Source organism: Butyrivibrio sp. TB (assembly GCF_900110805.1).
GTDB classification, from domain to species: Bacteria; Bacillota; Clostridia; order Lachnospirales; family Lachnospiraceae; genus Butyrivibrio; species Butyrivibrio fibrisolvens_C.
On sequence record NZ_FOER01000021.1, the window covers coordinates 1 to 57,671 of the forward strand.

The following is a 57,671-nucleotide window of genomic DNA, read 5'->3' on the forward strand; positions in this document are numbered from 1 at the left end:
TTTTCCGGCTATATACCGGAGGCTCAGTCTTTTCCAAGAGACGCTTGACGGTGTTCCTTGATATCCCGAGAAGAGAAGCTGTAGCTCTTTTGGACTTGGTCTGCTTATAAACTTGATGTACAGCTACCCAGTCTTTCAAATCTTTCACCTCTTTTCCTCCTTCCATATGTGATCACATACGGAAAGAATTCTATATAACATCTAAGAGGTGGGTCAATTCTAAGTATTAAATTTTCAAGGTACAGTGTATAATCGAAATGGATTTATACCTCATATGGCTCATCACTAGGTGGGTCAGCTTTAAGTATTAAATCCGGGTCAATTTTAAGTGTAAATCAACACCGGCGAGGAGTATGATGAATGGTGATTGGATGCGTTTAGTGTAACTTTTATGCAAAGTTCACATTAATTTCTTTAACAGAAGACTATTTAATAATGCACCTGTTATTTCGGCAGGCGAGATTCAGGATGCTTATGCACATCCTGAGATTATTCATATAGCAAGAACCTTTTTGTATAGGCCATGCGAAGAGGTAGAGTAATGGAGACCAGAGAATGATTATTGTGGCAGGAATTGTGTTAAGCATTATGTATGCCTTGGTTAGCGTTAGTTACGAAGGGCGTAGTGTAAGAATTGCTTATGCCATAACAGGGGTTGGATTATCGATTTATACAGTAACAGAAGTATTATCAGTTTTTTGCCAGATGAACAGATTTACATGTATTGCTACATGGATAATATATGATTGCGTTCTTCTGGCATTAGTATTGAGACGCTTACTCATTACTAGAATACGATTATCACTTATAGCCCATGATTTTTTTAAAAATATATCTGTAATAGAGTTTATCAGTTTTTCTATGTTTGCAATTTATGGGCTATGTATGTGTCTTCTTGCAGTAAGGATAGTTCCATATAATTGGGATTCCCTGTCTTATCATTTAAGCAGGATATGGTTTTGGACTCAGAATGAAAGTGTCGGTCATTTTTCAACTTCAGATACAAGAATGCTTGGGACGCCGGCATTCAAAGAATTTGTTGATTTTCATTTGTATCTTCTTTATGGGAAGAATAATGATGCGATTTTTAATTTGACACAAACTGTCGCATATATATTTAATATCTTTTTTGTCTATAGTATAGCCAGGCGTATAGGTTGCACTTTCAAAGGCAGAATATTCGCATCTGTATTATTTGCGTTTTCACCAACGGTATTTGCAGAAAGCTTATCAACACAGACGGATGAATTTGCAGCGTTGTGGATTTTTGTGTTTACCAGAGTCCTATTGGAGTTAGTATATTGTGACTACAAATTGCAATTGAATAAGCGAGGATTTCTCAGGCTGTGCATGATAGCAGTTTCACTTGCGCTTGGTATTTTGACCAAACCAAGTGGTCTTTTTTGTGTTGCAGTATTTTTCTTTTGGTTACTCTACATATGCTTTAAACGCGGAGATAGCATTGGACTAATCATAAAGTGGATAGTTCTTGTTCTGGTAATAATGGTAATAATTATATTGCCGGAAGCTATTAGGAATATAGTCACATATGGAAGTATATCTGATCCATGGCAAGGACCTGGGCAGTTGGTGTTGACATTTGACTTGCGATATCAGCTTGTTAATTTTTTCAAAAGTATTGGATATTTTCTTCCGGGAGTATTGTGGCCTTCTTTTAACCAGATATGGCAACATTTGGTGTATTATCTGGGATACTTATTGCATATAGATGTTGACTCATTGATTATTAGTGAAGGCGGTAATTATCATGATAGCCTTATTTATAAAATCGAGAATTATGAATATGATACAGCCACAAATTCTGTAATAACAATGTTGTTCATAGTTATATCGCTGGTTGTTATCGGAAAGTGTATTTGGTATCTGATCTGTAGATTTAGAAAGACAGGAAGTACATGTCCAGTGAGGTTGGGATATAGTACAGCCGCATTTGCCGCTTTTATATTGACCTGTGCATTTGTCAAATCTGAAGTATATGTATGCAGATATATGATTGCAGCATTTGGTCTTCTGTCTGTGGCAATCAGTTTTCAGATTCAAAAGCTTGGTGAACATAGATCAGAACTTCTTGAAGGGGTGTTTTATGGCGCAGCAGGGCTTCTAATATGTTCTCAGCTTATAGGTATGATCAATTATCATATGGGACATATATTTGCTGGTACAGATGATGAGAGAGCGAAATCATATTATGAAGCCCATAATATGTCGGAATATGAGTCAGTTTACGTAGTACTCAAAGAGTATTTAGAAGACAACGGTGATATATACCCTATCATAGGCTTAAGAATGGACACTGGAACATATGTTTATCCTATAGTACGTCTTCTTGAAGAATACTCAGATAGAGTCTATTTTATAGATGTGAATAACTCATCATCCAAATATCTGGATGAAACTATTGCGTTGGATTGCATAGTTGATATTACTTTCTCTGATATGGGTGATATGTATAGTGAAGGGTATTCATATAATGGATATAATTATACGCTAGATGGACAGTTATCCAGAAGATGTAATGTTTTTGTTAGATAATTAGCTGAAGTGGTTATTGAAAATGATTTGTAGGAATACTACAGTAAGCGAGATTATTATTTTAAAGTATGTTGGAGGATATGGTAAATGAAAAATGCAGAAAACGCTGAAAGCTTGATAAATACAGCGTCTGAGAAAATTCGGGGGGGTGGAAGCTTAGCAGAATTCTAGCAGTATTCGCTTTTTTGATGCTATTTACTGTTTCGGTGTATGTTAGAAAACCATATGAAGCTGAAGGGTTTCACTTATCTGATGCAACATATCATGTTTTATTAACAATGCAGGCATATGATGAAACACCTGCTTCTATACATAAGTGGCTTCCTATTCAGACTTTTGGAGATGAATGCAATAAATATATAGCTAACGGACCTTCTTTGATACAAGATGAAAATGGAAATAGTTTTTATATTTCATTTTCGCCATTAGGATTTTATTTGCCATATTTCTTTTGCAAATTGTTTCATCTGAACCTGTCAATTGGAAGTTTGTACGTATTCAACTGTTTACTGATGCTGATCTCTGCGCTACTGTCTGGATATGTAATGAAGTTATTATTAAAAGATGAGATAGCATTTTGGTTTTCAGCATTATTGTACTTAGTGATACCCGAAGTGTTATATACCCAGGGAATAGTGTATTGGCATCATAGCCTTTCACAGGTGCTTTTACTGCTGCAGATAATATTATTTATTATTCTTTTTGTGGACAGGAAAAGAAGCAGAAGTCTATGGTGTATGTTTTTTATAGTTTCATTCTTATATCCATATTTAGAGTGGACTGGATATATTAGTAATGTTGGAATGGCAATAGGTCTATTGCTTTTAGAAAAGCGAATTCTAAAAGAAAAAGACAGAATTAACGTTTCAATATCCTTTTTTTCTTTAAAGGTTGATTTACTTCTTGGGTTAGTGACTATACTGGCTTGTGGATATTATCTGTTTAGGTTTTCAAGCATAGCATCTATAAAGGAACTTGTGGCTATGCTGTTTTCGAGAGCGGGAGATAGGTATGAGGCTACTTTGGCGGAATTGATATCAGGATATAAAGAGTCTTTTTGGCCGATTATGCTTGGAGGACTAATTTGCTTTTTTATTACTATGGTTTTTAAAGCATCAAGAAATGAGCTGATACAGATTTTTAAAAATAAAAACAATCGGGTAATGGTCTTCATCTTTTTATTTCCGCTTTTGGAAAATATAATTTTGAAAGAGCATGCTGTTTTATATACTTTTGATAGGCTGAAGGCAAGCATGATTCTGATCTTTCTTATAAGTGTATGTTTATATGCTTTATGGAGATCGTATCGTCTAAAAGCATGTGTGGTAGGAATTCCTTTAATTTGTGCTTGTACTGTGGTTGGCTTTAATACATATGATTCTGGGAAAATCGTAACTTTAGATCAATATTCAGATACGATTGTAATGAGAGATTACCTGAATGAACAATATCTGGGATCAGGGAAGAATGTTGTAGTAAAGAGTGGATGGAGAGCATGGGGGTATCTTCAGACTTTATATCATAGAAATATGTATTGTACATTTTTATATTCAGAAGATGAGATAGACGAAATTGCCAGAAATAATGGAAGTGATTATATTGTAACATTAGAGGCTACATCATCTGATTATATAGATACAGCATGCTATACGAGGGCTGTTGTTGAAGCGTTATCGAGTAATAAGTACTATCAGATTAGTGTTGAAGATGGTATCGTTAATTCAGAAGAGATAACAGAGGTATGTACAGCTGATTACACTGACGAAAACTGGACGAATGGGATCAGAAATGACGATAATACAGAAATTCTCTTCAACAATACAAATTATAATTATACAAAGCTGAGTAATGCTCAGAAGCTTTATATTAACAACAGAGAGTATAAGGTTATTAATATAGAGTATGATGACATGTGGATTCGTGTGTGGGTTGATAGTGATGCGACTGAATGTGCGTATCCAAGTGCCGTAATACCTGTCGATGAGTAGTTGTGAATGAATTAATCATAGAATGATCTAAATGGAGTAAGAAACTATTGTGGAAACATATGACAAGATAATAATCGGCGCTGGATTATACGGACTATATTCGGCACTCTTTTGCTGCAAAAAGGGCCAGAATGTTATAGTCCTTGAATGTGATAATGCGCCATTTAAACGTGCTACATATATTAATCAGGCTAGAGTACACCAGGGATATCATTATCCAAGGTCTATTTCTACTGCCATGAAATCCGCAGGATATTTTGAGAGATTTAATAGGGATTATGCTTTTTGTGTAAATAAAGAGTTTGATCAGATATATGCTACATCAAGTCAGTATTCCTGGTCCGATGGGCAGCAGTTTAAGGATTTTTGCAAGGCTGCAAATATTCCCTGCGAAGAATTGCATGCAAGTAATTATTTTAAAGAAGGTATGTGCGATGGCGTCTTTAGGACCAGAGAGTATACCTATGACGCTATGATACTTAAAGATTATCTGCTGGATGAACTTTTAAAATACTCGGGACAAGTGACCATTAGATATGGAGTAAGAATATCGGAGATAATCAGGGAGTCTGATTCATATATTATCTGCGATGAAGATGGTACAAGGTATAAATCCGGATTTGTTCTTAATTCCACTTATGCAGGAACCAATCAGATATTAGAGATGGCAGGTTTTGAAAAGTTTGGGATTAAGTATGAGCTTTGTGAGATTATACTTTGTGATGTGAATGATAAGCTAAAGAATGTTGGATTTACTGTAATGGATGGGCCTTTCTTTTCAATAATGCCGTTTGGTAAGACTGGTTTTCATTCACTCACATCTGTTACTTTCACTCCTCATACGACAAGCTATGATCCTGTACCAACTTTTAGCTGTCAGGAGCATAGTAAAGGACACTGCTCTGTTCATAGACTGGGTAACTGTAACGATTGTCCGGCAAAGCCTTCAACAGCTTTCCCGTATATGGCCAATCTTGCAAGAAAGTATATGCTTGATAGTTATGAGTTTGAGTATAGAGGCTCATTGTTTTCAATGAAGCCTATTCTCATGAGCTCAGAGATCGATGATTCAAGGCCTACGGTGATCAGGACATATTCTCACAATCCTACTTTTGTTGGAGTTCTGTCTGGTAAGATTAATACAGTCTATGACTTGGATGAGGTGTTAACTAATGGATAATAAAGAAAAGAATTTTGCATCTGCAATAATCTATGTTCACAATGCAGAATATAGGATTGAAGAATTCATAAAAGAAATCATCCATCTTATGGAAGATAACTTTGAACATTCTGAGATTATATGTGTAAATGACTGTTCTGATGATAGAAGTGTAGATATCATTAAAAAGTGTAGTGATATGGTATCAGGAACAAGTATATCAGTTATAAATATGAGCCATTTTCATGGACTTGAGCTTGCAATGGATGCGGGAATGGATCTATCTATAGGTGATTTTGTATTTGAATTTGATAACACAATACTGGATTTTGATCAGGATGATGTGATGAAGGTTTACAGGCGCTCTCTTCAGGGCTTTGATATTGTAAGTGCATCTCCTGATAGAAAGACCAGGTTTTCATCGAGACTGTTCTATAAGGTGTTTGACAGATTCTCAGACACTTCATACCAGATGACGACTGAGAGTTTTAGAGTACTTAGCAGAAGAGTCATTAATCGAATAAGCTCTATGAACAAAACGATTCCTTATAGGAAAGCTGTGTATGCAAACTGCGGCCTAAAAACTGATAATATAAAGTATTCTCCTAAGATCTTTGCTGTAGAAACATCTGATAAGAGAGAAAAGAAGTATCGTTCAGGACTTGCAGCTGATGCACTTATTCTTTTTACAGATCTTGGATATAGTTTTGCCAAGGGGATGACAGCGCTTATGATGCTCATATCAGTATTTATGGTTTTGTATGCTATAGTTATTTTTGCGACAGGTCATCCTGTAGAAGGATGGACTACAACAATACTGTTCCTTGCAGTTGCATTTTTGGGACTATTTGGAATTCTGACGATAATTATTAAGTATCTGCAGCTTATAGTGGATCTTGTATTTAAAAGAAAGCACTATAATTTTGAAAGTATTGAGAAACTTACGAAATAAGAGGTATAGAACATGACAGCATTGGTTGGATATACCGGCTTTGTTGGAAGCAATATCTACGATAGATCTGATGGGGCTATAGATGCAGTTTATAATTCAAAAAACATAGAACAAGCTTTTGGTACATCACCTGATGCTCTGATCTATGCAGGACTGCGTGCGGAGAAATACCTTGCTAACAATGCTCCTCAAAAAGATATGGAACTGATACAACAGGCAGAGTATAACATATCAAGAATTATGCCTAAGAGATTAGTACTTATCTCTACAATAGATGTGTTTAAAAATCCTGTTGATGTTACAGAGAATTCAGAGATTGAGACTAGAGATCTTCATGCTTACGGATACAACAGATATGAATTAGAGTTGTGGGTTAGAAGAAACTTCCCTGATGCTCTGATCATAAGATTGCCAGGACTTTTTGGCAAGAATATAAAAAAGAACTTCATCTATGACTTTATAAATGTTATTCCTTTTATGTTGAAGGAGGACAAGTTCGAAGAACTTGCTTTACGCGATCCTGATCTTAATAAGTATTACAGTTTGCAGGATAACGGTTTTTATAAAGTTAGTGTTTCAGATGATGAGAAGGAGCTGCTTAAGGACAAGTTTAGGGCTTTGGGATTTTCTGCACTTAACTTTACTGACAGTAGAAGCAAATATCAGTTTTATAATTTGGGAAGATTATGGGACGATATTCAGGTGGCTTTGGATAATGGCATAAGATTATGGCATCCTGCAACAGAGCCTGTATCTGTAGCGGAAGTTTATAAGTATCTGACAGGGGAAGAGTTTGTAAATGAGCTTTCAGGAAAGCCTGCAGAATATGATTATAAGACCATTCATGATTCACTATTTGGTGGGAATAGTGGCTATATCTGTACTAAAGATGAAGTATTACAGGATATAAAGAATTTTGTTTATTCTGAAGGAATATAAAGTATGAAGTTTTCTATATCTAATATTGCATGGACAGCTGAGAACGATGAAGCTGTTTATAAAATGATGAAAAACAAGGGCTTTTCAGGACTTGAAATTGCTCCAACAAGAATATTTCCAGATAATCCATATGATCATGCTATAGAGGCTGGTAAGTGGGCAGAAAGGCTTTTTGAGACTCAGGGTTTTAAAGTTTCTTCCATGCAGTCAATCTGGTATGGCAGGCAGGAGAAGCTGTTTGGATCAGAAGAAGAGAGAGAGGCTCTAAAAGAATATACTAAGAAGGCAATAGATTTTGCCAAAGAGATAGGATGTGGAAATCTTGTCTTTGGATGCCCTCGTAATAGAAACCTCCCAGAGGGAGCAGATGATCAGGTAGCAATAGACTTTTTCAAAGAGATAGGTGATTATGCTGCAGAACAGGGAACTGTTGTAGCTATGGAAGCTAATCCGCCTATTTATAACACGAACTATATAAATGATACGTCTGCTGCATTAGATCTTATAGAGAAGGTCGATTCTAAGGGATTTAAACTTAACCTTGATCTGGGCACCATGATTGAAAATGGAGAAGATGTATCTGCTTTGGATGGTAAAGAGAGCCTTATTAATCATGTGCATATAAGTGAACCTGGTCTTAAAGTTATAGAGAAGCGGGAACTTCATAAGAAGTTATTTGATAAACTTAGAGAATGTGGATATGACAGATATGTTTCTATCGAGGCTTCAAGACAGGAGTCATTAGAAACACTAGAAGCGATGATGGATTATGTTATGGATGTGTTTGGGAGTAGTATATGATTTACGAAAGAAAAAGTGGTGTGCCTAAATTTGAGTGCACTGAATATAATTCAAAAACCAAAGATTATGCGGTTCTGATCCCTATCATCAATGAAGGCGACAGGATCCATAAGGAACTTTTTAGAGCTAAGAAGCATAACATTTCTGATCATGTTGATATTATCATCTGTGATGGCGGATCAACGGATGGATGTACTGAAGAGAAGAAGCTCAGAAGCCTTGATGTAAATGCGCTTCTTGTAAAGAAAGATACAGGCAAGCAGGGTGCCCAGCTTCGAATGGGTATTTGGTGGGCGCTTGAACGAGGCTATAAAGGTATACTTACTATTGATGGTAATAATAAAGATAGTATTGAGGATATTCCAAAGTTTATAGATAAGCTTGAAAAGGGTTATGATTTCGTTCAGGGATCAAGATTTATAAAAGGCGGACGTGCTATCAATACTCCCATGGTTAGGAATATAGCGGTAAGACTTATCCATGCACCTGTGATATCATTGACAGCGCATCAAAGGTTTACAGATACAACTAATGCTTATAGGGCATATTCAAGGCGTTATCTGACTGATGAGAGGGTTCAGCCTCTTAGAGATATATTTGTGACCTATGAGCTTCTGGCTTACTTATCAGTAAGAGCCACTCAGATAGGAATGAAGGCATGTGAAGTTCCGGTTACAAGAGCTTACCCTAAGAAGGGCAAGACTCCGACCAAGATAAGCTTTTTTAAGGGGAATAGCGAGCTGATGAAGATACTGTTTAGAAATGCCAGGGGGGCATACAATCCGTGATGGAGTGTCAGACTAAGCACAATTATTCGATGATCATAGTGGATTACAATACGATCGCAGCTACAGTCGGCTATATAAAGTATTGTAAGAGCGCTTTGATCTCAAAAGGAAATATAGAATATATTATTGTTGATAATTCCGAAGATGCTTCAGGATTTGAATATTTGAAACAGTATTACGAATTATCTCCGGTTAAGGAAGCGGATAAGGGAGAGATATACTCTTTTGAGTTAGAGGGTATATCTGTATATTATTATGCTACCTATGAAAATTTGGGATATGCAAAGGGTAATAATCTTGGAGCAGAGCTTTCATATTCACTTTTTGGAGATTCTATTCTTATTTTTTCAAATAATGATATTTTATTTGATGGTAATCTTAATCTTGATATTGCAGGAGATAAGTTTACCAAGGATGTTGTAGTGGTTGGACCTGATATACTCGAGGGTGACAAACATTTAAATCCCATGTATAAAAAGAGTATAATGAACTGTCTTTATGGTAATATGATCAAGGCTTTGCAGAAAAAGATTGAGGATCATTACACTTTTTCTGGATGCTTTTGGTTCTTTGACAGCATTTTGTTTAGACAGGTGGGCGGCTTTGATCCTAATACCTTTCTGTATTTTGAGGAATACATAATCGAAGAACGCATAAGACGGTCTAGCCTGAAAATGGTATATTGCCCTGAAATTACTGTAATACATAATCATGATTATAAGAGTGAGACGCCACAGCATTTTGAAAAAGTCAGCAGGCAATTTCTGAAATCATTGTGTTATTATGCCAGGGAGTATAAAGGCATAAGTAATATAAGATTGGGATGTATCAAGTATACCTATCTGGTTGTTCTAAAACTATTTGTTTTATTGAAACATGTATTGTGAGCTTGGTATATATAATAATATGAGCATTTATGGAGAGAATACTGTATAAATATGAAAATAACAAAGAAAAAACTTGCCGGAATTATGTCTGGAATAAAACAATCTGCATATATAAAGTGGCTTGGTAATAATCGTAATAGTATCATAATATCGTTGTTGATTTCTGTCTTTATTACTATACTGTCTTACCCTGGAATAATATATATTGATTCCTATGTTCGAATTTCATTTACGGATAGTTTGAAAACTTCTATTAAGGCTTTTTTGACCGGAGAATCTGCTTTATATCCATCAAGTTCATGGCTTACTATCACCCCTTCTTTTTTTATTTTGCTTTCTAAAGAGATAGTTGGATCGATCATTCTTTATACATTTGCCCAATGCTTTTTCCACTGGTTTTTAACTATTGTTTTTATTGATCAGATAAATGAAAAGCAGCATCCGGTATGGAATAAGATATGTCTTTTTTTGTCTCCTGTTATGTGGGCTTTTGGAGTGTATTATGAGGCAAGTGTGGGCTGTACAATTGCTATTTTGGCAATTCTCTTGCTTATCTGGAAATGGAGAGTGCTTCAAAGCAGGTTCGATAAAGTCATCACCATTATCTTTATTATTGGATTTTCGTTCGTGTGCTTTGGATATAGAGCGAATGCTTTTTCTATAATTCCGGCGGTGATCATTATAGTTCTTTTAAGAGAAAAGAAGCTTTTGGCAAGGCTGTTATTAAGTATGTCTGTACTTCTTGGCTTTTTTGCTTCTACATTTTTGCCTTCTATTTTGAATATTAGGGTTTTGCCTTCGTATTCTGCAGGATTTGCCTGGGAGATAGTATCTGTAATTCAATCTATGGAACCTGATAAGCAGTATGAGTATATAGATTACTTGGATGATCTTTTTGGAGACGGTGCCACGGCAGTCGCAGTACAAAATAACAGTTATGATGAGCAGGGATCGTCTATCAATGGTATGTTTAATTCGCCAATCACTTCAATGGCTATATCAGAGGCAGATCATTCTACAAGGCTTGTCAAAAGGTATGTGAAGATGGCTCTTTATGAGCCTAAACTGTTCCTGAAGATGAAGTGGGAATTTGTTTCTCATTCATTAGGAATTGGCAAGCCGGTAAATATGGCTGAATATTACTATCAGACTTGGGATCCTGACAATGAATTTGGATTAAATGATTCACATCAAAGAGCGTTTTATGTAGATTTTTTCCTTGCCTTTATGGAGTTTAACAGCATCATTAGAAGACCATGGATCATGTATATGCTTAGTCTTGTGCTTATTTTGATATGGCGTTTTAAACATCAAGGTAGGAAAGCACCAATAAATCTATACGAAGCGGCCTTTTTGGTTTCATTATTTTATTATGGTGCATACCTATTGAACACGCAGGCATTTGAATATAGATATTATTATCCCTCCTGGCTATTATCGTTTGCTATTATAATTGGTCTTATTCCTCAGTTGTTCTTTGGCAGTAAGCGGTCAAAGAAAATAACATTGGCAGTATGCATTTTCATTGCGGTTGTTTCATTGGCTGGTGGATATAAAGAATATAGCAAAACACATGGTGGTATATTAGCTAGTCTTGATAATGTGGATACAACGTCTGATATTATTTAAATCGTCTGTTCTTTTGAATTATGCTATAATATAGTCAGTTATGCGTATTTGTAGGTGGCGGAGTATGTTATCAAAAGGCAATGCTGCAATAACTGACTATTCTTACTTTGGGAAAGTAGTATGAAAAAAATCGATATAGTAATTCCTTGTTATAACGAATCCAAATGTGTAGAACTGATATATGATGCCTTGAAAGAGCTGTTTAGTAATGAGCTTAAAGCTTACAGCTTTAGTGTTTTGTATATTGATGACGGAAGTAAAGATGATACTTTAGAACGTATTGTTAAGCTTTCAAATGCTGAAAACAGTAATGTCAGATATATATCCTTTGCACGTAACTTTGGTAAGGAGTCAGCTATTTACGCGGGACTTGAGAATGCTGATGGGGATTATGTGGCATTAATGGATGCAGATCTACAGCATCCACCGCACCTTCTTATAGACATGCTTCATGCTATAGAAGTAGAAGGCTATGACTGTGCTACTGCAAGAAGAGTTAATAGAGAAAAAGAATCCAGAATTAGAAATTTAATGTCAAATTCTTTTTATCGGGTGATCAACTGGGCTACCGGTATGAAGCTCGCACCGGGTATGACAGATTACAGGCTTATGAAGAAGCAGGTTGCTGATGCGATTGTTTCCATGAGAGAGCATGAGCGTTTTATCAAAGGTATCTATTCCTGGATCGGATTTAACTCCAAGTGGATTGAATATGAGAATGTCGAACGTATAGATGGCGAAAGCAAATGGAGTTATAAAGGTCTTTGGAATTATGCCAAGACAGGTATTATTGCTTTTGCTGTAGCACCTCTGCGGGCAGTAATCTATTTTGGTTTTTTTGTTATTTTGATTTCATTTGTGTATGGTGTCAGACTATATGCTATGTCGATTTCCGGGGCTCGTCCTTGGAAGGATACAACTACTATTATACTTCTTCTCTTATTTTTGGGAGGAGTAATAATTCTTATTCTTGGAATAATAGGAGAGTATCTGGCGAGGATATATATGGAGGTTAAGAACAGACCTATATATATTGCTAAAGAGAAAAAGCTGGAAACAGATAAAGATTGAATATTATTCTTTAAAATGAGTATTTTTCAGAATAATAAATTCGAAAGGACAGATATAATACAGTGATTGGAACGGAGTTTTCATATGGTTCCGGACTTGGTAATCAGCTCTTTTGGTATGTATGTGCCAGAGCCGCTGCTGAGAACAAGGGCTGTGAGTTTGGGATAATAAATCCAAAGGGGCTTGCCAATAACATGCATTCCGATACAGGTATGTATTTCATGGATATAGACCTTGGCATAGAGATACCGGAGGCGGATAAATCTAAATTTACTATATTTGAAGATGAAGATCACAGGCTTTATCTTGGTAACTCATCACATGACATGGAACACGGAGTCTATGTAAGCGGAGTAGATAAGGCTTTCTTTGATATTGAGGACAATACTCTTTTGTATGGCAATCTTCAGGGTGAAGAGTATTTTGAAAAGTATAAGGATAGGTTAAAGGACTGGCTCAAGGTTAAGCCAGAGTATGATTCACATGAATATACCAAAGATAATCTTTGTATCATTCATTTAAGATGCGGAGACTACTCAAATTCACCTGAACTGTGGCTTGATAGGAAGTATTGGCTTCATGGCATTAAAAATATGAAAAAGGTTCGTCCGGATATGGAATTTCTGGCAGTTACTGATGATATGGATGCGGCTCACAAGATTCTTCCGGAAGTTAAGGCTGTTACCAATGATCTTGCCAAGGATTATGTAACTATCAAAAACGCAAAATATCTTTTGCTGTCAAATTCATCTTTTGCAGTATTCCCGGCGTTTACAAGTGACGAGCTTGTATATGCCATTGCTCCAAAGTATTGGGCAAGGCATAATGTGTCGGATGGATACTGGGCATCAGAACAGAATATATATAGTTGTTTTCATTACATGGATAAGAGGGGAAAAGTCTTTTCAGCAGATGAGTGCAGGAAGGAACTTGAAGAGTACAAGAAGGCCTCTCCAGTTTATAGAAGGCTAGATCAAAAGCCTGGTTCAGTTCTTGGATTCGGTCAGAATATCAGAGCTAAAGCTTTGTATTTTGCATATATGTCTAGAAAAGCATATAGAAGCATAGTAAGGAGAATGGGAATCATCGGATAATGAAAGGGGAGAACTATGAGTAAGCGAATTAAAGCAAGATTATCAGTTTTTCTAATGTGTGTATTAGCCGTCTTTTCTGTAATGTGTATTAGATCAGATGCGTTTGATACATACACTGTAAGTGGTACGGTAGGTATTGATACAACAAGTAATTATCTTTATTTGAACACTCCGCAGGGTAAGATGACGATCGCTATAGATCCGGAGACGGATTTAAGTGGTTGTAAGATGCTTCTTCCGGATAAGGAAGTAACGGTAGAATGTCATCGCGGCGCAGACGCATGTCTCCATGCATCTAAGATATATGAGACCGTCGCAGTTGTCGACTCTTCAACTTCTGCAACAGTATATGGCATTGTTACAAGTAAGACCACAGAAGATGTAATATTCCTTTCAACAACAGAAGGTACCATGCAGATCAAGGTTGATAGTACGACAGACTTTACAGGTTGTCAGCTTGTTGCTATTGGTAAGGCAGTTTATATTAAAGTTGCAAGAGGAAGTGATGCATGTCTCCATGCTGTAACTGTAAGTGATGGAGATCCTTCTAACAGCGTTCCGGATACTATTGTTGTAGGCGGCGTGGAAATGCCAAATGTAAGAGGTACAGTTACTGCGGAAACCACTACTTCGCTATTATACTTTTCAACATCTTATGGTACGATGATCGTTAAGTATGATAGTAATACAGACTTTTCAGGATGCCTGACACTGATTCCGGGACAGTCAATAGCAGTTGCACTATACAGAGGCAATGATGCATATATGCATGCTGCAAAGGTTACAAATCTTGGTAATTCTAATTATAATGATGCAGGAGCATATACGACTACAGCATCCTTTACAGGTACTGTATCTGCAAGCTCTACTCTTAACACCTTGTATCTTGTTACATCAGATGGTACTATGCTCATTAAGCTTGATGCGACTACAGCTTTGTCAGGACTTCCTCTTATAGTAGGGCGGACGGTAACAGTTACATGTGGATATGGAGCTGATGCTGCCTGGCATGCAATGAGTATTAATTAAAATAATATATAGTGTGTGATCATTTATGATATAAAACGCATACTATAATGGTTGAGTGATCATGAAGTATAATATAGAGTCTCGCATGAGAAAAATATACAGACGACATATTTTATATCTGGATTATGCAGCACTTAGTGCTGCATATTTCCTTGCTATTTTTTCCAGATATATTTTTCTTGCACCATTTTATGAACGTACAAAGGGAATACAGGGACTATATGTTTCTTTGTTCATGGTACTACTGCTTATCAACGTAGTACTAAGCTATACCAAAGGCTCCAAATGGGGGCTTCCTGTAGAACAGAGTAGGACAGAGATCATATTTACTGTCATCAAAACGCAGATCTATTTCCTTTTGATACTGCTTATCTATCTGTTCATTGCCAAGTGGAGCAGTAGGGTATCAAGAACAGTTATAGCAGCATTTTTCGTCTACAATACGATATTTGATTCTGCTATAAGGATCTGGTACAGAAGACGTATCTTAGGAAAGATAAGAAATGACAGTATCTATCAGAAACTCCTTCTTATAACTGATAAGAAGCATGAGGCGGTTATAAGGCACCAGATGTTAGAGCTTGGCAGCGGGATCGTAGATAAAGTAATAACTGTTGAAGATATGGCTGACAATATAGATGACGAGCTGACCTTGGATGATGCTGATCTTAATTATGAAAGGGCAGTTATATATCTTCCGGACAGTAAGCCTGAAAAGGTTGGCGCAGTTGCAGAAATGCTTGCTTCAAAGAATATACCCTCGGATGTCATTATAACTTTCGAAGGCGGAAGGGTTTCACATAAAAGTATCAACTCTTCAGTCGGCTATAATGCCATAAGGTATACTGCTATGCTTCGTAAAGGTGTTGTTCTTGGGGTGAATTATACGGTTTCTAATATATCTGAAGCTGTTACATATGTACGTAATCACCTTGACCTTCTTAAGGGGCAGTACATTTGTTTTTCGAATGTTCACACTACGGTTATGTCTTATGACAGAGAAGATGTAAGAGAAGCTGAGAATAGCTCTGCGTTAACCTTCCCTGATGGAGCTCCTATTGCAAGACTTCTTCGTCACGATGCTGATACAGAAGCTGTAAGAATGCCGGGACCTGACTTTATGGAAGAGATGCTCAAGGCATCAATGGATGGGCAGACTACTCACTACTTCTATGGCTCGACTCAGGAGACGCTTGATAAGCTTAAAGCTAATATCGAAAGAAAGTATCCGGGAACTATAGTTAAAGGCTATTATTCGCCTCCCTTTAGAGATCTTTCTGATGCTGAAGAAGATGAGATGATAGATATGATCAATAAGGCTGACCCAGATATTATATGGATTGGTCTTGGTGCTCCCAGACAGGAGAAGTGGATGCTGGCACATAAAGGAAAGTTCAGAGGTGTCTGCGTTGGAGTAGGAGCTGCATTTGATTTTCATGCAGGTACTATTAAGAGAGCTCCCGGATGGATTCAGCTTATTGGACTTGAATGGCTGTATCGTATGCTTCAGAATCCGGAGAGACTTGTTAAGAGATACTTTTTTACCAATATAAGATTTATGTGGCTGATCGCAACCGGCAGGAACAAGAAGAAATAAAGAGGACAAAATTTGGGACAGGGCATTGAGAATGATTCTCCGTCAGTACAAAAGAATACTGTCTTTAATACTATAAGAACAATATCGAGTATTATATATCCGCTTATTACTTTTCCTTATATCAGCAGGGTATTGGGAGCTGAAAATGTAGGTAAGGTTAATTTTTCATCTTCATTTGTCAGCTATTTTTCCCTTATCACAACTCTTGGTATAACATCATATGCCATCAGAGAATGCAGCCTTGTTAAGGACGATAAGAAGGAGCTTGAAAAGACTTCAAGTCAGATATATTCGATCAATATCTGTATGGCTGTAGTAGCGTATATTGTGCTCATCCTGTGTACATTATTTGTTCCTAAGCTTAGCGGATATAAGACTCTTATTCTGATACAAAGTCTCGGAATTATCCTTACTGTTATCGGAACCGACTGGCTCAATACAGCAATGGAGGATTTTCGGTACATAACTATAAGAACGGCTGTATTTCAGATATTGGCACTTATATGCATGTTTGCATTTGTCCGTTCCAGAGAGCATTACAAGGCATATGCTGTTACTGCTATTATTGCATCAAGCGGCGCCTATATAGCCAATGTATTTTATAGAAAAAAGTATTGCCATGTAAGATTTACTACTCACATGGACTGGAAGAGACATACCGGGCCAATAGTGACCATGGTTACTATGATATTGGCACAGCATATCCTGAATAATCTTGATATAACAATGATCGGTGTTATCAAGGATGATACGGCGGTTGGGTTATATACTACAGCTGCATATTTGATCAACTTTGTAACCCAGCTTGCAAATGCGATCATATTTGTGATCATGCCTCAGATGACTAAGGCGTTTGATAATAATGATAATGAACAGCTCAATAGCTTGTACAGGTATACGGTTTCATTTATGCTTGCTGTTGCACTTCCATGCTTTGCAGGGCTTCTTGTAATGCCGGAAGAGATATTGACTCTTATTGGCGGGGCAGAATATTTGCCTTCGGCGGGAGTAGTAAGGATCCTTTCTTTTAGCATGCTGTTTATGCTGGTTGGAAGCTTCTTTGGTAATATAATCCTGATTCCGGCTAAGAGAGAAAAGCAGTTCATGAGAGCCTGCATGTCAGGTATGGTCATAAATGCAATAACTAACTGTATCCTGATACCTCCGCTGGGAATACACGGAGCAGCTATTACAACTGTTGCTGCGAATATTGTTATCATGGTTATCAGTATGATAGGAAAGCCTGCAGAGATAAGGCTTTCTAATGTAGGCAAGATCCTTACTGGTCCTATAGTTGGAACTGTGCTTGTTTTTATCATTTGTATTGCGTTCAAGGTGTTGATAGAAAATGTGATAATAAGGCTTCTCATAGCTATAGCTATAAGTGGTATTGCATATCTTGTGACTTTAATAGCGGTTAAGGATGAATTTGCTCAAAGTACTATTATCCCTGCGTTTAGAAAGGTATTGAAGATAGGTAAATAATAGTAGTTTAGGTCATTTATAGATTTTGATTTTAGATATTTTATTGAAGTGGATGGCTTTATATGAAGATTTTGATGATCAACAAATTCCTCTATCCAAATGGCGGATCTGAGACATATATGTTTGGCCTGGGTCAGTATTTCCAAAGTATTGGGCATGAAGTCCAGTATTTTGGAATGGAACATGAAGGCAGATGTGTAGGCAACAATATGGATGCCTACACTAAGGACATGGACTTTCATGGAGGCTCTGTTTTTTCTAAGATAACTTATCCCTTTAAGACAATATATTCAAAGGAAGCAAGGAAGAAGATAAGGCTTGTACTTGATGACTATGAGCCTGATGTGTGTCACCTTAACAATTTCAATTATCAGCTGACACCTTCTATAATCCTGGAAATTGATGCCTGGAGGAAGGAAACAGGTCGCAAGTGTAAGATAGTATATACTGCCCATGATTACCAGCTTATATGCCCTAATCATATGCTTAGGGATCTTAAGAGCGGGGCTAATTGCGAGAAGTGTATTGGTGGGCACTTTGGTAACTGTACTAAGAACAGGTGTATTCATGGAAGCCTGTTAAAGAGTGTTATCGGAAGTTTAGAGGCGGAATACTGGAAGAACAATAAAGCATATTCATACATTGATTCCATTATCTGCCCTTCTGAGTTTATGAAGAAGAAGATGGATACGAATCCATTGTTTGCAGGTAAGACTATAGCACTTCATAACTTCCTTCCGGATGAAGTCAAGGCTGCTGCTAATAAAAACATTTCACATATAGAACCTGTTGATTACAAGATACCGGAACACACTTATGTCCTGTATTTTGGAAGGTATAGTACGGAGAAGGGAATAGGTACGATCCTTAATGCTTCGGAAAGGCTCCCTGAGATCACCTTTGTATTTGCAGGTAAGGGACCTCTTGAAGACGCTGTTGATTCAAGAGCAAACGCTGTAATGGACGGAGTTGTCAATGAGATAAATGGTGCAGGTTCCAATGTCGTTAATCTTGGATTCAAGTCAGGTGATGAGTTAAGACAACTTATAAAGAACGCTGCATTTACTATCTATCCATCAGAATGGTACGAGAACTGCCCATATTCTGTCATGGAATCTATAGCTCTTGGAACACCTGTAATGGGAGCTGATATAGGTGGCATTCCGGAACTCATAAATACTATTGAAAAGGACTCTGATAACGCTACCGGAGAGACGTTTGAAAGCGGCGATGTAAGTGCGCTGGTCAAAAAGGTTCAAAGCCTTTATAATGATACGGGTAAACTTAAACAGTACCGCTTGAATTGTAAAGCAGACCTGTTTGATGATGCAGTAGTATATGCAGAGAAACTTATGAAAATCTATACAAGATAATAAATATATCCTAAGAGTCGGAGATTTAAATGGTTAGAGTAGAAAAAAGAAATTCATTCCGTGACAAAAGCGTAATAAAGGATTTCTATCACAAGTTTGTAAAGACAGGAATGGAGAAGGCTAATGATCGTATGGTGAATTCATATGATATGAATGACCTTCCACAGCCTACTGAAATAGAGATTGAGACAGTTAACAGATGTAACGGAGATTGTCCTTTCTGCCCTGTCAATGTTCATGAACCTCAAAGACCCTATGCCAAGATGACAGATGAGCTTTTTTATAAGATCATAGACGAGATTGCTCAGTGGGATTATAGAGGCCAGATTGCTCTTTTTAGTAATAATGAGCCTTTCCTTGATCCAAGGATCATTGATTTCCAAAAGTATGCCAAGGAGAAGATTCCGAATGCTAAGTGGCATCTTTATACCAATGGTACTGTAATGACGCTTGAGAAGTTCATAGATATCATGCAGTATCTTGATGAGATGGTCATTGATGATTATAGTGATGAACAGGTTTTAAGTCCTAATCTTAAGCCTATATATGAATACGTTGAGCAGCATGAAGAGCTTCAGCCCAAAGTTCTGTTCAGCCTTCGTCTTAAGCATGAGATTTTGAACTCAAGAGGTGGACAGTCACCTAATAAGAAGGAAGTAGCGCATAGAAGTAAGGCTAAGTGCGTCCTTCCTTTTCAGCAGTTTATAATTAGACCTGATGGGCATGTCAGTCTTTGTGCAGCAGATGCACTTGGCAAGTATGATCTTGGTGATCTTAATAAGATGACTGTACAGCAAGCCTGGTATTCTAAAGAGCATATGCAGATAAGAGAAGCTATGAAGAAGACCGGAAGAAAAGGCCTTATGCTCTGTGATAAGTGCGACCTTGTAGGCGGCGAAGTGTGATCATAAGCCTAATAGCTAAAATATGATTGGTATGGGATGTCAAAGCGAAAATGCATTCTAATAAAAATAAATCTAAACTTCATATAGCAATGATAGGACAGAAGCGTGTTCCATCCCGTGAAGGCGGCGTTGAAGTTGTAGTATGGGAACTTGCTACAAGGCTTCGTGATAAGGGACATGTTGTTGACTGTTACAATCGTTACCAGAAGCACAAGCAGCCAAGACATAAAGTCGCTGGTAAGCCAGGACTTTATGTCGATGACATCAGGATAATAGTTGTTCCGACTTTAAATAATGGAAAGCTTAACGCGATAGTATATGCTTTCTTTGCAACTATCAGAGCCCTCTTTGGCGGATACGATGTGATCCATTATCATGCAGAAGGCCCCTGCCTTATGCTGTGGCTTCCAAAACTTTTTGGTAAGAAAGTAATAGCAACCATTCACGGTCTTGACTGGCAGAGGGCAAAATGGGGTAACTTTGCATCCAAGATGCTCATGACAGGTGAGAAGATGGCCGCAAAGTATGCAGACGAAGTCATAGTCTTGTCCAAAAATGTTCAGGAATATTTTAAAGAGACCTATGGCCGTGATACCCACTATATTCCTAATGGAATATCAAGGCCTGTTATCAGAAAGCCTGATCTTATCACTAAGAAGTATGGGCTTAAGGGTCACGATTATATAATGACCTTATGCCGTATAGTTCCTGAAAAGGGTATTCACTATCTTCTTGAAGCATATAAGAATATTGATTCTGATATGAAGATAGTAGTAGCAGGGGGATTTTCCAATGCTGCTGAATATATGGAACAGATAAGACGTATGGCAGCAGAGGATCCAAGAGTTATCCTTACAGATTTCATACACGATCAGGAACTTGAAGAGCTTTGCTCAAATGCTTATATCTTCTGCCTTCCAAGTGATGTTGAAGGTATGTCCATAAGTCTTCTTGAAGGCATGAGTTATGGAAGGTGTTGCCTTGTAAGTGATATTGATGAGAATATCGAAGTTGTTGGAGATAAGGCAGTATCTTTTAAAAAGAGTGATGTAGAAGATCTTGGTAATAAAGTAAGATTCCTTATAGATCATCCTGAAACAGTTGAGAAATATGAAAATATGGCAGCTGATTATATCTGTGACAAGTACAACTGGGACAAGATGACTGATGCAACGATTGAGCTTTATAACAGATAAAATAGCAGGTATATTATGTCTAACGTTAAGACAATAACTAATCAAACTTCAGATGATAACAAGGTAACAGCAGCACAGTACTGTTACCTTCTTTATTTTGCGGTCATGTTCTTTGCAAAGGCAATTGGCCTTTATGACGGACAGCTTTTATATAACATTTCCATAGTAGTAGGAATGGCTCTTTTCGGATTTAAGGTCCTTATGTCAAGGCATAGCATATTTGAGCTTTGCTGGATGGCTGTTCTTTTGATATGCGGATTTATGGTCGTTCTTAATACTGATCAGAGGGGATTCCTTTTTTATATGACATTGGTTGCTGGTATAAAAGGTGTTCCTGAGAAGAAGGTATTTAAAACAGCCCTTCTTATTCTTGGATTTGCATATCCGGTTATGGCATTTCTTACATTATCCGGCATTGTCAGTGAGTATTACAGGCTTCATCACAAGATAGGTATGTATATTATCTGTCATGGACTTGGCTACCCTCATCCTAATGTAACCCACATTACATATATGATACTTACTATGCTGATCCTGTATTTTGTAAGGAACAAATCTGCTGTGCAGATGCTTAAGATAAGCATTCTTCTTATGATCGGTAACCTGATCGTGTTTGCCTATGCCTTTAGCTTTACAGGTGTAATAGCGGTTACGGTATATCTGATCATCAATTTCTGTTTGACACAGATTAAGAGCGCAAGGAAAATATGGAGCATACTATCTCAGATAGTACTTCCAATCTGTCTTTTATTTGCCATGATCGGCCCGCTTGTTATCAAGGGACATCTTTTTGATGTGATCAATAAGGCTCTTAATACACGTTTTTATCTTTCTAAGTATTTTTTGACTACTCAGCCGGCAACTCCTTTTGGTATGAGATTTATACCGGAAGAACTTGAAAACTATAACTATACAATGGACTGTTCTTATGTATATGGACTCAGACAGCTTGGAGTTATTCCCTTCATAATACTTATACCGGCTTTATTTTATACAATATATTCTCTTAATAAAAAAGGCAGGGATGTGGAACTTGCTATAATGCTTGGTATCTGCGTAGCAGGAGTTACAGAACCCTTCATGTTTAATCCTTCATACAGGAATATTGGATTCATTCTTATAGGAAAGTGCATTTTTGAATTGTCTGATAATATATCCAAAAGACTTCCTGATTTTATGAATAAAGAAATACATGTATTGAAGATAGGTGATAAGGAAGTTGGCGGTAAAGCCCTGATATTGGAACGGGTATCAGGATTTATAGAAGATGTCTTTTCAAGGATATCAGGCAATAAGAAAAGGTATGTCAGCCTGTTCTTTGCAATGTTTATAGTTGCATTCGTTAGTTACTATACTGTAGTAGCTCACCCGACTACAATGTATGTTAACGATGATATCAACGAAGAGCATGACTGGACAGGAGTTATGCTTACAGAAGAAGACGTAAGAAGTCTAGAAGATAGTGGTGAGATAATCCTTGATTATACAGGTGAAGGAACTCCTATGTATGCTTATGAGGGGATGACACCTGTCATAGAGTATAATAGACGGGCTTTGGCTGTAGGGCTTTATACAGGGGCATTTTGCGTTATACTTGTATCATTATGTGCAGGCTTTTCCATAAGAAAACGATGATCCGGACACTTGGAGGAATTATGACAAAAGAACTGGTATCTGTAATCGTACCGATTTACAACGTAAAAGATTATCTGAAAACATGTTTGAAATCAATTGATGCTCAGACATATCAAAATATCGAAGTATGGCTTGTTGATGACGGCTCAACAGATGGCTCGGGAGAAATCGCTGATAAGTTTGCCAGGAAAAACAGTAAGAAGTTTAACGTGATCCATAAAGAAAACGGGGGACTTTCTGATGCCCGTAATGCTGGACTTCAAAAGGCAACAGGTAAGTATGTCACCTTTGTTGACTCTGATGATACTATTCATACGCAGTTCATAGAACGCATCGTAACAAGAATGGAAGCCACAGGGGCACAGGTTGGAGTTGCGGATTATATTAGAAAAGTAATATCTGGTGAAGATAAAACATCTGGTGATAGTAAAACTTCTGAAGATATAAAAACATCTGAAAATGTTAAAACATCTAAAGATGTTACAACATCAGATACAAAAGGTAATTTGAAAAAGGGCAGTACGCAGGTGGTATCAGCAAGAGAGGCAGTTAGGAATACATATCTGTCCAAGGCTCATGGCTGGTCATTTACGACATGGGGCAAGATATACAGGCGTGATCTTTTTGAAAAGCTTGATCTGACATTTCCAAAGGGAAAGATCCATGAGGATACATATACTACCTTTAAGCTTTTATATAATGCTGAGGTTGTTGCTTATGTAAATAAGGTCTTATATTATTATTCAGTAAGACCTGATAGTATCATGACAAAGGATCTTGATATAAGACACCTTGATGCCATTCCTGCTACAAGAAGTGCCTGCGAATTTTTTGCTAATGCAGGAGATAATGAGATAGCTTCACTTGCAGTGAACTATCATTTCAGGTATATGTTTTACCTGGATTACTGGTTTAGAAAAAACAAAAACATAAAACCTGAAGAACTTGCAGAATTTGAAAAAGAGATAAAGAAAGATGCGTCAGTATATGCGAGGTCAAAATATCTGCCATTTAAAAAGAGAATGGCTTATAAACTGGCAGCAGCGATTAAATTTGAGCCTCTGTTATCTCTGGTTAAAATGAAGACGTGAGACGAATTATCAATAAAAGTATTTAATTTAGTACAAGGCGGACATATGAATATAATTCACTTTTATGCAAGATATTTAAGAGAATCACATAACTGGAACAGAGAACGTGAAGTTACTCGTAACGGTGTTATGACTTTTGCTAATTGGTGGAGAGAAGACCCGCACAAGAACTGGTTTGCAAGATTTATTGACGCTGGAAGCAAAGACCCTGAACGCAGGATTAGGTTCTATAGTATTTTTGGACCATATAGTAAATTAAAAGAAGATTTTGATGGAGCTAAGATATTCTTTTCCGGAGAGAATCTTGAGCAGCCGGTCTATCACAGAATATTAAAGACAGATCCTATAGAAGATAGAATATGGGCTGACAGAAGGAAGCTGTATGGTAATTATGGAGCAGGAGATGTGGATCTTGCTATAGGATTTGGCAATAGGGAAGAGGATTCACTTATGGGATTTGAAGGAAGCAGGAAGACTAAATATATCCGCTTTCCTTTATGGCTTACATATGTTTTTGATCCTGATTGTACTCATGATGATATTAAGAGAACCATTGATGAGATAAATGCAGTTCGTTCCACAGGCAGGAAGGATACTCTGCTTCTTGCATCGCATGATTTCTGGGGGACAAGGTCAGATATCTTAAAGAGTCTAGAAGGTGTATGCGATGTTAGTATTGCCGGTAAATGGCGCAACAACACCAAAGAACTCTGGGAAGATTATAACAATGACAAGAATAAATATCTGTCAGAATTTAAATTTAATATATGCCCTGAAAATGTTGATGCACCGGGATATGTGACAGAGAAGATATTTGATGCTTTTAAATGCGGAGCTATTCCTATATATCAGGGCTGTCTTGGTAAGCCTGAGCCGGATGTGATAAATACAGATGCAGTTCTTTTATGGGACTTCGATGGAGATAATTCAGATACTATATCCTTGATTAAAAAACTAAATTCGGATAATGTATACTATGATAACTTTGTATCTCAGCCCAAATTCAAACCGGATGCGGCAGAGTATGTGGTTGCATGTATGGATGAGCTGAGGCGAAGCTTTGATCAGCTCATCTGATAATAATTGGAAGATCAAGCCTCTTTGATAAGATCCAAAAAGAAGAAAAGGTTTAAATAGATGGACGAACTTAAGAAATTACGAGCTATATTCACTCACAAACAGAAGGCAGATAGTTTAGTGCTGCTCATATATATTGTCATTGGAACAGCATTTGAGCTTTTGGGAGTTTCTATGATCCTCCCTGTTATCAATAGTATCCTTGATAAGGATATCATTCTTGAAAAGGAACCTTATAAGTCAGTTGCAGGACTCCTTGGAATAGATAATCCCAATACTTTTGTTTTTGTACTGCTTATGTCTTTGATAGTCTTGTATATAGTTAAGAATATCTATCTTATCTTTATGTACAATAGGCAGTACAAATATATATATTCTAACATGCGTTTTCTTTCTACCAAGCTTATGCGTTTCTATCTGGGCCAGTCCTATAGCTATCATAAGAAAAAGAATTCATCGGAGCTTCTTAGAAATGTAAATCAGGATGTAGCTGATTTCTTTGGAACTATTCAGGCGCTTGTATTTCTTGCAACAGAAGGTCTGACAGTTACAGCTCTTATAATATATCTCTTTATCAAGGATAAGACTATAACTATTGCAGTTGGCTTTATTCTTGCCATACTGGTACTTCTTTTCTTAAAGGTCTATAAGAAGCACCTTGGACTCATGGGCCAGAAGAATCGTTTCTTTGAAGCCCAGGTCAATAAGTGGGTTCAGCAGGCTTTTAATGGTATTAAAGAAGTTAAAGTCATGAACAAGGAAGATTTTTTCTTCAGAAAATATGATGAAGCATTCGCAGGCAGAGTTAAGAGTGAATACACCTATCACACTATGGTTTCTATTCCTAAGCCTGTTATTGAAGCCGGCGCTATGTGCAGTCTTCTTGGTGCTATAAGTATAAAACTCCTTCTTGGAGTAAATACCCATTACTTTATTCCGACTATATCGATATTTGCAGTTGCATCTATAAGGATGCTTCCGTCCTTTAACAGGATCACAGAGTATCTTGGAACGATTTCTTATCAGAAAGCTGCTATTACTTCTATCTACAATGATTTCCTTGAGATGAAGGAAGTTGAGAAGAGTCAGAACGGCGGTCTTGAAAGAAGTAAGAAGAAGCTCTCTCTTAAGGAAGTGCTGCACCTTCAGAACGTATCTTTCCACTATGATGATTCTGACAGGATGATCCTTGATGATATATCTTTTGACATTAAGAAGAATACGTCAGTGGCCTTCATAGGTCAGTCAGGTGCAGGAAAGACAACTCTTGCAGATATCATACTCGGAGTATTAGAACCATCAGACGGACAGATACTTGCAGATGATATAAACATAGAAGATAAGCTTGATGAGTGGCACAATGCGATAGGTTATATCCCTCAGAATATCTATCTTATGGATGATACTATCGCAAGGAACGTTGCATTTGGCCTTTCTGATGAAGAAATTGATATGGAAAGGCTAGAGCGTGCCTGCCAGAGGGCTCAGCTTACTGATACATTAAAGGATCTGCCAGACGGGCTTAATACTGTAGTGGGAGAGCATGGCGTCAGATTTTCTGGCGGTCAGAGACAGAGAATTGGTATTGCCAGAGCACTTTACAACGAGCCTGAGATACTCATACTGGATGAAGCAACATCAGCACTTGATAATGAAACTGAGGCAGCAGTTATGGAAGCAATCGATGCCCTTCACGGTGAGATGACCCTTATAGTAATCGCACACAGACTCAGCACTATAAGAAACTGTGACTTTGTTTACAAGATAGGTAAAGGTAAGGCACAGCTTCAGCCCAAAGGCGCTTATCAGGGCAATGATATCAGGAAATGATATGTAATCGGAGTTTGAATGAGTTTAAAAGATACCATTAAGAGGACAAGCCTCTTTAAAGCATTAAATGAATATCGTTGGCGAGAGCACATGACACATCCGGGTAGTAAATACCCGGATAAAACTTTTTATGTCATAAGGCGTCATGATATGTATGCAGGACTCTTTTCATTTGTAGCGACCAATATCGCATCTATAAAGCTGTGCCTCGATAATGGATATGTTCCTGTAATAGATATGAAGTCTAGCCGTAATTCGCTTCTTCTACCTGGTGAAGTTGGTAAGATCAACGCCTGGGACAGACTTTATGATCAGCCCTTTGGTTTTGATCTTGATGATGTAAAGATGGCAAGGAATGTGATACTTGGATCTATTCATCCTCCGGAAAACTTTCCTGACTATCGCATGCTGGAAGATGAAGATGAGCTTAAGATGTGGAATGAGCTTGGACGTAAATATGTAAGAGACTGCATGAAAGCTGAAGATATTCAAAAAACAGACGATTACATGAAAGAGAATTTTGGCGTAGATGGAAGAGTACTTGCAGTAGTAGCAAGAGGAACAGACTATATCTCCAAAAAGCCCTGGAATCATCCGATTCAGCCTGATGTTAAGACTATGATAGAAGATGCGAAGAAGCTGATGGAAGAAAAGGAGTGTGACTATCTCTATCTTGCGACAGAGGATAATGCCATATGGGATATGTTTGAAGAAGCTTTCCCAGGGAAGCTGTATAGCTATCAGAAGCAGCACTACGACGTACCCGATGGAAAATATATTGCTGACGTTGCAAATGATATTCAGGCTCCTCTTGAACGTAACAGGGAGTATCTGATATCTATCCTGATCGTATCAAAATGTAACTGCCTTCTTGCGGGGGCATCAGGTGGAACTTACGGTGCACTCCTTATGACAGATGGATATGAATATAAGAATATATATAATCTTGGCAGATATAAGTGATATATCTGCCATTTTTTGATTCATGAATATTTTAACGATTGTAGAAATGAGATTGCTATTTATAACAGTTTTGAATATACGGATAAATGCTTAACGATCATTGTATCTATGTTGTATTTATTTACAACGTATTCTGAGATGGCTTTCTGATCATAGCTTATATAATTTTTTATAAGCTGTTCTAATTTACTGGCAAGATCATCCGCATCTCCCGGTTTGAACAAAAGGCCGAGTTTAAGGTCTCCTTTATCGGTAGCATTCATGATCTCAGCCGGTCCTTCAAGATCTGCCGCAACAGAGGGCATACCTGTAGCAAGAGCTTCAATAAGAGATATCCCGAATCCTTCATAGCGTGATGGCAAGACAAATATATCTTTGTTTGCAAGAAGTTTAGGGACATCATCCACATTGCCTAAAAATGTGAAGTGCTCAGTTAAGTCCTTATCCTGAATATATTTTTGGAGCTTGTCATAGCTTTCCTGCTGACCTTTAAATATATCTCCTGCAAATGTAACATGAATATTTGAAATTTTAGGTACAAGCTTTTCTATAGCGTATACTAAAAGGTCTTGTCCTTTTTTATCAGGATAAAAGCGGGCAACATTAAGGATTTCTATCTTACTTGAGATTATAGGACTGTTCTTAACTTCTGTATTAAAAGCAGTGTGCCTTTCGGCATAGTGGAATCTCTCGGTATCAATTGCATTATGGATCGTTATAACTTTATCTGCAGGAACATTCCTAGTCAGAATTTCAGCTTTGACAGAATCTGATATAGCTATAGTCTTATCAAGGAATAGATTCCCAAGCCATACCTTGAGATTGGAATATTTGGGATAATTGCCGCTGTCGTGGACTGTGTTTATGATAACAGGTCTGTGAATTCCTATTTTGCAAAGACCTGAGAAAATAACACAGTTTATGCCATGACAATGAATTACATCTATATGATTATTGCGGACATACCTTGCTAGTCTCTGCATAAATTTGAAGTTATTTCTATTACCGACAGGACGCTTAAGCTCCAAAACAGTAACTTCCGGATTGAGGGCATCCATTATAGACTTTGTCTTATCGTCATTGATGACGCATAGCCAGACCTTATGTCCTTTTTGGATAAGGGAATTGGACATGTCTACAATAAGTCTTTCAATTCCACCTACATTAAATGAAAATATTTCAAACATGATATTCATGAGAAAGCCACCTTGAGAGTAAGATTAACTGTATTGTACCACTTTCAGCTAGGTGGTTCTATCTAAGAAATATATTTGGCTTTTTTGTGTTTTTGTGGCAATATATATGAGGGAGTTTAGCTTATGAAGTGTTTACTGATAGTTCCTGCCTTCAATGAAGGCTCGAATGTCGAAAAGGTAATAAATACAATTAAAGAAAAATGTCCTCAGGCTGATTATCTTGTCGTAAATGACTGTTCTACAGATAATACAAAGGAAGAGCTTGGACGTATCAAAGCCTCATATATTTCAGGGTGTGTCAACCTTGGGATAGGCGGGGCTGTTCAGTGTGGATATAAATATGCCTTGAAGAATGGATATGATATAGCTATTCAGGTAGATGGAGACGGTCAGCATGATGTTAGCTATGTAGCTGAGATGGTCAGGATAATCGAATCCGGAGAAGCTGATATTGTGATCGGATCCAGATTTATAGACAAGGAAGGATTTCAGTCATCAGGCGCAAGGAGGACAGGAATTAAATTCCTGTCAGGACTCATTTTCCTTATGACAGGAAAGCATATCAAGGATGTTACCAGCGGTTTTAGAGCGGTTAATCGAAAGTTTATAGAAGTTTATGCTGATGATTATCCGGACGATTATCCGGAGCCTGAAGCCATAGTTATGGGACTTGTAAATGGTGGCCGTATCAAAGAGATGCCGGTTATGATGCAGGAGCGAATTGGTGGTACAAGCTCTATTAATGCAAAGAGAGCTGTTTACTACATGATCAAGGTATCACTTGCTGTAGTTATCAGAAGGATAAGCCTGGGACTTAGAACTCCGGGTAGTAGAATGTTTTCATGAGTAGGTAGGGAGGATAGATCGTGATAGGTGGATCACTTAGACTGACACTTATTGTTGTTCTCATAATATATTTTGTTATTATTTTGAAGCTTCTTAAGGATAAGGCTTTATCTTTAAAATATTCACTGACCTGGATATTTAGCGGAGTAGCCATGCTTATCCTTGTTATCTTTCCCCAGATTCTTCTTTGGGTATTTTCCAAGATAGGAATTCAGGGATACATGAATGGCTTTTTCCTCATGTGTATTGGATTTGCGATTATCATCATGATGTCACTTACATCTATTGTATCAAGGCAGAATCGTAAGATTCGTACCCTTATTCAGGAAAATGCGATACTTGAAAAACGTATACGTGAAATAGAAGAGATCATTAAAAACTCATAATACGTCTGGGATGTCAGGAAATAATCTATGGAAGTGAAGAAAAAAATATTTTGCAGGATAATCGCATATGTTATATCAGCCATATTGTTTGGCTTTTATGTACTTATGCTTGTACGTAGCATAAATCCTCAGACTACAGATGATTATCGTATGAGATATCTGGAAGATGGATATTTTTATGGTCAGCAGGATGAATGAGAAGATGAAGAAGAAAATAGTTGTTTTTGCAATATTATTTATAATGCTGTTGATCTGGTGGCGAGTTGAATACAAGGATTCAGTTACCGGATTTTATGAACAGGCAGTTGAAGCGGGAGAGCAGACCTTTACCGCTTCTATTTCTGATGTAAGATTTATTGTTATGACCAACAATGATCCTGCGCTTAAAGACAGATTGGATACGGAGGATGTATCAGTTGGTATCACTATCTGGTCAGATGATGGGGAGTATTATGATGCTGTTTCACAGCCTCTTTCCATTCATACTAACGGATATACCAGTACAGAAAATACTAGGTTTGAAGATCTTCCATTTAATCTTACAGTAGGTAAGCAGTACAATATCGCATATTCTGCCCAGCTTCAGGATGGTACTCCTGTAGATCAGTTATCATTCCTTCTTTATGGTGACAATAGAAGTGTGGATTTATATAGTTTTGTGCTGATACTTATGATAGCTTTAGTATTTGCTCTGATGATCTTTACTCCTTGGAAGTTTGAAGTTCGTTTTTCTCTTGTTTGGGCTTTGATGCTTGTACTTGCCATGGTCATCATGCCGGGACTCATGACAGACAGAGGAAGTGATTCGGCTCTGGCAGATTCTGAAAGATCAGCATTTGCAACCAGTTATGCCATGTCCAATGGAATTCTTGGCAGTGAGAAGACAGATGATGAAGGATATGTCTATATTAAAGAGAGCGGTATTCGTAACATTGGCTATAGCATATACGGAGTTCCGCTTATAAGATTCTGGCTCGATGATAGTTATGGAAATTACAGATCTGAAGGACAGGTTAGCTATTTGTTTAAGACAGATGATGGACTTCACTTGTTATCTGTTCCTTCTGCTTTAGTAGTTACTGCTCTGCGTGCTGTATCTGCCAGATATAAATGGATTATTATTGGTGGATGGCTTACAAGCGCATTTATTACATTTGTACTTGTTCTTATAGCTATGAGGATAGCGCCTGATCACAAGAGATTTATAGGACTTCTTATGTGTCTTCCATCAACACTTATGATGGCAATGTCATATTCAGGTATGGGAATTCTTATAGGTCTTGGACTGGTTATATTTGCACTTTTTAGTAAAAAGCTTGAGCCTGACCATTCTAAGATGGTTTCCTGGATACTTGTTGCTTTTATTGCAGTATGGGCTTTGATATATACATTTGCTCATTGGAATCTTTCGTCTATTCATACCTTTGTTGGAGCTGTATTGGGATTATTTACATCTTTTGATAATTGGCTGTTTACTATAGCGGCATATGATAATGAGTCTTTATATGATGTTTCAGTATTGCCGGCATACCTTATGCTTATTTGCTTATGTTTGATATCACCTTTATGTAGTAAGTGGACAGGGAATATGTCAGAACGTAAGAAGAAAGTAATCGAAGCTGTTTTTATAGGTCTTTCATGTCTGATGATCCTGATAAGATATAATCAGTTCTGATAACGGAAGTATATGAAGAAGATAGTAAAGGTAGTTACTATTGCTGTAGCAATAGCGCTTGTGCTTATAGCGATCAAAAATGAATATGCCAGGTTCCTGATGCAGGATGCTTCTTATGGTATGCCTGCTGTTATTGCTGAGGACAGGGAATATAGAGATAATGCAGATGATCAGGGAGTGACTTTGTTTATAGGGTCTTCTATGTTCAGGCAGGGACTTGATATTTATAGTCTGGAAGAGAGGCTTGATGGAAGGAACTATATTTTGTCCTATAACGGTAATGATCCGGCTCTTGAATATCTTGAGCTTGAGTATCTGATAGATAATGATGTCAGGATCGCCCATCTGTATATGGATATGTATACAGGCTCTATGATTAAGTCTCCCTGGGTAAGCGATGATCTTATTTTCCTTCAGACTGATACTGAGTTTAAGCTTAAAGTCTGGAATAATATCAAGGCTGATGCCGGATTCTCGGATTTTTGGGAAATGTTTGTATCAAGCGGCAATGATCTGTTATTGTCCTGGCCTGTATATAATACGGTAGCAAGTAGTGTGTTTTACAGAGGCGGTAATATATCACAGACAGCATCTGTTAACGGTGAGTTTCAGGAAAATGTCGCTAATGATAATAATACATATGTAGCTTCTCCTTATGAAGATCTGGAACCTGGTGATGGATTTAATGATGAACAGATTAGCTATATTCGTAAGATCATAAAGCTTTGCAGAGATAATGAAATAGAGATTACTTTTATAGAGACACCCAAGTATATATCTTATGGTATCAGCAGAGAGTATATGGAAATGATATATAAGTTTGCATTGATACTTGAGGAGGAAAATACACAGTATTATCTTTCCGGCACCTCAAAGGCATCTATTCCGACAGATGCTAAGCTGCCACATCTTAAAGGTACTGTTGAATTTGATAATAGTAAAGCAGATTATTATATCGATCCTATTCATTTGTCACCAAGCGGGAGAACTTTGTACACCCAAGAACTGGCAGAGATTCTTAACGATCGTTTTCAGGATAGTTAAAGATTCTGGATCATTTTAATTAAAACATAGAGGGACTGAATTGAACGTTTTTAATGAGCTGGGCCTTTTATTGGGGAGTGATATTTTTATATTCCTGATATTCTGTCTGGCAGCAGTAGCTGTTAACTATATATTGCCTGTGAAGCTGCGAAACTATTGGATCCTTGCAGTAGGAATCGTGTTCTATGCTTTGTGTGATCTTAGGTTCCTTGCGCTTATTGCTGCTGAAATAGTGGCTAGTTTCTATGCAGGACTGTATTTTGGACGTAAGAGCGTTGGTAAGAAGAAACTTATTTTTATTACCATGATCTTTGCGGGAATACTCGTATTTTTCAAATTCTCATCAGCAGTTATCTCTGATTTTGATATTGATATTATAAAAGTGGCTATTCCTATTGGTATTTCATATTATACCTTCAGGATACTAAGTTACCTTTTTGATGTATATAAAAAGAGAAGGGAAGCAGAAGAAGACTTTGTCATTTATGCTGTGTATGTATCCTTTTTCCCACACCTTCTGTCAGGACCTATTGCAAGATCCGAGGGTATGACGGAGAGTCTTCATAAGGGACTTAGATATGATAAGGAATTGTTTGCAAGGGGCGTCATTCTGATAATATCAGGCCTTTTTAAGAAAGCGGTAATAGCAGACAGGATGAGTGGTTATGTGAATCTTGTATTTACTAATCCTGAGTACTATCCGGGGCTTGCATTATGGATCGGCGCAATCCTTTATACAATACAGCTTTATTGTGATTTTGGTGGCTATTCAGAAGTTGCTATCGGCATTACCAATATGTTTGGTATGAAATGTGAAAGTAACTTTAACAGGCCTTATCTGTCTGGCTCCATGCGTGAGTTCTGGAGAAGATGGCATATATCCTTTTCCAGATGGCTGACAGACTATATATATATACCGCTTGGAGGCAGCAGAGTAAAGAAGTCTAGACATATCCTTAACACAATGATAACCTTTGCAGTATGCGGACTTTGGCACAGATGTAGTCTTAATTACCTTATGTGGGGCTTATATCATGGAGTGATGAACTTGCTATCACCAAAGTATAAGAAGAAAAGTAAGGAACTTTCAGGACTTCCGGATGACTCATGGAGCTTTTCAAAATTATGGAAGAAGATACCTGGTATCGTTTTGACTTTCTTCTTTGCAATGACTGGTTGGATATTCTTCAGAGCTGATAGTCTGGCGATCGCGCTTAGGTATATAGCCAGAATGTATACAAGCTTTAGTCTTAGTATTGCTGATATTCAGAATTCAGTATTCATATTTACAAGTGATATGACAAGTGCATCCTATGCGATAGTCCTGTTTATTATGGTTCTTATTCTGCTTATCAAAGAGCTTCAGGATGAAAACATGGAAGCTATGCTAACAGGTGAAGATATAGTGTTCAGGCACCAGATACGATGGACCGGTGTTTTTGTAGTATGCATTATATTATTTGGTGTTATAGGTAAGGCCAGTTTCCTGTATGCGGGATATTGATCTGTGGAAGATCTGAATTGGCCGTATTTTGGAGTTTATATTTTTATGACAGATAACAAAATGAATTTAAAAAAGAGTCTTATATTTATAGCAGTGATCATGTGCCTTGGTATTATTTGTACACTTGCCATGGCTCCTCTTTGCGTACCTGATGAAGAGATACATTTTAATGATGCATTATATATATCTAATCAGATGCTTAAAGCTGTAGGACGTAATGATCTAAGAATACCTGCAGCAATGGATCAGATATTGAGTTTTAGAGATGGGAATCAGACAGTCTCTTTCTGGACCGATTGGGCTACTGGGCAGGAACTGGTAGATTCAAAGTTTGGTACTTCATGGGAAGGTACAATGCCATCATTCCCATACATTTGGTCAGGACTGTTTCTTGCTATAACAAGGTTTTTGGGTGCTCCATATCAGGTAATACTGATCGTTAGCAGACTTGCTAATCTCCTGTTTTTTGCTCTTATTGCAGCGCTTTCTATCTATGTTTGCCCTCAGATGAAGTGGGCGATAATGACAGTATCATTTCTTCCCTCAACTGTATGGGGAGTTAATTCTTTTTCTTATGATATGTGGAATACAGCTTTTGCTGTGTTGTATGTTGCTTATATAGCACGTTGTATGACACTTGATAAGATAAAGATCAGGAACATTGTTGGGATATTCATTTTTATGATGCTTTTTCTTCCAACGAAGTTTATCTATTTCCCAATGGCTTTGCTTATTTTTATGCCGTCTTATAAGAAACTGGACAGAAAGGATAAAAGGAACATTATTATATTTGGAGGCGTAGCGCTTACCTTAGTAGGAAGCGTTCTCTGGTATTTACGAGGACCTGAAGTTATAGCATATTTTAGTAATTGCTTTGATTTAAGAGCTCAGGCTGATTATTCCAATGTATATACTCTTTCAACTATTATTCACCATCCGTTTCATGTTTTCTATGTTATAGTTGCAACATTTATTGAGTATACTCAGCATTTCATTATCAAGAGTATATGCGGAGAAAATTACAGTCAGCATGTTCCGGGATTTTTTCAGTTTGCTATTATAGTAGTTTTCGTTTTACTGATGTCAGGATCTGTTAATATCAGGAGAACGGATAAAACTTTCACAGAGAATGACGTTACTGCATTTCGTAGTATTAGGGCAAGGCTAATTGCAACGTTTATATATGTGATCAATTCAATTGGATTTGCTATTGCATTTCTGCTTATGTTCAATATTTACAGTGAAGGTGAGTTCCGTCTTATTGTGGGAATGCAGGGAAGATATTATCTTCCGCTTTTAATGCTGCTTCCTTTTATTCTTAATAACCGTTTCTGGAAGCCTGATGAGAAGACTATGAAGAAGTTAATGGTAGCACTTATAGTTCTTAATGTTGTTGTTACCTTCTGTAAGTTTGCAGGAGTTATGGAGACCTGATACGGATGACCAAGACTAAACTTATCCAGATAAATACTGTGTGCAATACCAGCACAGGTCATATTATGGGTGACATAGCAAGAGGAGCAAATGAAGCTGGCTTTGATACTATGATCATATATGGAAGAAGGATGCCATTTGATGATCTTAATTGTGTAAAAGTTGGGAATAGTGCTTTTTTCTGGCTTCATGTTGCGCTTACAACGGCATTCGACCTTCAGGGACTTGGTTCTATACTTATAACGCGTAAGATCGTTAATATATTAAGACGAGAGAATCCTGATATTATTCATCTTCACAATATACATGGTTACTACCTGAATTATCCGATTTTATTTAAATATCTTAGAAATGAGTTTAAAGGCAGGGTCTTTTGGACGTTGCATGACTGCTGGGCATTTACAGGTCACTGCGCACACTATGTTGCAGCAGAATGTGATAAGTGGAAGACAGGATGCAGTCACTGTCCTTGCAAAAATGAATACCCTATAAGCTGGGGATTGGATTCATCTAAGGGTAATTATGCAAGGAAGAAGAAATTCTTTTCCGGGATTCCCAATATGACGCTGATCGTACCTTCAGACTGGCTTAAAAGTCAGGTACAGGAGTCGTTTCTTAAGGACTATCGTACAATAGTTGTTAATAATGGAATAGATGTACAGCGCTTTAGCTATAATAAGTGTGAAGATATAAGGGTTAAATATGGAATTGCCGAGGATAAGAAGATAATCCTTGGTGTATCAAGTGTATGGAATCGCAAAAAGGGATTTGATGATTTCATTAAGCTTTCCGAAGTCCTTCCGGATGATTATGTCATCGTTCTTGTAGGACTTAGTCCTTCACAGAAGGTTACACTTCCCAAGAATATTGTCGGTGTTGTAAAGACGGCTGATCAGGATGAACTTATAAAGCTTTATTCGGAAGCTTACATTTTCATGAATCCTTCACTTGAAGAGTCATTCTCTCTTGTAACTGTTGAAGCTATGTCTTGTGGCCTTCCGGCTATAGTTCTTGATACCAGCGCGGTTGGAGATCTTGTAAGTCCTGAAGTGGGAGTGGTTCTTCACGAACATGAGAGCGAAGATTATCTTAATGCTATAAAGCATATAGATGATAAGCTTAAAGCAGGAGAATATGATCGAAGCTCTATATCAGAATATGCCGGTAGGTATTCAAAGGCATCTATGATAAATAGCATGCTTAAAATATATAATGAGAATAGAGATAAAGACTATGAATAAGCGTATATTAAAAAATAAATCCGATGTTTTTAAAATACTTATGATCGTGTATCTGGTGATAATGGCTGTTCTTTTTGCAAGTTATTATTATGCAGATTTCAGAGAGGTATCATGTGTCGGTATTAACTTTTGGGATATTCTGTTCAGAGGAGATCTTCTTCATTTCTATGATCAGGATTTTATTTATGATGGAATTCAGTTCTTCCCTAACTATAATATCCTGATGTATATGATCTTTGCAGTATGGAATCTGCCAACCTGGATTGTTACAAAGGTTTCAAATGTTGATGTTTATAATTCTACGCTTTGCCTTCTATGGATGAAAAGTATAACACTTATCTGGACAGCTGCTTTCATGTGGACTTTCACCAGACTGATAAAGGTATGTATAAAGGAATCTTCTAAAGAAGGCAGTATTGATAGGGAATCATACGAAGATATAATGTTTTGTGATCCTGTCAGAACCGGAGCGGCATTGTTTTTGTCATCAGCTTTCTATATGAGCGCAGTAGTTATCTGCGGTCAGTACGATATTATCAGCATGACATTTGTGATGCAGGGAATACTTCATTATATTACAGAAGATAAGATAAAGCGTGGCTATAATGTCTTTTTCATCCTGTATTTTGCAATTGCTCTTCCTCTTAAGATGTTCGCACTTCTTGTATTTATTCCACTTCTTCTTTTGAAAGAAAAAAGGGTTTACAAGATCGTTGTAAATGGAATACTTGTGTATCTTCCAACTTTACTTTTAAATAAGGTATTTCCGGTTAAGTATGTTATTAATCCTGAAGTTGCAGAAGGACTCACCTTGTCTTCAGCTAATTCTTATGACATGAGTCTTCTTCCGTTGTATGTAGATCTTTATGATTTCATAAACATAGGATTTGGAGTTTTGTTCTTATATGTATTTGCGGAAGTGATCTTACTGATCATATGCTATATGTTTGATCTGAATAAGTCAGATTCTAAGATTAAGTGGATAATTTATGTTTGCTTTATGACTTATTTTAATCAGTTTGTACTTGCATATTCACATCCGTACTGGCTCCTTATGATAGTTCCTTTTATAGTGATAATGATATTACTTAACAGGAAATACATGTATATAAATATTCTTATAGACACAGTAATGTGCCTTGGAATGCTCCTTGCACAGATGTTCTTCTTCACCTGGGCATATACAGGAGAGATTGTGATGAGGTCTTTCTGGAGATACATTACAGGTTCTAAACATGAGTTTGTGTCGCTTACAGAATTTTCAGCACGCTTTGTGGCCGACGATCGCCTGCAGACTTATGCTACAGGTATAGGACTTACTATATTTACTGCTGGAATGTTGGTATTTGCAGTGATCAATTGTCCGCCTATATACAAGAGACTTAAGATCGTAGATTATGAAGAGAAAGTAACTACATGGCTTTTTCCGGCAAGACTACTTGGTTGTCTTGTGTTTGGAATGATTCCTTTAGTATTGTATTTCCTTGTATGACGATTAAAAATCAGAATGGAAGAAGAGAAATAATTAAATGCAAAGAATAAAACTATCCTCTATAGCGAACAAATTGAAAGAAGTATTCGGGTATTTTAAAACCTTAAAAGTCATTGATGCTGTATTACTGGCTGCAGCTTTACTGTTTAGCTTTCTGACTATGTACTATGCAGATATTACAGTTACCGGACAATATGGACTGACTTTCTGGGACTCGCTTTTTGATGGGAAGATCCTTAGTTTTTATGAGAATGCTCTTTCATCTGGTGTAGCTCCAGAAGGTGCAGTATATGATATCGGAACTTACATAATATTCGGCATTTGGCAGCTCCCTATATGGATACTTAATAAGGTGCTTGGTGTCAGTGCTCTTTCTGTAGGTGCGCTGTTATGGCTAAAGTTACTTCCGGTTCTTTTTCTGCTACTTACAACATATGAAACGGCAGAGCTTTCATTTAAGCTGGGGATCAGTGATACTCTTAAAGCTCAAGTGGGAATTGTGTTTCTTACATCTCTCATTACATATTTGCCAGTTATGGTAGTGGCTCAGTATGATGTAATACCTTTGTATTTTATGGTCAGAGCGATAAATGCATATGTTGACAGAGATGACAAGAGTTTTTATATAAGCTTTGCAATATCTATGACAGTGAAACCTTTGACTATACTTGCGCTGTTTGTGCTAATAATCCTTAGGGAGAAGAATGTCGTAAGGATTGTCGTAGATCTTATAAAAGGATCATTTTTGATGATAATATGTAAGGCTGTTTATTCTATGAATGAAGCTTATAAGTTAAGCTGTAGCGGGTTCCTTCAGAAAAATATGCCTTCACTTTTTGATGCATCAGTTAATATGGGAAGACTGGGTAATGCTTCACTTTTCATAATAGGGCTTATAGTAGTATATCTTGTGGCATATTTTGATGAATCATATCTTGATGCATCAAAAGAAGGAGCAGTAGCAGAACATATTAGCATTGACAGGAAAGCTTTATTGTATGTATTTGGGGTATGGGCTGTATTTGTTGCATTCGCATCTGCAACCTGTTATTGGACTATATATATGGCTCCATTTGTGATACTTGTATGTTTCATGTGTGGCAGATATCTTGATAAAGTACTGCTTGTTGAAACTATTATGGAATGTGCCCTTACGGTTCTTATGGTTTTAAGCTTTAGCTGGGTATATGGCGGAGATATGACTTATGGTTATCTTATTCTGAAAGGTTTTTGTGGCAAGGCTATTGCGGGCGAAGATGGCAAGACTATAGCAGGGCTTTTAAATTGGATATTATCGACAGAAGAGCTTGGCCCGGCTATATGTGGAGTGTTTGTTGCTTGCTTGGTTACGATTGGAATATTGGCATATAGATTCATAAGGAATAGGACAGCCAGGAATGAAGATTTTTCCGAGAATGAGAAAAACTTGCTTGATAGATGTAATTTATGGATCATCCGTCTTAGAATAGTTATTATATGTGGATGGGTAATAGCTACTCTTGGAGCTTTATATATGACAGGAATTTAAAACATATGAGGTGACTTTAATTTTGGTGATAACTTCATATATATTGATTGGTTACAAGAATTATAGGATTTGGTGATGTGATGGACTTGATGATTAAAGAGTTTCTTGATTCTGTGAAAATTAGAAAATATCTTACGAAGGATAGGATGCTTGTATTTGTTACAGGAATTATATCCGGACTTATTGCACATGTATATTATATGGTTAATAGATTAGCAAGTGATGATATGGTTGTAATAAACTATTCTGATAATCCATATAATGTGATCAATTATATTTTGAGCGGAAGTGCTACAGGGAGATGGTTGGGGTCAGTAGTGGATCTTATTATGACCTGGTATAGATCATTCTATGTAGCGGGATGGATTACTGTTGTTCTAATGGCTTTTATATCACTTTTTCTTATCAGCTGTTTTGATATTAAAAGTAAGACGGGCATGTTAATAACAACTATTTTAATTGAGGCATCTCCTGTAACTCAGGGGTACGTGGTACTTGGAGAGATATCTTACGTCTTTGCATCTTTATTTGCTGTTATTTCAGCATGGTTTATTATTAGGCGAAGAGGTACACTTTCGGCATGGATTAAGGCTTTCGTATGTCTTGGAATTGCACTTGTGATCATGCCAACCAATATGTCCTGTATGCTCACAACTATTTTATTGTGGGTTATATCAGAGCTTGCCTATAGTGATCAAAATAATATTCATGATATTATGAGGTTGATATTAAAGATATTTGGGATATTGTTTCTTGGAGGAATGTTCCTTCTTTTATCATCACTGTTGTTGATGAATATCGGTAGTATATCTAGTACTGGATATCAGGGAGCCGAGCAAGCTTTAAGTGGTTCTTTTATTTTACAACTGCCTCTTAATCTGATTCAAGTATATAAGAAGTTTATAGTTCAGGGATTATGGAAAATTCAGATTGTGCCGATTCTGAGGTTTACTTTCTACTTATCCTATTTGATAGACTTTGCTCTTATATTTGTTTTGTGGAGAAAAAGCAGAAAAGATGGAATAGAAGCCCCTGTGAAAAGAGCAGTATTAATCGGGGCGGGCGTTATTCTTGTCCCTGTTGCATTATGTACCATAACTTTATTAAGTTACGGATTTATGTATAGGGGACAGCATAGATTCCCTCTTATGATTCTGATAGTTGGTGGAATCATGCTTATAGAGAAGACTTCGAGAATTTATGGTAGTTCATTTAGAAGCAATGTTAAGAAAGTATGGAACTTATGTATTATAGCAATAATTAATAGTATATTCATGATTTATGGTTTCTTTCTCTATGATAATATTGGTTATCAGATGCAGCATTATGTAATGGAACATGATTCGGCATTATGCATCAGAATTTTATCAGCACTTGATGCAAGAGATGATTTTGAATATTCAGATCCGGTATATTTCCTTAATATTACTACATGGGACGAAAATGAAGCAGTAACAGATGCTAAATATGAACCAGAGTTATATTCTGTAATATGGCCGGTTGTTACTACTAATCTGTATTGTTATGGAGATGGTTCTGTAAGAGGCCATATGAGAAATTATGAAGGTGTTCAATTTGTAAGTCCGTCGGAAGATATTCAGAATGAAATAATAAATTCAGGTTTAAGTAAAGAGTTTGATAATCTTAAAGCGTGGGATTTTGCTATGACATTTTATAAAGGAGTTACCGTAGTTGTAGTCAAAACAGTAATGCCACCGAATGTATTGTATGGGTAAGATGTTATAGGATGCAGGTTTTATCCGGTGCGTCGTCATAATTGCTTTATTTGACAAACGCATTTATAATGTTTAACGGATATGCCTTATTATAATTACAATAAGGATTAAAGAATGCTAATAAGCTCATAAAAGGAGATTTAAAAATGCTTAATGATAAAACCATCCTTGTAACAGGAGGAACAGGTTCTTTTGGTCACCACTTTGTAGATTATGTTCTTGCACATTATAAGCCCAAGAAGATCATCATTTATTCCAGAGATGAATTCAAGCAGTTTGTAATGCAGAATGAATATAAAGAATATAGTAAGATCCTCAGATTCTTTATTGGTGATGTTCGTGATGAGGAACGTCTAAGAAGAGCTATGAAAGGCGTTGACTACGTTATTCATGCAGCTGCTCTTAAGCAGGTTCCTGCTTGTGAGTATAATCCTAACGAAGCGATTAAGACTAATATTAATGGCGCTATGAATGTTATCAATGCTTGCCTTGACGAGAATGTCGAAAAGGTTGTAGCCCTTTCTACAGATAAGTCTGTTAACCCTATTAACCTTTATGGTGGTACAAAGCTTGTATCAGATAAGCTTTTCTGTGCTGCTAATGCATATTCAGGTAGTGATGGTCCGAGATTTTCTGTTGTCAGATATGGTAATGTTGCAGGTAGTAGAGGCTCTGTAATTCCATTTTTCCAGAATCTTATTGACAAGGGAGAGACTGAGCTTCCAATTACAGATTATCGTATGACCCGTTTTTGGATTAGTCTTGAGCAGGGCGTAGAACTTGTTATCAAGGCTCTTGAAGATAGTCAGGGTGGCGAGACATTTATCTCTAAGATCCCTTCCTTTAAGATTACTGATCTTGCAAAGGCTATGAATCCGGATTGTACTACAAAAGAAGTTGGAATTCGTGAAGGTGAGAAGCTTCATGAGATCATGATTACAGCAGAAGATTCTATGCGTACATATGAATACGAGAAGAACTATATCATTTATCCTCACTATAATTGGTGGAGTGATTCTATGGTAGTTCCTGGTGGAAAGCTCGTTGAACCTGGATTTGAATATTCATCAGGTACTAACAAGGTGTTTTTGACTGTTGATGAAATTAGAGCCAAGCTTCTTACAGATCTTGATAAGCATTGATCAGGTGATCTGATGAAAAAAATAAGTATTGTCGTACCATGTTACAACGAAGAAAATAGCATAGAGGCGCTTTATAAGGTGATAACTGACATGTTTCATGATCAGTTATCTTCTTATGATTATGAATTGATCCTTGCAGATGACTTTTCAAAAGACAGAACGAGAGAACTCATTACTCGCATGTGCAAGGAAGATAAGCATGTTAAGGCTGTTTTTAATATGGCCAATTTTGGATTTTCAAGAAATGTTTTTTCAGCACTTCAGGAGATGACAGGAGATGCTGCATTTTTAGTGTTTGGTGATATGCAGGATCCGCCACAGCTTCTTCCAGAGTTCATAAAGAAGTGGGAAGCAGGATGTAAAGTCGTTATAGGTCAGAAGACTGCAAGCGATGAAAATAAGTTTATGACTTTTATGCGTAAGCGTTACTATGGGCTTATTCGCATGTTGTCAGAAAGACCTCAGATTGAAGAGTTCAATGGCTATGGTCTGTATGATAAGAAGTTTATAGACATATTGAGAGATATTGATGACGTTCAGCCATATCTTAAGACGGTTGTTTCTGAATACGCACCAAATCATGGAGTAGTATATTATCATCATCAGAAATCTGTCAGAGGAAAGTCAAACTTTAACTTTTATAAGAACTATGACTTCGCTATGGAGGGAATAACGTCTTCTACCAAGAAGCTGCTTCGAATAGCAACATTCCTTGGGGCAGGTTTGGGTCTGTTTAGTATCATATACTCTATCTATGTATTTGTGATGAAGCTGATTTCACCGGATTCATTTCCTGCTGGAACGGCATCCATAATGATAGGTGTATATATCATTGGTTCTGCACAACTCTTCTTTATAGGCGTTCTTGGAGAGTACATGCTTAGTGTAAATCTAAGAACTATGAAGAAACCAAGAGTAGTAGTTGATAAGAGACTCAATTTTGATAATGACGACGATGTTTTGAATTAAGACATTGTAAATTATGACATTATAGATAAAGGATAAAGGTGATTATGAATTCAAAATCAGGAATTGAAAAGTTCATCACAAATCCTTCCAGAACACAGTTAATAATATATATAGCGGCAATGATAGTAATATCACGTGCCGCCTTTTTTCTGTTGTATGTATGGCATTTGGATGGAAGCACATTTCAGGGATTCCTTGAAAGTATTAATATTTGGGATAGTAACTATTATAAGATGATCGTAACAGATGGATATCCTGAATCTGCAACGGCACAGTCAAGCTGGGCATTTTTTCCTTTATATCCTCTTACTGTAAGATTTGTAACTAAGCTTATAGGCATGAATATTGATCTTGCAGGATTTCTGATAAGCAATATCTGTTGTTTTGTTTCTTGTATATATTCGTATCTTTATATCATGGAGACAAGAAAGAATGCCGAAGAGGCACTTTTTTACCTGACTTTAATGGTAATGGGTGTGTGTGGCTTTTATGAGAGTATAATGTATACAGAAGCCATGTATCTGATGTTCTTATCAATGTGTTTCTATTATATGGAGAAAGATTCATATTTGGTAATGGGAGTATGCGGAGCACTAATGACAGCTACTCGCAATACTGGAGTATTTTTTGTATTTGCTATTCTTTTCTACTGGATACATAAGGTTCAGGCAAAATCTTTCAAGGAGTTTGTGATACGGACTTTTTCAAATTCTAGACTTGTACTTGGAACTATGATGGTTCCTTTGGGAATGTTTTTATTCATGTATCATTTATGGAATCTTACAGGTGATCCACTTGCATTTGTTCACATACAAAAGGCTTTTATGCAGGATACAAAGCCGGGTATGTTTAATGTATTTGCAAGAGCCGTTGATTTGTACGGAGAACAGCTTTGGTTCTGGGGATATGTTATAGGATTGCTTTTGATACTCGTAATGCTATGTACTCTTAAGAAGAATTCAGAGCGTGTATGGGGAATCATAAATTGGATTATCCCCTTTCAGCGTGGAATGGGATGTCAGCAGAGATATCTCCATATCGATATTGTTACAGAGCTTTGCTTCTCTGATTGGTGCATGAAGTTAAAACGCAAATGGCGCATTGTAATATTGATTTTGATGACGCTTGCAGAGCTTGTGCTTATGATAATGTGGCTTGATAGGAACGGCTTTTTGGTATAGACGGTAGGGATAGGATGAAATGTTTAAATGCAAAAAAGATTTTTTTAAACATAATATAAAGTACATTTTGGGGATAGTATTTGCAATTACAGGAATCCTCTATGATATATATCTAAATATAGAATATAAGTGGTTCTTGGATTCGGATATGGCTGCAGAAATGATGCTGGCTAAAAAGTTAAATATGGAAGGAGGAATACTTTCCAAAAGCTGGTATTATTCTACAGAATTACGAGTATTTTGCCAGCAATGGTTTTTGAGATTGGGATTGCTCTTTTACCCAGATAATTGGCATCGCGCCAGAATGATTGGCGGAATACTAATGATACTCGTAACGGTTTTATCATTTTATTTCTTTCTGAAAATAATTGGTTGTGGTAGAGAATATGCGGCATTTGGAGCTGGCGTCTTGGCATGGCCTTTTGGAAGAGAATATTTCTTTTATGCTATTTGGGGATTGTATTATCTCTCGCATATAATTTTGGCAGTAATTATCGTATCCTTAATGCTAATGTGTTTTAAAGATTTTGACCAAAATAGGACTAATAGATTTAATGCTAAGGTGATAATAGCTCTTTTGTTTTCTTTTTTGTGTGGCTTGAATGGAATTCGTTTGATATATGCGACATTTTTTCCTTTAGTGCTTACCTGTCTTATAATAACCTTTTTGGATAATAAGAATAATGCTATTAAAAAGACTTTGTTATCGACCTCAATGCTGTTAGTTAGTACGATGGGATGGATATATAATATAGTGATTTTAAGTCAAAAATATTCTTTTAATTCATTCGGCGATATTACGTTGAAAAATGATTTTTCTTTCACCATTGAAGACTTGTTAAGAGATTATTTTAGATACTTTGGATATCAGGGTGGCGTTAAGATTTTCAGCTTTATAGGAATTGCTTCTTGCTTAGGTATTCTATTTGCAGTATTAGTGTTCTTTAGTTCCATTCGTCTTTTGTTTATATATAAAAAATTAGATAGTATACAAAAGTTTATAGTTGTATATTATCATTCATCACTTTTAGTTCATCTCATGATGTTTTATTTTGTGGATTATTACTGTGCACAATATTTTTTGACATTGTTACCTTTTGCAATTTCAATTGTAATAATAGAATTGAAAAATGAAAATTGGAATTATAAATTAACCAATAAAGCAATCGTGGTTTTGATTAGCGTGACTATCTGTATATGCTCAAACGCAACTGTGTTGGGAGAACAGATTAGTCCAAAATATGCTCTTCATTCCTATTATTCGCAAAAGCAAGCAGTTGACTGGCTGCTTGAAAACGGATACTATCAAGGATTTGGTTCATTTTGGCAGACCAATGTTCTTACTGAGTTATCTAATGGGCAAATTGAGATGTGGAATATTGGCTGGAGATTATGCGGAAAAACTGATTTAGAAGTATTGGAATGGCTTCAGTCTACAGATCATGCGGAGAGATTACCAGAGGGTAAAACATTTATATTTTATAATAAAGATGATGATTTGGGGTTTGAATTATCCCCTTTGCTAAATAATGGAGAAATGGTTTTTGAAAACGGTTATTATTATATTTTTGTATATGATTCTGTAGAAGATATGCTTGAAGGTATTGAAGAAGGTAGTGAAGAAGATTTGTAAGAGTTTTTCAGAAGGTATTTGGCACAAAATGATGAAATAGTTACCGTAGTATGTACATTGTATCTATATGGAGAGTGAATATGGAGAATGTGCGTAATTATGATGGGAATTGTTTTTCAATACTTAAGTACTTGGCTGTACTATGCGTTATGTGTCTTCATTTTACAGGGTATATGCGCATATATGTGCCTGATCAGACTATGGGACTAAACGCATTGAGGAGCGTTATAGAGTTCTATCAGCCTACTGTCGTGATGTTGGCAATAAGTGGCTTCCTTGTATCAGCATCTATCGAAAGAACAGGGCTTAATGCAAGGCTCTATGCCAAAAAGAGATTCTTGCGTATATATCCTGAACTCTGGATAAGCATGGCTGTTTATATTATTGTTCTATGCAGTATTGTTCCTGAGTTGTGTGATAATTCTCTTGCTATATGGGTCTTAACACAGGGAATTGGTATTGCAGCAACACCTTCTTGTATGCAGGGATTTGCTACAGGGAGCATAAATGGTTCACTGTGGTTTGTAACTGTTATAATTCAGCTTTATTTTCTGATATTTTTATTCAAGTATTTAACTAGGAATTCAAAGTCTAAGGTTGTGTATGGTATTGTATTCGCTTTTCTTGTAATTAGTAATGTTGTGGCTTATATAGTGAGTCCTGAGTTAACAATTACAGAACAAAAACTGTTGGAAAGATGTTTTCTACCATATGCGATATGGTTTTTTATAGGAGTATTATTTCAGACATTTAGATTATATGAGAAGAAGCACTCTGCTACTTTTTTAGTTATCCTTATTGTGATTCATTTAGGAGTGAAGTTTTCAGGATTTATAGATCATGGCTATTACACTGGGCTCCTATCTGGTATTTTAGCAGCTATGATTACTATATTGGTTGGAAATCTTTCGTACGAGCGAGTATATCGAAGGAATTTGTGCAGGGTTGCACAAAAGCTTAGAAAAGCAGATATATCTTATGGAATGTATTTATATCACTGGCTTTTTATAAATATATTGATTCACTATAAAATCTACGAAAGAGTTCACTGGATAATATGCCTTGTATTATTTATAGTGCTTACCTGCGTTGTTGCATTTGCTTGTCATAAGATATCTGTTAAGATAGTGTATAAAGTGCATTCGTATATGATTCCTTTAAATAATTTGAAAAGAAGATGTATTAGATAAAATGAAAATCCTTTTAGTAAGACCCTGGCCATATAAACTTAATATTGATAGTTATAACGTTCAGGAGATAGGCTTGTCACGAGCTTTGGTTAAGCGTGGTCATACATGCGGTATAGTTCTTTATCTTGAAGAGGGAGAGAGCTATACAGAGGAATATGAGCAGGGGATTACTATATATTATCTGCGCGGTCGGAACTTTTTCAAGAATGGCCTGTTTGGCAAAGAACTTAATAGTATTATTGAAAGATATGATGTTATTCAGGTTCATGAATATGACCAGATTCAGAGTTGGAAGATATATTCTCATATTCATGATAAAAAGGTAGTTATATATCATGGACCTTATTATGATAAGTTCAATAGGGGATATAACTTAAAGTGCTCAGTGTTCGATTCTATGTTCCTTTCATTTAGTCAAAAGGCTAAGAAGGAAGTTACATGTCTTACAAAGAGTCCTCTTGCGGCGGATTTTTTAAAGTCAAAAGGTTTTAAGAATGTCATAAGTGTTGGCGTGGGACTTGATACAAAGCCTTTTGAAGGTGATGGAGTAGACGATATATCGGATCAGATGCCTGGTGATAAGGTTAACATTATCTATGTTGGTAAACTTGAAGAAAGGCGTAATACGCCATTTCTTTTTGATCTGATGCTGCTGATTCTTAATTCGGTTCCAGATGCTTTCTGTACAGTAGTAGGTTCTGGAGACAGGGAATATGTTGAAGCATTGCAGGATAAGATAAGGACTTTAAAGGATACTGGAAGATTTTTATATATCGAGAAAGCGCCGCAGAAGGCGCTTGCACAGACATATAAAAAGGCTGATATAATGCTCTTTCCATCTAATTACGAGATATTTGGAATGGTCCTTCTTGAAGCGATGTTCTTTGAAAATGCAGTTATTAGCAGTGTGAATGGTGGATCATCAGAGCTTATATCAGATGGAGAAAATGGAATTATATGTAATTCGTTTTCTACAGATGAATGGCTTGATAAAGTTACAGAACTTGTCAAAGACAAAGATAAGCTTTATTCTATAAAAGCTAATGCTTCTAAGACTATACATGATTCATATACTTGGGATAGTATAGCCGAGAAGTTTGAACGGGCATATAGATTAGAAAGTAAGTAGATTGTTTGGAACTATTAGCTTAGAAGATATCTGCTAAGCTGATATAAAAAATAGATAATACTCGTAAGGTGGTATAAAGTGAAGACAGGTAGAAAGATTAAGCTGATTTATGCGATCATTTCGATAGTTGTTGTTTGTGCAATTAATGCATCTGTAGTAATGGTAACAGGTGTAGAGACTGAAAATTCACTTCTGGAATTTGTAAGTAAATTTTCATTTTCTGTTTCAACTGTGAATATAGTTGATGTAGTGTCATGTTTTGGTATATACGCACTTCTCACATATGCATTTGGTGATGATAAGTTTAAATTAGTAATACCTGAGCTGATAAGTTCTATTCTTATTTCATTTCTCTATATATGGTGTTTTAGCTACAAGCTGACACAGGATACATCAGCCCTTTTTGCTAATCCATTTCAGACTTATATAACTGTTTTCAGATTCTTGGGATATACAGTTTTGTTTTATGCCGCAATAGAGAGCTTTTTCAAATTCCTTGGATCGGTGAAGATTAAAGAAAACAATACGTCTTGTAAAGATGTATTTATTATATCTTCTGTTGTTATATTCCTTGGATGGCTGTTTTGGATCGTTATGGCATTTCCAGGAACAGTTTCCTGTGATGGAGTAACACAGCTTGGTCAGTATTATTTTGATTCCGTGTCAGCACATCATCCTCCTCTTTCAACCTGGATAATGGGAGTATTGTTTGATATTGGAAAGGGGATAACTAAGAATCCAAGATACGGTGTATTTCTTTATCTGTTCGTACAGGCTATAGTGGGTGCAGTCATTATAGGATATAGTATTTACACAATGGCTAGAATTGGTTTTGGCAGGATCGTTTGCTATGCTATAGCTGTGTTCTTTGCAATAATTCCTATTTTCGGAATGTTTGCGCAGTGGTATGAAAAGGATCTTTTCTATAGCCTTTTTACACTTCTGTTTTTGACAAAGCTGATCACTATGTGTCTGGATACAGAAAATGTTTCAATTAAAGATTGCATTATATTGACAGTGGAAGGCCTTCTCTGTGTATTCCTGAGAAATAATGGAATTTATGCTGTGATCCCGGTAATGATAGTGATGGCTTTCCTGATGAAGAAGAAACTTATACGCAGGTTACTATGGGGTTGTTCAGCATTTGTAATAGTAGTATCTATCATTGTGAATGGCCCTGTGTTCAATTCTATGGGAATTGAAAAGGTTAATATCAGAGAAGCTCTTAGTGTTCCAATGCAGCAGTCTGCAAGATATGTTAAGGAATATGGCGGAGAAGTTACTGAAGAAGAGATGGCGGTTTTGGGAACCTTTTTTAACGATTATTATAATCTGCCTGAAATATACGAGCCATTTTGCGCTGACTCAGTAAAGAATACTGTTTTTGTCCAAAAAGAAAATCTTGGTAAGTATTTTCTTACATGGTTTAAAATGGGACTTAAGCATCCTGGTGTATATTTTGATGCCTTTATGTGCCTGAACTATGGATATCTGTCTCCTATAGAACAGAATGCAGAAGCAAACGGAGATATGCCTACTCAGGATATGGAAAATGTTATGTCTCAGCTGATTGAAATGGGAGTAGATGGTAGCCAGGATTTAGATAATATTCAGATATTGAAGAGTATTATTTATGTAAATATGGTATTTCCACTGATCAGATATCTTTCCATGCCAGGTTTTTATATGTGGCTGACTATTATACTTATGGCATTCTTCATTAGGATTAGAAGTCGTAAAGGTTATGTGATACTGATACCGAACATTATAAATTTGTTAGTATGTCTGGCATCTCCTCTATGTAATGGTATGAGGTATCAGCTGCCGGTAGTGTTGTCAATGCCAATAATGATCGCTGTTACAATATATTTGATTAAAAACAAAGAAAAAAGTGTTGTAACAAAGATTGAAAAAGAAAAATGATTGTTATAATAAAGATTAAAAATTTGAAATAGGACAAGATTATGATGTTTTCAATTATTATACCTGTAAAAGAAATTAACGATTATATCCGTACAGCCATGCCTCATTACAAGAACATGGAATTTGATGATTATGAGATACTTATATTCCCTGATCATGTAGATGATGCAGTTGCTAACGAAGCTGTATTTAAAGACCTTGGCGATAAAGTGAGGATCATACCAAGTGGAGAGACAGGTCCTGCTGAGAAGAGAGATATGGCTCTTGAGTATGCTAAGGGTGAGTATATCGCTTTCATAGATGATGATGCATATCCTGCAGCTCAGTGGCTTACAAAGGCATATGAGCTTCTTCAGGGAAGTGATGTTGGTGCTGTTGGAGGCCCTGCTGTGACTGCTCCTGAGGATGATATATGGCAGCAGGCATCGGGTAAGACATATGAGTCTAAGCTTTGCAGTGCCGGATATACATATAGATATATTCCGGAGCCTAGAAGGGATGTTGATGATCTTCCAAGTGTTAATCTTATCGTAAAGGCTGATCTGTTCAAGAAGATTGGTGGTTATGATTCAAACTATTATCCTGGTGAAGACACAAAGCTTTGCCTTGATATTGTTAATACAGGTCATAGGATAATTTACGATCCGGAGATCCTCGTATATCACCATCGTAGAAGGATGTTCAAGGCTCACCTTAAGCAGGCTACTAATTATGCTAAGCACAGAGGATATTTTGCCAAGGTGCTTCCACAGACATCGAGAAAATTTGCTTACTTTGTTCCAAGCCTTTTTGTTCTTGGACTTATACTTGGACCGATCCTTGCAATATTCTTTCCATTTATCTGGTATATATATGGCGGAGTATTGGCTTTATACTTTGTACTGCTTGCTCTTAGTATTCATAAACCGGGAAGCTTTAGCGTATGGATCCTGACAATGGCCGGCATATTTACAACCCATGTAGGTTACGGCATACGATTTGTTCAAGGATTGTTGTCTAAAGAACTTTTAAGATAAGATGTAAAAAGTCTTCTCATAACTGGCTCGTCCAGTTATGAGGAGACTTTTCATTTAGGCTGTTTAGATTTATATTACAGACGAATAGATTGAAACAAGCTCATCTACAGTTTTATTTATATTATACTTTTTCTCTGAAAGGATACGTCCTGCATGTCCTAATTGTTTTCTATAGTTTTCATTTGAAAGTACCTGGTCTAAAGCGTTTTCTATAGCTGTGGCGCTTTTACTTTTGATCATAAGTCCTTCTTTTTGGTCTTCAAGCATATATTGCATACCACCAACTTTAGTCACGATAGTCGCACATCCATAAGCCATTGATTCAATTGGAGACAGTGGCATTCCTTCAAAATAAGATGGAAGGATAAATATGGAGTGACTTTTTAAGAGGTCTTCTTTAGCGGATCCTGTGATCCAGCCCGGTGCTGATATGTGCTTGGGATCAGCAGTAATCTTTTCTTTGAACTCAGGTTCTTCAAAGCGGCCTGCAAGAGTAAGATGAAGGTCAGGATACTTGTTTTTTAAGCTGTTAACAGCTTCCAGAAGCTCGTTTATTCCTTTATCCTTGCATATTCTTCCAAGGAACAGGATATTTCTGTTTGAATAGTCTTTGGAACTAATATCGTAATCAGGAATCTTTATTGTATTTGGAAGTATGCAGAGTTTTTCTTTATCTACGATATGACGGAAGAAATCATACTGCGCTTTTGTAAGAACGATGAATTTATCACAGGCATTAAACAGCTTTACCATTTCATCTCTTTTTGCTCCCTTAAGATTATTTCCATAAAATCTGTTTATATCGCCGCCATGCTGATGTATCACAAGTCTTTTTTTGTGTTTTAATGCAAGCTTCATGAACAGGGATTTGCGATAGTAACTGGCATCAGCGGCAACATTGACATGGAGTATGTCATAGTCTTTTATGCACATGCTTACTTTGATATAAGCCTGAATGGCTTTTATAAGCTTTCTAAATTTACTGCCATCAACCATAGTACCTATATAGCGAAGTGCGATCTTCTGATCAAGACCGGCTTCATACAGGTTGTTTACAACGCCTGATACTCCCCCTTGAACGCTACGGTCGGGACCAATCATAAGAACTTTTATATTTTTCGAGTCTTTATTCAAATGGATGTAACCTCCGGAGATTTTATTATGATATAAGTATATTATACTATTTGATTAAAATGAACGATGTTATTATAGGTTGCAATTATTTGCAGACAGTTACTGAATCATATGACAAAGCGATATGATAATGATATAATAATAAAAACGTCAAGCTTTAAGAATGCGCTTGGCGTTTTTTTGGAGTAAGCATACTTAAGTGGTTGATTGGAGATTTTTTAAAATGGTTTATTCTTTTCCTTTTTTGCTTTTTGTAACCATCCTTTTATTTGCGTATTATTTCCTGTTTAAAAAATATCAGTGGCTTGTACTCTTGGTTGGAAGTATAGCTTTTTATTTATATGTAGACTGGCGTTATTCAGCATTTCTAGTTGTGACAACGGTTATGACCTATTTTGGTGCAATTAAGATGGAACAGCTTGCTGACTTTCAGAAGGCTAAGATAAAAGAAAACAAAGAAAATTGGACCAAAGAAGAGAAGAAGGCCTTTAAAGCTAAGGTATCACAAAAGAAAATCCTTCTATTATCTATCATAGCTGCAATTGCTTTTGGAATGTTAATGGTTTTCAAGTGTAAAAAGTTTTTTGCATTTGACTGGTTGATACTTCCTCTTGGAATGTCCTTTTATACATTTCAGTCAATAGGGTATTTGATCGATGTCTACAGAGGAACGGTAAAAGCGGAGCGAAATTTCTTTCACTATTTACTTTTTGTATCGTATTTCCCCCAGATTATTCAAGGCCCAATTAATAGGTTTTCTAAACTGCATAACCAGTTTTTTCAAAGGCATGATTTTGATTTTGAACAGATTAGATCAGGCTTTTGGCTTTTTTTGTGGGGACTCTTTAAAAAACTGGTTATAGCAGATAGATTGGCTATTTTTGTCAGCAAGGTTACCGAATTCACTGATGCGCCTCCCGGATCCATCGTTATAATTGCAGTATTTTTATTTAATATTGAATTATACGCGGATTTTTCAGGTGGAATTGACATGGTAAGAGGAATCTCAGAAATGTTCGGAATATGCCTGGAAGAAAACTTCAAGAGACCATTTTTTGCCACAACAATTGGTGATTACTGGCATAGATGGCATATGTCACTCAGTAACTGGATAAGGGATTATGTTTTCTTTCCGCTTGCTCTTACTAAAACATATGCGAACTTTTCTTCAAAGCTTTCAAAGAAGAATAAGCATTTAGGGAAGACGGTCCCTGCAGGTATTGTTTCTGTTATAACGTTTTTGCTGATAGGTATTTGGCATGAAGTCAGCTTCGCCTATATTGCTTATGGATTATGGCATGGCTTCATTATGGCGTGTGCCCAGATATTTGAACCATTCTTTGGGTATTTGAATAAGTGTTTTTCTTTAAACAGGGACAGCTATTCAATGAAACTGTTCGGAAGAGCACGTACCTGGATTCTGATCTCAATTGGCGAAATGTTCACCATTACAGGATCATTCACAGGCTTTCTCAGGCTATTTAACCAGATAATCCACGATTTCGAATGGTATCGGGTTATTACAGACATTGAATCTTATGATCTTTCATACAAAGATTTCTTTGTTGTTGGTATAGGAGTTATTATCTGGTATATTGTCAGCGTGAGACAGGAAAACGGTATGCGGATACGTGAGCATATCGCTGCGCAGCCGTGGCTTTTCAGATATGTGCTGACTGCAGGTGTCATAATGGTAACATTGATTTTGGGAATATATGGATCATCTTATAATGCCGCTGACTTCATTTATGGAGGCTTTTAAAATATGAATTCAAAAAAGATAAAGGCTTTTGTTAAAGTAGTAATTGAAGTATTGCTGCTTGTAATAATGGTTCTATATGCATCAAGGGTGTTGGAGAGAAAAGATACCTATATCAAGTATGAAGGTTTTTTTAGAGAGAACAATGATTTTGATGTTCTTTTTTTCGGAAGCAGTAACATGGAGTTTATGGTAAATCCGCTTCAACTCTGGAATGAATATGGGATTACTTCCTATAATTTTGGTAATACATCAGAGAGATTACCAGTGACATACTGGACGATAAAGAATGCTCTTGAATATAGTAGTCCTAAGGTGGTTGTAATAGAAGTCAGTCAATATGGGCAGACTGAAAAATATAAGGATATGTATAGTGTACATAATGCGTGGGACAGATTTCCTCTTACTTTGACCAAGATAGAAGCTGTATACGATGTTCTAAGCCCTTCAGATCCAAGACAAGAACTTCTTTTTGACTTTATACTTTACCACGACAGATGGTCCGAACTGACTGAGGATGACTTTTCGAATAGTTATTCTAAGTTAAGAGGTTTCGCTGCAAATTCAGAATATACAGTTTTTGAAAGACCTGAATATGAATATCGTATTGATATGGCGGCTACAGAGACAGAAGGTGTAATGTATCTGGAAAAGGCTGTAGAGGAACTCCAGGAAAAGGGTATACAGGTTGTATTTGTTCATTCTCCTGAAGTGAACAGTGAAGAAAAACAGGCGAGAATAAATGCAGCATCTGTAACAGCTGAAAAATACAATATACCTTTCATTGATTTTACAGTTATGGAAGATTCTGTAGTTGACTATGCTACAGACATGTTCGATTCTGATCATGTCAACATACAGGGTGCTACTAAACTTACTCACTATTTAGGTGAATACCTTACTCATAATTATGGTCTTGAGAGTCATGCAGAAGATGATTCTTATGATGATTGGAACACCTCTTATGACCAATTTAATGCTACACATGGCAGTGTTGTATTAAAAGAAGTAAAGCCAGATATTCAATAATTATGATAGGTACATGATATATTAAATCCTGATACCAAACACAAGAATAGGATTATTATGAAGAGACTACTTAAAAATTTAACAATTATTCTGGCTATTGCATTTATGCTTAGTCTTATCCCTATCATTTCGTTGTCTCCATATATTTATGCGCAGGCGGATGACTTCTCATATGCTTGTTTTACGCATGGCGCCTGGGCGGGCACACATAATTTTTTTGCTGTAATATGGGCTGCATTAAAAACAGTTCCTTACTATTACACAACATGGCAAGGAACTTATACATCAGCTTTTTTGATGGCGCTTGAACCTGGCCTGTGGAATCAGGAATTTTATCATATAGTTCCGATTCTTATGATAGCTATATTGGGATTATCTACCTTCTATATGGTCAATAGTTTTGTTTCAGGAATACTAAAACTGGATAAGTATATAAGTTCAGGCATTACTCTGTTGATATTGATGATTTCCATTCAGTGCATTAAACAGCCTGCAGAAGCTTTCACCTGGTATAATGGAGCAATCCACTATACTGGAATATATGCGCTGTGGCTTATTATGATTACGTGTAACATCAAAGTTTTAGCTTCAGGAATAGTAAGCCAAAGAAAGCAAATTGTACTTTGCTTGTTAGCGGTTCTTGTTGCCGGAGGTAATAATCTTACAGTACTGGCTGCACTGATAGTTCAGACATATATGCTTTTATTTCTGGGAGTTATGATTTTATTTAAAGCAAGGTTAACAGAAAATGGCATAGAAGGTAATAAAAAAGCTAGTGATCATAGGAATGGGGTTGATAAGATCTTGATCGCAGTTATACCGGAATCACTATGTTTATTTGTTGGAGCTATGATCAACTTCCTTGCTCCTGGCAATGCTATCCGTATGGAGGCTATGGGCGGAAATTCTAATGGTATAGTTGAGACCATAGTAAAATCATTTTCGACAGGATTTGATAATATCCTTGATTGGACTATAAGTGTTTCATCGTTATTGTTTATAGTGTGGGGAATTCCCTTTGCCATGATTGTCGTGAAAAGGCTGGTAGATAAGTTTGATTTTAAATTTAGACTTCCCTTACTTTTGATCCTCGCGGAATACTGCCTGTTTTCTGCTATGTGGGCCCCTAATATATATACTTCAGATGAGACTGAGGTTCTCAGAACACAAAATTTTATTTATTTGGTGTATATAGTTTTGCTATTGGTGACTGTTACATATCTTTGTGGATGGGTATATGTAAAAGTGGTTGATTGGTTTGGTATTAGACATGATTTTTCATTGATGTATTCTTTTTTGATTGCTGGAGCTACAATAGCAGCTGCATTTGTAATAATAATATCTGGAAGCTGTCAATATTATACATCTGGTACAGCTTATGCTGCTGTAAAGTCTGGTGATGCGATTCAGTGGGCTGGAACGATAAGAAATAATTTTAAATT

Annotated in this window: 46 protein-coding genes (1 of these 46 running past the window's edge); 44 read left to right on the forward strand and 2 right to left on the reverse strand. The window is 36.7% G+C overall.

Annotated features, from left to right (window positions below):
• The first annotated feature begins 1,740 nt into the window (after window positions 1-1,740).
• The 22 genes from BMX21_RS19095 to BMX21_RS13715 all read left to right on the forward strand — a co-directional run bounded on the left by BMX21_RS19095 (window position 1,741) and on the right by BMX21_RS13715 (window position 28,042).
• Window positions 1,741-2,553 carry a hypothetical protein gene (locus BMX21_RS19095; RefSeq protein ID WP_143057264.1) on the forward strand — a complete coding sequence of 271 codons (813 nt, stop codon included), beginning with the start codon at window positions 1,741-1,743 and terminating at the stop codon, window positions 2,551-2,553.
• Between the two features lie 185 nt (window positions 2,554-2,738).
• A complete protein-coding gene (locus BMX21_RS13615) occupies window positions 2,739-4,541 on the forward strand; it encodes a hypothetical protein (RefSeq protein WP_143057265.1) in 1,803 nt (600 codons plus the stop codon).
• Window positions 4,542-4,590: 49 nt separating this feature from the next.
• Window positions 4,591-5,721 carry an FAD-dependent oxidoreductase gene (locus BMX21_RS13620; protein ID WP_092045281.1) on the forward strand — a complete coding sequence of 377 codons (1,131 nt, stop codon included), beginning with the start codon at window positions 4,591-4,593 and terminating at the stop codon, window positions 5,719-5,721.
• Entirely contained in the window at window positions 5,714-6,652 is a 939-nt protein-coding gene (locus BMX21_RS13625; protein ID WP_092045283.1) for a glycosyltransferase, read from the forward strand. Before BMX21_RS13620 ends, BMX21_RS13625 begins: the two co-directional genes overlap by 8 nt.
• 12 nt (window positions 6,653-6,664) lie before the next feature.
• Window positions 6,665-7,591 (forward strand): sugar nucleotide-binding protein, encoded by a 927-nt coding sequence (locus BMX21_RS13630; protein WP_092045285.1) that lies wholly within the window; start codon window positions 6,665-6,667, stop codon window positions 7,589-7,591.
• Window positions 7,592-7,594: 3 nt separating this feature from the next.
• Complete coding sequence (locus BMX21_RS13635) at window positions 7,595-8,392, forward strand: sugar phosphate isomerase/epimerase family protein (protein ID WP_092045287.1); 798 nt, start codon at window positions 7,595-7,597, stop codon at window positions 8,390-8,392.
• Window positions 8,389-9,180, forward strand: coding sequence for a glycosyltransferase family 2 protein (locus tag BMX21_RS13640; protein ID WP_092045289.1), 792 nt, complete (start codon window positions 8,389-8,391; stop codon window positions 9,178-9,180). Before BMX21_RS13635 ends, BMX21_RS13640 begins: the two co-directional genes overlap by 4 nt.
• Entirely contained in the window at window positions 9,180-10,067 is an 888-nt protein-coding gene (locus BMX21_RS13645) for a glycosyltransferase family protein (protein WP_092045291.1), read from the forward strand. Before BMX21_RS13640 ends, BMX21_RS13645 begins: the two co-directional genes overlap by 1 nt.
• A 51-nt stretch (window positions 10,068-10,118) precedes the next feature.
• A complete protein-coding gene (locus BMX21_RS13650) occupies window positions 10,119-11,696 on the forward strand; it encodes a hypothetical protein (protein ID WP_092045293.1) in 1,578 nt (525 codons plus the stop codon).
• Between the two features lie 120 nt (window positions 11,697-11,816).
• Window positions 11,817-12,767 carry a glycosyltransferase family 2 protein gene (locus tag BMX21_RS13655; protein WP_092045295.1) on the forward strand — a complete coding sequence of 317 codons (951 nt, stop codon included), beginning with the start codon at window positions 11,817-11,819 and terminating at the stop codon, window positions 12,765-12,767.
• Window positions 12,768-12,829: 62 nt separating this feature from the next.
• Entirely contained in the window at window positions 12,830-13,861 is a 1,032-nt protein-coding gene (locus BMX21_RS13660; RefSeq protein WP_092045297.1) for an alpha-1,2-fucosyltransferase, read from the forward strand.
• A 15-nt stretch (window positions 13,862-13,876) separates the two neighbouring features.
• A complete protein-coding gene (locus BMX21_RS13665) occupies window positions 13,877-14,890 on the forward strand; it encodes a hypothetical protein (RefSeq protein ID WP_092045299.1) in 1,014 nt (337 codons plus the stop codon).
• Window positions 14,891-14,975: 85 nt separating this feature from the next.
• On the forward strand, window positions 14,976-16,487 hold the full coding sequence (locus BMX21_RS19730) for a WecB/TagA/CpsF family glycosyltransferase (RefSeq protein ID WP_242952928.1): 1,512 nt from the start codon (window positions 14,976-14,978) through the stop codon (window positions 16,485-16,487).
• A 12-nt stretch (window positions 16,488-16,499) separates the two neighbouring features.
• Entirely contained in the window at window positions 16,500-17,972 is a 1,473-nt protein-coding gene (locus BMX21_RS13675; RefSeq protein WP_092045301.1) for a flippase, read from the forward strand.
• 62 nt (window positions 17,973-18,034) lie between these two features.
• Window positions 18,035-19,345 carry a glycosyltransferase gene (locus BMX21_RS13680; protein ID WP_092045303.1) on the forward strand — a complete coding sequence of 437 codons (1,311 nt, stop codon included), beginning with the start codon at window positions 18,035-18,037 and terminating at the stop codon, window positions 19,343-19,345.
• A gap of 29 nt (window positions 19,346-19,374) precedes the next feature.
• Complete coding sequence (locus tag BMX21_RS13685; protein WP_092045305.1) at window positions 19,375-20,250, forward strand: radical SAM/SPASM domain-containing protein; 876 nt, start codon at window positions 19,375-19,377, stop codon at window positions 20,248-20,250.
• Between the two features lie 50 nt (window positions 20,251-20,300).
• Complete coding sequence (locus tag BMX21_RS13690) at window positions 20,301-21,446, forward strand: glycosyltransferase family 4 protein (protein WP_242952929.1); 1,146 nt, start codon at window positions 20,301-20,303, stop codon at window positions 21,444-21,446.
• A gap of 15 nt (window positions 21,447-21,461) precedes the next feature.
• A complete protein-coding gene (locus BMX21_RS13695) occupies window positions 21,462-23,081 on the forward strand; it encodes a hypothetical protein (RefSeq protein WP_092045307.1) in 1,620 nt (539 codons plus the stop codon).
• Window positions 23,082-23,101: 20 nt separating this feature from the next.
• Entirely contained in the window at window positions 23,102-24,172 is a 1,071-nt protein-coding gene (locus tag BMX21_RS13700; protein WP_177174045.1) for a glycosyltransferase, read from the forward strand.
• Between the two features lie 45 nt (window positions 24,173-24,217).
• On the forward strand, window positions 24,218-25,249 hold the full coding sequence (locus BMX21_RS13705; RefSeq protein WP_092045311.1) for a glycosyltransferase family 10 domain-containing protein: 1,032 nt from the start codon (window positions 24,218-24,220) through the stop codon (window positions 25,247-25,249).
• A gap of 60 nt (window positions 25,250-25,309) precedes the next feature.
• A complete protein-coding gene (locus BMX21_RS13710) occupies window positions 25,310-27,079 on the forward strand; it encodes an ABC transporter ATP-binding protein (protein WP_051199309.1) in 1,770 nt (589 codons plus the stop codon).
• An 18-nt stretch (window positions 27,080-27,097) separates the two neighbouring features.
• Window positions 27,098-28,042 (forward strand): hypothetical protein, encoded by a 945-nt coding sequence (locus BMX21_RS13715; RefSeq protein WP_143057267.1) that lies wholly within the window; start codon window positions 27,098-27,100, stop codon window positions 28,040-28,042.
• 59 nt (window positions 28,043-28,101) lie between these two features.
• On the opposite strand, the gene BMX21_RS13720 is transcribed toward BMX21_RS13715, so the two are convergent.
• Window positions 28,102-29,238, reverse strand: coding sequence for a glycosyltransferase family 4 protein (locus tag BMX21_RS13720; RefSeq protein WP_092045315.1), 1,137 nt, complete (start codon window positions 29,236-29,238; stop codon window positions 28,102-28,104).
• Between the two features lie 123 nt (window positions 29,239-29,361).
• On the opposite strand from BMX21_RS13720, the gene BMX21_RS13725 reads away from it, so the two are divergent.
• The 19 genes from BMX21_RS13725 to BMX21_RS13810 all read left to right on the forward strand — a co-directional run bounded on the left by BMX21_RS13725 (window position 29,362) and on the right by BMX21_RS13810 (window position 52,307).
• Window positions 29,362-30,084, forward strand: coding sequence for a glycosyltransferase family 2 protein (locus BMX21_RS13725; protein WP_073388818.1), 723 nt, complete (start codon window positions 29,362-29,364; stop codon window positions 30,082-30,084).
• Between the two features lie 20 nt (window positions 30,085-30,104).
• Window positions 30,105-30,470: a DUF2304 domain-containing protein gene (locus BMX21_RS13730; protein WP_027203402.1), complete on the forward strand. Its 366-nt coding sequence runs from the start codon at window positions 30,105-30,107 to the stop codon at window positions 30,468-30,470.
• 27 nt (window positions 30,471-30,497) lie between these two features.
• Window positions 30,498-30,668 (forward strand): hypothetical protein, encoded by a 171-nt coding sequence (locus tag BMX21_RS19420; protein WP_177174046.1) that lies wholly within the window; start codon window positions 30,498-30,500, stop codon window positions 30,666-30,668.
• Window positions 30,637-32,145: a DUF2142 domain-containing protein gene (locus tag BMX21_RS13735; protein WP_092045317.1), complete on the forward strand. Its 1,509-nt coding sequence runs from the start codon at window positions 30,637-30,639 to the stop codon at window positions 32,143-32,145. The genes BMX21_RS19420 and BMX21_RS13735 overlap by 32 nt, the downstream gene beginning before the upstream one ends.
• Before the next feature lie 12 nt (window positions 32,146-32,157).
• Window positions 32,158-33,189: a hypothetical protein gene (locus BMX21_RS13740; protein WP_092045319.1), complete on the forward strand. Its 1,032-nt coding sequence runs from the start codon at window positions 32,158-32,160 to the stop codon at window positions 33,187-33,189.
• A gap of 40 nt (window positions 33,190-33,229) precedes the next feature.
• Window positions 33,230-34,693: an MBOAT family O-acyltransferase gene (locus tag BMX21_RS13745; protein WP_092045321.1), complete on the forward strand. Its 1,464-nt coding sequence runs from the start codon at window positions 33,230-33,232 to the stop codon at window positions 34,691-34,693.
• A gap of 45 nt (window positions 34,694-34,738) precedes the next feature.
• Window positions 34,739-36,127, forward strand: coding sequence for a DUF2142 domain-containing protein (locus tag BMX21_RS13750; RefSeq protein ID WP_092045323.1), 1,389 nt, complete (start codon window positions 34,739-34,741; stop codon window positions 36,125-36,127).
• A 5-nt stretch (window positions 36,128-36,132) separates the two neighbouring features.
• Entirely contained in the window at window positions 36,133-37,368 is a 1,236-nt protein-coding gene (locus BMX21_RS13755; RefSeq protein WP_092045324.1) for a glycosyltransferase, read from the forward strand.
• Window positions 37,361-38,860 carry a hypothetical protein gene (locus tag BMX21_RS13760; protein ID WP_092045326.1) on the forward strand — a complete coding sequence of 500 codons (1,500 nt, stop codon included), beginning with the start codon at window positions 37,361-37,363 and terminating at the stop codon, window positions 38,858-38,860. The genes BMX21_RS13755 and BMX21_RS13760 overlap by 8 nt, the downstream gene beginning before the upstream one ends.
• Window positions 38,861-38,897: 37 nt before the next feature.
• Window positions 38,898-40,388: a hypothetical protein gene (locus BMX21_RS13765; protein WP_092045328.1), complete on the forward strand. Its 1,491-nt coding sequence runs from the start codon at window positions 38,898-38,900 to the stop codon at window positions 40,386-40,388.
• Between the two features lie 89 nt (window positions 40,389-40,477).
• A complete protein-coding gene (locus BMX21_RS13770; RefSeq protein ID WP_177174047.1) occupies window positions 40,478-42,124 on the forward strand; it encodes a glucosyltransferase domain-containing protein in 1,647 nt (548 codons plus the stop codon).
• A gap of 146 nt (window positions 42,125-42,270) precedes the next feature.
• Complete coding sequence (pseB, locus tag BMX21_RS13775; protein WP_092045332.1) at window positions 42,271-43,266, forward strand: UDP-N-acetylglucosamine 4,6-dehydratase (inverting); 996 nt, start codon at window positions 42,271-42,273, stop codon at window positions 43,264-43,266.
• Between the two features lie 12 nt (window positions 43,267-43,278).
• Entirely contained in the window at window positions 43,279-44,235 is a 957-nt protein-coding gene (locus BMX21_RS13780; RefSeq protein ID WP_177174048.1) for a glycosyltransferase family 2 protein, read from the forward strand.
• 44 nt (window positions 44,236-44,279) lie between these two features.
• Window positions 44,280-45,416, forward strand: a complete 1,137-nt coding sequence (locus tag BMX21_RS13785) for a glycosyltransferase family 39 protein (RefSeq protein WP_092045335.1) — start codon at window positions 44,280-44,282, stop codon at window positions 45,414-45,416.
• A gap of 19 nt (window positions 45,417-45,435) precedes the next feature.
• Window positions 45,436-47,049 carry a hypothetical protein gene (locus BMX21_RS13790; RefSeq protein WP_092045337.1) on the forward strand — a complete coding sequence of 538 codons (1,614 nt, stop codon included), beginning with the start codon at window positions 45,436-45,438 and terminating at the stop codon, window positions 47,047-47,049.
• Window positions 47,050-47,129: 80 nt separating this feature from the next.
• The gene (locus BMX21_RS13795) at window positions 47,130-48,239 is read left to right on the forward strand and encodes an acyltransferase family protein (protein WP_177174049.1); all 1,110 of its coding nucleotides are present in this window, start codon (window positions 47,130-47,132) and stop codon (window positions 48,237-48,239) included.
• Window position 48,240: 1 nt separating this feature from the next.
• Window positions 48,241-49,368, forward strand: a complete 1,128-nt coding sequence (locus BMX21_RS13800; RefSeq protein ID WP_092045341.1) for a glycosyltransferase family 4 protein — start codon at window positions 48,241-48,243, stop codon at window positions 49,366-49,368.
• Between the two features lie 78 nt (window positions 49,369-49,446).
• Window positions 49,447-51,291 (forward strand): DUF6020 family protein, encoded by a 1,845-nt coding sequence (locus tag BMX21_RS13805; RefSeq protein ID WP_092045343.1) that lies wholly within the window; start codon window positions 49,447-49,449, stop codon window positions 51,289-51,291.
• A 41-nt stretch (window positions 51,292-51,332) separates the two neighbouring features.
• Window positions 51,333-52,307, forward strand: a complete 975-nt coding sequence (locus BMX21_RS13810) for a glycosyltransferase (RefSeq protein WP_092045345.1) — start codon at window positions 51,333-51,335, stop codon at window positions 52,305-52,307.
• 69 nt (window positions 52,308-52,376) lie between these two features.
• Here the strand turns inward: BMX21_RS13810 and BMX21_RS13815 are convergent, their stop codons facing one another.
• Window positions 52,377-53,441 carry a glycosyltransferase family 4 protein gene (locus BMX21_RS13815; protein ID WP_092045347.1) on the reverse strand — a complete coding sequence of 355 codons (1,065 nt, stop codon included), beginning with the start codon at window positions 53,439-53,441 and terminating at the stop codon, window positions 52,377-52,379.
• Window positions 53,442-53,664: 223 nt separating this feature from the next.
• Between BMX21_RS13815 and BMX21_RS13820 the strand changes: the two genes are divergently transcribed.
• The 3 genes in view from BMX21_RS13820 to BMX21_RS13830 are tightly spaced (at most 57 nt apart) and all read left to right on the forward strand, a layout consistent with a single transcriptional unit that may run on beyond the window.
• Window positions 53,665-55,203 carry an MBOAT family O-acyltransferase gene (locus BMX21_RS13820; RefSeq protein WP_092045348.1) on the forward strand — a complete coding sequence of 513 codons (1,539 nt, stop codon included), beginning with the start codon at window positions 53,665-53,667 and terminating at the stop codon, window positions 55,201-55,203.
• Between the two features lie 3 nt (window positions 55,204-55,206).
• A complete protein-coding gene (locus tag BMX21_RS13825; RefSeq protein ID WP_092045350.1) occupies window positions 55,207-56,229 on the forward strand; it encodes a hypothetical protein in 1,023 nt (340 codons plus the stop codon).
• Window positions 56,230-56,286: 57 nt separating this feature from the next.
• Window positions 56,287-57,671, forward strand: the 5' portion of a protein-coding gene (locus tag BMX21_RS13830) for a hypothetical protein (RefSeq protein WP_092045352.1). The gene runs 145 nt beyond the window's last position; only the first 1,385 of its 1,530 coding nucleotides appear in the window; its start codon is at window positions 56,287-56,289; its stop codon lies off the right edge, out of view.

Coding starts and splice junctions, on each gene's coding strand:
- BMX21_RS13625 (WP_092045283.1), top strand. CDS start 5,714: ATGGATAATAAAGAAAAGAATTTTGCATCTGCAATAATCTATGTTCAC.
- BMX21_RS13630 (WP_092045285.1), top strand. CDS start 6,665: ATGACAGCATTGGTTGGATATACCGGCTTTGTTGGAAGCAATATCTAC.
- BMX21_RS13635 (WP_092045287.1), top strand. CDS start 7,595: ATGAAGTTTTCTATATCTAATATTGCATGGACAGCTGAGAACGATGAA.
- BMX21_RS13640 (WP_092045289.1), top strand. CDS start 8,389: ATGATTTACGAAAGAAAAAGTGGTGTGCCTAAATTTGAGTGCACTGAA.
- BMX21_RS13645 (WP_092045291.1), top strand. CDS start 9,180: ATGGAGTGTCAGACTAAGCACAATTATTCGATGATCATAGTGGATTAC.
- BMX21_RS13650 (WP_092045293.1), top strand. CDS start 10,119: ATGAAAATAACAAAGAAAAAACTTGCCGGAATTATGTCTGGAATAAAA.
- BMX21_RS13655 (WP_092045295.1), top strand. CDS start 11,817: ATGAAAAAAATCGATATAGTAATTCCTTGTTATAACGAATCCAAATGT.
- BMX21_RS13665 (WP_092045299.1), top strand. CDS start 13,877: ATGAGTAAGCGAATTAAAGCAAGATTATCAGTTTTTCTAATGTGTGTA.
- BMX21_RS19730 (WP_242952928.1), top strand. CDS start 14,976: ATGAGAAAAATATACAGACGACATATTTTATATCTGGATTATGCAGCA.
- BMX21_RS13680 (WP_092045303.1), top strand. CDS start 18,035: ATGAAGATTTTGATGATCAACAAATTCCTCTATCCAAATGGCGGATCT.
- BMX21_RS13685 (WP_092045305.1), top strand. CDS start 19,375: ATGGTTAGAGTAGAAAAAAGAAATTCATTCCGTGACAAAAGCGTAATA.
- BMX21_RS13690 (WP_242952929.1), top strand. CDS start 20,301: ATGCATTCTAATAAAAATAAATCTAAACTTCATATAGCAATGATAGGA.
- BMX21_RS13695 (WP_092045307.1), top strand. CDS start 21,462: ATGTCTAACGTTAAGACAATAACTAATCAAACTTCAGATGATAACAAG.
- BMX21_RS13700 (WP_177174045.1), top strand. CDS start 23,102: ATGACAAAAGAACTGGTATCTGTAATCGTACCGATTTACAACGTAAAA.
- BMX21_RS13705 (WP_092045311.1), top strand. CDS start 24,218: ATGAATATAATTCACTTTTATGCAAGATATTTAAGAGAATCACATAAC.
- BMX21_RS13710 (WP_051199309.1), top strand. CDS start 25,310: ATGGACGAACTTAAGAAATTACGAGCTATATTCACTCACAAACAGAAG.
- BMX21_RS13715 (WP_143057267.1), top strand. CDS start 27,098: ATGAGTTTAAAAGATACCATTAAGAGGACAAGCCTCTTTAAAGCATTA.
- BMX21_RS13720 (WP_092045315.1), bottom strand. CDS start 29,238: ATGAATATCATGTTTGAAATATTTTCATTTAATGTAGGTGGAATTGAA.
- BMX21_RS13725 (WP_073388818.1), top strand. CDS start 29,362: ATGAAGTGTTTACTGATAGTTCCTGCCTTCAATGAAGGCTCGAATGTC.
- BMX21_RS19420 (WP_177174046.1), top strand. CDS start 30,498: ATGGAAGTGAAGAAAAAAATATTTTGCAGGATAATCGCATATGTTATA.
- BMX21_RS13735 (WP_092045317.1), top strand. CDS start 30,637: ATGGATATTTTTATGGTCAGCAGGATGAATGAGAAGATGAAGAAGAAA.
- BMX21_RS13740 (WP_092045319.1), top strand. CDS start 32,158: ATGAAGAAGATAGTAAAGGTAGTTACTATTGCTGTAGCAATAGCGCTT.
- BMX21_RS13750 (WP_092045323.1), top strand. CDS start 34,739: ATGACAGATAACAAAATGAATTTAAAAAAGAGTCTTATATTTATAGCA.
- BMX21_RS13755 (WP_092045324.1), top strand. CDS start 36,133: ATGACCAAGACTAAACTTATCCAGATAAATACTGTGTGCAATACCAGC.
- BMX21_RS13760 (WP_092045326.1), top strand. CDS start 37,361: ATGAATAAGCGTATATTAAAAAATAAATCCGATGTTTTTAAAATACTT.
- BMX21_RS13765 (WP_092045328.1), top strand. CDS start 38,898: ATGCAAAGAATAAAACTATCCTCTATAGCGAACAAATTGAAAGAAGTA.
- BMX21_RS13770 (WP_177174047.1), top strand. CDS start 40,478: ATGATTAAAGAGTTTCTTGATTCTGTGAAAATTAGAAAATATCTTACG.
- pseB (WP_092045332.1), top strand. CDS start 42,271: ATGCTTAATGATAAAACCATCCTTGTAACAGGAGGAACAGGTTCTTTT.
- BMX21_RS13780 (WP_177174048.1), top strand. CDS start 43,279: ATGAAAAAAATAAGTATTGTCGTACCATGTTACAACGAAGAAAATAGC.
- BMX21_RS13785 (WP_092045335.1), top strand. CDS start 44,280: ATGAATTCAAAATCAGGAATTGAAAAGTTCATCACAAATCCTTCCAGA.
- BMX21_RS13790 (WP_092045337.1), top strand. CDS start 45,436: ATGTTTAAATGCAAAAAAGATTTTTTTAAACATAATATAAAGTACATT.
- BMX21_RS13795 (WP_177174049.1), top strand. CDS start 47,130: ATGGAGAATGTGCGTAATTATGATGGGAATTGTTTTTCAATACTTAAG.
- BMX21_RS13800 (WP_092045341.1), top strand. CDS start 48,241: ATGAAAATCCTTTTAGTAAGACCCTGGCCATATAAACTTAATATTGAT.
- BMX21_RS13810 (WP_092045345.1), top strand. CDS start 51,333: ATGATGTTTTCAATTATTATACCTGTAAAAGAAATTAACGATTATATC.
- BMX21_RS13820 (WP_092045348.1), top strand. CDS start 53,665: ATGGTTTATTCTTTTCCTTTTTTGCTTTTTGTAACCATCCTTTTATTT.
- BMX21_RS13825 (WP_092045350.1), top strand. CDS start 55,207: ATGAATTCAAAAAAGATAAAGGCTTTTGTTAAAGTAGTAATTGAAGTA.